A 57,671-nucleotide genomic window follows, 5' to 3' on the forward strand; every position below is an offset into this window, starting at 1 on the left:
TCCTCAACAAAACTACTCGACAATGCAACCACTAAAAATGCCGATCCCAGTACAATAGCCGTAAAGACCATCGACAGATTATCGGTACGTAACATTCCGTTGAAATATAAATAGGTTTTCCCCCAGTCGAGAAAATTTGCAACGAGCGTCAGGAGTAAAAAAAAGAGAGCAGCTGGTAACAAAACCGTTCTGGACTTCAGGAACCCCAAAAACAGCATAGCGATACCAAAAACCGATAACAGAATGATGGACAGCATCTTAGCAGATGAACGGTTAAATAATTATAGTTACAGAGCCGTACGAACCGACCTAAGGTCAATCGACAGCTGTTCACGAATTTATTTCATAGATACGGCCGTTGTGCCAACGTATTTCATCAGGCTGGCAACCGCCGGTTCCGTAACGCGGAGGAACGTATGTGGATAAATACCAATCCAGAATACCATGATCACCAACGGAATGAAAACCAAATTTTCGGAACTGGTCAGATCAGCAAACGACTCCGTACGAGTTGATACGGGTCCGAACATACTTTTCTGGAACATCCGCAGCATATAGACCGCCCCGAAAATAATAGTGAATCCAGCGGCTAAGCCCAAGTAATGGTTGTAGGTAAACACCCCATGCAGGAGCAGAAACTCACCCACAAAGCCGTTCGTCAACGGCAGGGCTACGCTACCCAGCAGCATAATCATGAAGTAAACTGTCAGCTTGGGCGTCGTGCGCGTGATACCACCCAGCTGGTCCAGTTGCCGCGTCTGCGTGCGGGAAAAAATGATGTCAGCGATAAAGAACATGCCAACTACGTTGATCCCGTGGGCCAGCATCTGTATCAATGCGCCCTGCATTCCGGTTTCGGTTTGCGAGAAAACCCCAGCCGCCATCAAACCAACGTGCGAGAAGGACGAATAAGCAATCAGGCGCTTCATGTCCCGCTGCCGGATGGCAATGATCGAACCATAGACAATGCCAATTACAGAAAGAATAATTGCCGTCATACCCCAGGTTTCAACGCCCATCGGTACGATTGGCAGAATGAAACGGATCAGGCCATACACGCCCATCTTCAGCATAATCCCCGCCAGTAGCATAGTAGCTGGTGTAGGCGACTCTACGTACGTGTCAGGTTGCCAGGTATGGAATGGGAACACCGGCATTTTGATGGCAAAAGCAATGAAGAACGCCCAGAACACCAGGCCCTGCGCTTTTGGCGTTAATTGCAACTTATAAAATGCTTCGATGGCGGATGAATGCGCAGCAGTTGCTGTCGCAGGAGTCTGGTAGTACAAATAGACCAGCGCCAGCAACATGAAAAGACTTCCAAAAATCGTGTAAACAAAGAATTTGAACGTAACAGGAATCCGGTTTGCTCCCCCCCACATTGCTGCCAGGAAGTAAATAGGAATCAAGGCCGCTTCGAAGAAGAGATAGAACAGAAAACCATCCCTGGCTGTGAACACTCCTACCAGGGCCGCCTGCATAAACAGCATCAGCGCGTAGAACGTACCGGGCCGTTCGTAAGTCCGGTCGAATGTAGACAATACAATGAACGGAACCAGAAAGGTTGTCAGTAGGACCAGCAGCAAACTGATTCCGTCGATACCCGCGCTGAAGCGAATACCCAGCGAGCCAATCCAGGGGTAATCAAAACCAAACTGGGAGGTTGCATCAGGAACGAAGGTAGTAAAGACGTAGACGGCCAGAGCGAGTTCGACGATAGCCGCTCCAAACGCCAGCCGCTTTGCCGTGTCTCCCGACGTAATGAGCGTTACGATAGCCGCAACAACTGGCAAAAGAATTAAAGCAAGAGTTAGCATATGATTCAATCAGAAGCGGGAAGGTCAGAGACGAGTAAAGAAACGAAGCGCGAAAATGACGACCATACTCACGACCATAGCCAGCACATAAAAGCCGATTGAGCCGTTCTGCAGCAATCGTAGCTGGGCAGAACCTTGGCGAACCAACCAGGCAACGCCATTGACAATACCATCAATGACAAATTCTCCAAAGCTGTAGAAAGCGTCGCCCATGCCCCGAATAGGCCGAACGATGACGGTTTCGTATACTTCGTCAACGTAAAACTTATTGTAGATGAGCTGTTCCGGTGCTGAACGCTCAGCCGAATCAGGGGCCGGCACAGCTTTGCGGCTGATATACATCACGTAAGCCAGAATCAATGCCAGCAACGCTACGCCCGCTGAAACGGCCATCAGAACATATTCAGTGCTGTGCTCAATGGTTGATTCAGCAAATGCTTCTGGATTAACCTGCCGTGAGTTTTCGAACAGTGGAGCCATGAAATCGCCCAGCCAGCCTGAGCCTGGCAGATTGAGCAACCCACCAACGGCTGACAGGATCGCCAGCACTATCAATGGGGCCGTCATTGTTACTGGTGACTCGTGCAGATGGTGCTTTTGATCTTCTGTCCCCCGGAATTCACCAAAGAACGTCAGGAATAGAAGCCGGAACATGTAGAACGAGGTCAGTCCAGAACCCAATAGTCCCAGTGCCCACAACAGCTTGCTGTGTTCGAATACATGGGCCAGAATTTCATCTTTCGAGAAGAAACCCGCAAATGGCGGCAGACCCGAGATCGCAATGGTACCAATCAGGAACGTAATAAACGTAACGGGCAGCGCCTTCCGTAAACCACCCATTTTCCGAATATCCTGCTCGTCGGACATGGCGTGAATAACGCTACCAGCAGCTAGGAACAGCAATGCTTTAAAGAACGCGTGGGTGATGACGTGGAACATCCCGGCGGTATAAGCTGTAGCGCCTAATCCCAGAAACATATAGCCTAGCTGCGAAACCGTCGAGTAAGCCAGTACTTTCTTAATATCATTCTGCAGCAGGCCAATCGAAGCCGCTAGCAGGGCCGTCACGATGGCAATCCAGCTGATGATTTCTAGGGTCATTGGCGCCAGCGTAAACAGTACGTTCGACCGGACAACCATATAGATACCGGCCGTCACCATCGTTGCTGCGTGAATCAGCGCTGATACGGGCGTTGGACCTGCCATGGCGTCAGGAAGCCACGTGTACAGCGGTACCTGTGCTGATTTACCCATAGCTCCGACGAACAGGAGCATGGTGATCAGGAAAATGGTCTGATCGCCCATTGGCAGACTCGTTGCCTGCTTAAACACGTCAAGGTATTCGACCGTACCGAAAGTATTGATCAGGAAGAAGATACCCAGCAAGAAGCCCAGGTCACCAACGCGGTTCATGACAAAGGCCTTCCGGGCAGCATAGTTGTAATCGATATTCTTGTTCCAGAAGCCAATTAGCAGGAATGAGCAAAGACCAACTCCTTCCCACCCGATGAACATAATAACGTAGTTCGACCCCATCACCAACAGGAGCATGAAGAAAATGAACAGGTTCAGAAAAGCCATGAACTTACCAAACCCTTCATCATGCTTCATGTAGCCAATGCTATAGAGATGAATCAGCGTACCAACGCCCGTCACCACCAATAGCATAAGCAGAGACAACTGATCAATCTGAAACGAGAAATTGATGTGCAGGTCACCAACACTAATCCAGTCGAAGAGGGTAGCTACTAATGGAGCGGAGGCCCCGGCCTGTGTTTCGGCACTAAGAAATGTCTGGAACAGTACGATGACCAGCAGAAAGGAAGCGAGTACAGCTACTGTTGCCAAACCGCCCGCCAACCCTTTGGGTACCCGGCGGAAACCGATGCCATTGATTAAGAAACCAAGTAACGGGAAAAGAGGAATTAACGCACAGAGTAGTTCTATCTGCATATACGTCTCGGCCAACAACTGACCGACTTTGGTTAAAAGGATGCGCTGTTTACTACTTGACTACCACTTCAATTTATTCAGCAGGCCAATGTCAATCGATCGGGTATTTCGGTAGATCATAACAATGATGGCCAGCCCAACAGCTACCTCAGCGGCAGCAACTGCCATGATAAAAAAGACAAAAACCTGTCCTGATGAATCCGATCGATACGAGGAAAACGCAATCAACAGCAGGTTGACAGCATTTAGCATCAGCTCGATGGACATAAAGATAATGATGGCGTTTCGTCGCGTCAGCACACCAATAATTCCGATAACAAACAGAGCCGTGCTGAGAATCAGGTAGTACGTAAGCGGTATCTGCTGAATGACTTCAGGAATAAGAACGTCCTGCGTAGGTTGCATTGGTAGCCGATTGTTGAAATAGTTCCGTAAATGTAGAAATTATTCCTAAGGGGGGAAAGGTAACAGGCGTCAACCCGCTTGAATTAAGCCCATTTTGCCTTAATTCAATGTAAGTTTATACCGCTTCTAAACTAGACCTTCCTACCGTTTAGTAACCGTATTCAACCCGTTACTGAACATACGCAATCGGATCTCGGTCAGCCGGCGTTTGGTATCAAGTGGAAACTCACCTTTCAAAATCCAATCGTAAAAGGAAGGTTCTTTCTTCAGCACGTCCAGAACAGGGAATCCTTTATGTTTCCCGAAATTGAAGACTTCCTCTCCTTTTTCGTTGATGATGATACGGCCAGCCAGATCTACATTTTTGTTAGCCGTTAGCTCGTGCAGCATATCAATGCTGTTTTCAAAGACCAGATCCTGCCCACTGTCAGCTTTAGTAACCATGCCCACGTAACGCTGGACCTGTGCGTTGAGCACCTCTAACGTAGCAATCGTATCGGCCTCGGCACCATGCGCACCGATTAACTCCTTGTTGCAATAGAATTTGTAGGCTGCTGTCAGGTTCCGCGGCTCCATCAGATGAAAGATTCGTTGCGCGTCCACCATTCGTCGGTTCTTTACGTCGAAATCAACGTTTGCCCGAAGGAATTCTTCGACCAGCAATGGAACGTCAAATCGATTGCAATTGAAGCCTGCTAAGTCACAGCCTTCTAAAAACTGCGCTAAGTTGCGCGCAACGGCCTTAAAAGGGGGAGCATCAACCACATCTTCATCGTAGATACCGTGGATCAGGCTTGATTCCAACGGAATTGGCATACCGGGGTTAATGCGTTGTGTTTTACTAGCAACGTCTCCCCCCGGCAATGCCTTTATAATGCAGATATCAATGATACGGTCTTTTGTTGTATTGATCCCCGTTGTCTCCAAATCAAAGAAGGCAAGAGGCTTTTTGAGTACAAGTTGATGCGTCATAACCAAACCGAAACTTTGCACGGTTAATGACAAAGGTAAACACCTTTTAGCGGAATCAGGCGTTTCTCAACGCAGCAATCCAGTCAACTCCTTGCAAATCAGCTTCGCCAGACGGCATTTTACCAGCCTGCATTAATTCTCTGATGGCAATAATATCAGTGTCCCGTTTTAGTCCGGCAACCGCTTTTACTTTTCCGTCCTGTACATAAAAAGCTAGAAATGAATCGTCTTTTTCAGGATCACCGTCATAAATAATTTCGTCAATCTTCGTTGTATGACCGATGTAGTTGATCCGCTTTCCCTGCTGATTTGTCCAGAAGAACGGCACCATATTGTATTTTTCTTTAGGTGTGTCACCAGCCATGTTTAGTCCGGCTACATGCCCCTGCTGTCCAGCTACTTTCCAGTGTTCAATCCGTTCCGAACCTCCTGTTGTAGGATAATGAACGATGTCGCCAGCGGCATAGAGGTCATCAGTCAGTTGTAGAAACTCGTTCGTCTTCACTCCACCGTCTTTTTCTTTCTCAATTCCCTGGAGGAAATCAGTACCAGGCTTAACGCCAAGACCAAGCAGAACAAAATCCGCCGGAATCCGATCACCGTTGTCCAATACTACAGCTTCGACCGACTCTTGCCCTTCCAGTTGTACTACGTTACGTCCCAGCTGGAATTGAATCCCTTCTTTCTCGTGCCATCCCTGGATGACTTTCCCCAGTTTGTCCCCCAGTATCTTCTCGAAGGGGACTTTCTCCTGACCAATAACGGTTACATCGCTCCCCAGCTTTTTCAGACTCATAGCCCCTTCCAGGCCTATAAATGAACTCCCGATAATAACAACCCGCTTACCTTTCTGGCCGAGTTCGCGTAGCTTCTGACTATCTTGTAAACTACGTAATGGATACACGCCAGACAGATCAGTACCATCAACTGGAAGGCCGTTCGGTTTTCCACCAGGGCAGATGAGCGCTTTCGTGTACGTGATAGACTCACCAGAAGCCAGACCAATTCGTTTGGTGGAGGGATCAAGAGACTTTACTTGTTGGCCCAGGCATAATTCAATGCCAAAATCTTCGTAAAAACTTTCGTCGCGCAGGGGCATCCAGCTTTCTTCGGCTTTGCCCTGCAGGTAATCTTTCGAACAGTTCGGACGATCGTAAGGCCGATCCAGACTTTCTGTCAACAGCACGATCTTTCCGCTGAACCCCCCTTCACGCATTCCCTCAGCGGCAAAAGCTCCGGCTCCTCCGCCCCCGACAATCACGTACGTTTCCTGATTGGCTTCATCAGGTGTGGTCATGGGGTTTTCCAGACTTTCTTTATCAGTCGTCAGACGAACATAAACCTGATCACCTTCAATCCTCACTTCATGCATTGGTAAGCCATTTAGGGCTGGTGCTTCCAGACGATGGCCGTTACGTACGTCAAAGCAGGCATTATGCCAAGGGCATACGAGTCGGGTTCCATTTAGCAACCCCTTGGCTAACGGAGCCTGATAATGTGTGCACTTAGGGTGAAGAGCGTAGAATTGACCGTCAACCCGAGCCAGCAATACGTCGGTATCACCAACTCGTACTTCTTTCATCTGACCGTCGGCCAGTTCGTCGACCCGGCATACGGCGGCTTCGGTGTAATCTGCTAGCATAATCGTTGAGTTTTCTTTGAATAACCCACAAGACCGGCTGATTGATTGATAGACATAAAAAAAGCCGCTCTCATAAGAGCGGCTCAGGTCTTAACGTGAGATCGGTTATTTTGACGTAGCCATCACCATTTTGATGTTCAGTTTGGCACCCGTCTGTAATACATCGACCAGGTCCTGTACGGTCAGGGCTTTGTCGAACCGTACGACAACCGTCGGTTCGGCGATACCGGCCATAATCGTCTTAAGTTCATTTTCCAGATTATCCGGCGAAACAGGCTGTTTATCGATGTAATACTGTTTTTTATCATCAACCGATAGAGTCACCTGCTTCTTACTCAGTTGCTGAGAAGCCGAGGCTTTAGGCAGCATGAGCTTAATAACGTTCGGGTTGGCAACCGTCGAAATAATCAGGAAGAACAACAGCAGGAAGAACATGATGTCGTTCAGCGACGACGTCGCGACTTCGGCAGCAAACTTGCGTTTTCTTCGGAGCTTCATAAGGAAATTATATAGAGGTCATACTGTCAGCGACAATAACGATGGCTGACAACGAATGACGGGACTTAGCGCATCCGGGCTGGTTCGGAGGTTGGCTTTTGTAGTACCTCAATAAACTCGAACGCATTGATTTCCAGCGCCAGTGTGAACTTCTCGATCATCATGTTCAACAGGTGATAACCTGTATAGGCAATTACCCCAACGATCAGGCCTGCCCCCGATGTGATCATTTTCTCATACAAACCACCCGCAATGATGCCAACGCTAATATTGTCGGAGAGTGAGATGTCATAGAAAATCCGAATGATCCCGGAAATAGTACCGATGAAACCAAGCATCGGTGCAATACCAGCAATGATACCCAGATAGCCCATGTTACGTTCCAGCCGCGACAGTTCAATCTGGCCAATCGACTCAACGGTTCCTTCGATTTCTTTGATAGGCGATCCGATCCGGCCGATCGCCTTTTCGAATACCCGCCCCATCGCTGTCCGCTGATTTTTGGCAAACGACTCGGCCGATTTGATATTACCCTGAGCTACCATGTCTCGGATGTTATCAATAAAATTAGGATCGTTCTTCGTCTGGGAGCGGATAACGAAGAAGCGTTCGAAAATCAAATAAAGTGCTGAAAAGAAAAGAATAGCGATAGGAATCATCACCCAACCGCCTTTAGCTACCAGATCGAATAGTTGCAGACTTTGGGGTTGTGCCGCTGCCGAGGTGGCCGACAGCGATGCGGCCGTGGTATCAGTGGCCGGAACCTGGAGCAAAAGCATAGGAAAATAGCTGAGTTTAACTGATGTTCGCTTTGAACAGAACTGTCTAAGCACAAACGACCCGGTTTTACCGGTTATTGTCGTCAAAGATAATCAAGCCGGTTATAATGAGTATAGAAACTTAGATAACGCACTAATCAGCAACAATCGATTTGCCTTGTTACGTAAAATATAATTTAATTAGCACAAAATACTCCTAAACATACAAAGATTCGTGCAAACCTCTCCTTTTCTGGGTGAACTGATTGGTACGTTGGTCCTACTACTACTGGGCAATGGTGTTGTAGCCAACGTTGTACTCAAACAAACAAAAGGAGAATCCTCCGGCTGGATTGTCATAACGGCTGGCTGGGCCTTTGCTGTAACAATCGGGATCTTCGTTGCTAAGGCTTTTGGTAGTATAGATGCTCACCTCAATCCAGCCGTTACTGTCGCCTTTGCCGTGGCAACTGGCGATTATTCTCACGTACTCCTTTATTCGGTAGCTCAACTCATAGGTGCTTTTTTGGGAGCCAGTCTAGTCTGGCTTCAGTACCTCCCCCATTGGAAAGCAACCCCCGATCCAGCCGACAAATTAGCTTGCTTCGGTACCGGACCAGCTATTCGCCAACCAGTAGCCAATCTGCTGAGCGAAACGTTGGCGACTTTGGTCCTGATTCTGGGACTGGCGGGCATATCGTCTAAACACCTTGGCGAGCTTGCTATCGGCGTTGGTCCTTATCTAGTTGGTATTCTGATCTGGAGCATTGGTTTGTCCCTTGGTGGGCCAACCGGCTATGCCATCAATCCGGTCCGTGATTTAGGTCCTCGATTGGCTCACTCCTTCTTACCCATATCCGGAAAAGGCTCATCAGACTGGTCATATGCCTGGGTACCTATCGTAGGACCACTCGTTGGGGCTGCCCTAGGTGGCATATTAATCCGCTGGTTTGCTTTATAAAGCTATTTTTCCGCTCTTGTTATACTATGTCAAGTTACATTGCTGCCATTGATCAGGGCACAACCAGCACCCGCTGCATCGTCTTCAACCGACAGGGGGAAATTATTTCGCAGGCGCAGAAAGAACACCGCCAGATTTATCCACAACCCGGTTGGGTTGAACATGACCCGGAGGAAATATGGCGCAATACGTTAGAGGTCATTGCTCTGGCGCGTATTAAATCTGGTCTGTCAACGCAGGACATTGCGGCTGTCGGCATAACAAACCAGCGTGAAACAACCGTCGTCTGGAACCGGCAGACGGGAAAGCCGTACCATAACGCCCTGGTATGGCAGGACATGCGAACGGCTGGTCTAGTAACTGAATTCTCGGCGCATGAAGCCGGTCAGGATCGGTTTCGCGAAAAGACCGGCTTACCCCTTGCTACCTATTTCAGTGGCCTAAAACTAAAGTGGCTGCTGGACAACGTACCGGGTCTACGAGATGATGCTGAACGAGGAGAAGCCTTATTCGGTACGATGGATGCGTTCCTGGTATGGCACCTAACAGGCGGTTCTGCTCAGGGGCAGCATATTACCGACGTAACAAACGCCAGTCGCACCCAGCTCTTTAATCTGCACACCCAAGCCTGGGACGATGATTTATTAGCTGATTTCACTATTCCTCGCCAGATGTTGCCGCAAATACGGCCGAGCAGCGACGTGTATGGCGAGATCGTTTCGGAAGTGCTACCTGGCATTCCCATTGCTGGTATACTAGGTGATCAGCAGGCAGCGCTGGTTGGTCAAACTTGTTTTGAGCCGGGCCAAGCCAAGAATACATACGGTACTGGCTGCTTTCTGCTGATGAACACAGGAACAGAGCTTAGAGCATCCAAATATGGTTTATTGACCACCGTAGCGTATCAATTCAAAGATGAGCCGGTTCATTTTGCCCTGGAAGGTAGCATTGCCATCACCGGTGCGCTCGTACAATGGCTACGAGATAATCTCGGGATAATCAAGAAAAGTACAGAAATCGAGACATTGGCGAGATCAGTGGAGGACAACGGAGGAGCCTATTTTGTGCCAGCTTTTTCAGGCCTATATGCTCCACACTGGAAATCCGACGCCAGAGGCATCATTGCTGGGCTAACTCGTTTTGTCAACAAAGCCCATTTGGCGCGGGCTGTCCTGGAAGCAACTGCCTATCAGACGGTCGATGTTGTTCGGGCTATGGAGCAGGACGCTGACATGCCGGTTCAATCACTTCGCGTTGATGGCGGAATGGTTGTTAATTCACTGTTGATGCAATTTCAGGCTGACGTATTAAATCAGCCAGTTATTTGTCCGAAGATGACCGAGACAACGGCACTGGGCGCAGCCTATGCAGCAGGATTAGCAGTAGGTTACTGGAAAAATCTAGACGATCTTCGGCAGAACTGGGCAGTAGCCCGAACCTATGAACCGGAAATGGATGAAGGCCAGCGGCAAAAACTAATGCATGAATGGCAAAAAGCCATTGAACGTTCGTTCGGCTGGGAAGATTAACCTTGAGGTCTTGATGTCTGTTGAAGCTCTTCTGCCAGCATAAGTCGTGTCTGGGGAAGGGCTTCCGGATGTTCATCGCGCAGGAAAGCAATTATTCTTTCACGCATATGACACCGTAAATCAAAAGTCGTTGGCGCGTCGCGGGCGGACATCAGAATACGAATCTCAATGCAAGTAGGTCGCGTATCGGTTACCTGCACGGCAAAGACTTCACCGTTCCAGAGGGGGTCAGCTTCAACAAACTCCCGTGCCTTGGTTCGAATGATGTCTACGGGTACGTTGTAATCAAGATACAACAGGATGGCACCTATAATGGAAGCATCGGATCGGGTCCAGTTTTCGAATGGTTTTTCGACAAAATACGTAATGGGTAGTATCAGCCGGCGCCGATCCCAAAGCCGTACAATAACAGTTGTCAGGTTGATTTCCTCAATACGTCCCCATTGGCTTTCAACAACAACGGCATCATCCAGGCGGATTTGCTGGTTGAAAGCAATTTGAATACCGGCCATCAGATTGCCCAATGTCTTCTGCGCGGCAAAACCAATTAAGACCGAGATGACCCCCGCTGACGTTAGTACGCTCAGACCAAGCTGGCGGCTTCCCTGAAAACTTAGCAGCAACAACGACGATCCAATAATGACGACAACAGCGACTATAATACGCCGAAAGAAGCGCACCTGCGTAACAAACTTCCGCTGCGATAAATTAACATCGTTCGTTGTATCATACTGACGAATTAGTATAAGCTCCCCTACCTTCAGTAACTTGACAACCAACCAAGTAGCTGTCACCAGGAACAACACTTCAGCGGTTTTGTCAGCTACAGGATGTCTGCGCAGAAAACGAGCAGATTGCACATTAGTAGCCAATAAGAATAATACAGAAGGAACAAAGACCCAAAACGCCCAACGCAGGTGTTGCTTGAGTAATTCCAGCGTCTGAAACCGACGTCGGCTAGAAATGAACCGTAACGTTTGTGTGACAATTACGTCGACTAATAAGCCAATCAATATAGCCGAGATCAGTAGTACCCAACCCGATAGGTCTCGGTTAGGAATGTATCCAGCCCAACGTACTATTGATCGAATCCAGGAATCTAGCTGCTGCTGCATAACCGCAAAGGTAAAATAGCCTTAGCTGTTCAACGCAAGCCTTGTGAAGATGTTTCTCGTTAGCTGTTCTTTTCAACAGCGCTACCACTATACACCGCTCGCAATTGAATTTTTGGTCGATTCTTGGTTCCCCGCCTGCTCACTATAAATGGATCGCTATTTTGAGATTAAATACGGTGTCTGCTAACTGCTGAATACCTACGTCAGTGTGCAATGGCAACAACGATTCAGGGTTAGGTCATGCAAACAGCCTCGGAAAGAGTTGTTCACATGACCTAACCTTGAATATCTATAGAAATTTACTGGATTTACTTGGTCAGCCCCATTGCCGCCAGCCAAGCTTTGCAGGCTTCCGGCCATTTGTTGAGTGATCCATAATTAGCCGTGCGAAGTCCATAGCCGTGACCGCCCTTGGGATACAGATGCATTTCTGCAGGGACACTGTTTTGTAGGCAAGCGAGATAATAGCTGATACTATTCTCTACTGGTACGGCTTTATCATCTTCTGAGTGTACTAGAAAAGTTGGTGGCGTTTGCGCTGTTACTTGTAGTTCGTTTGAGTAGTAAGTCAGCAGTTCTGACGATTTCTGCTTACCCAATAAATTATCTCGCGAGCCGCTGTGTGTTTTCTCCCCGAACGTAATAACAGGATAAAGCAAAATACTGAAATTAGGCTTAGCCATCTCGCTGGCCCCCGCTCCCCTGTGGTAATGCGTTGATAGCGTTGACGCTAGATGCCCACCAGCCGAAAAACCCATTACTCCTATCTTGTCCGGACTGACGCCATACTGGCTTGCTTTCTCCCGAATCAGTTTCATACCCTGCATCGCATCCATCAACGGAACTTCATGCTGGTTTGTCATGATTTTTTCATTCGGAAGCCGGTATTTCAGTACGAACGCAGCAACGCCCATTTCGGTAAACCAGCGTGCAACCTCCTCCCCTTCGTGGTCGATAGCCAGAATGCCGTATCCCCCACCGGGACAAATCATTACAGCTGCACCCGTCTGCTTTTCTTTTACAGGTATGTACGCTGCCAGCGTTGGAACCGACACGTTACTTACCCGCGCGACACCATTGACCTCCCGCCTTTCAGTGATCTGCGCCCCAGGAATGGCATTGGGGATGGCATCGTCGGGCCATAACTTGATGATTTCCTGAGCAAAAACAGACGGGGTCAGCACTAAAGAAAGTAGAATAGATTTTAGAATGTTACGCATGGCTAGGGAAAAAGAGAGCTACCAGAATTTCTAGTAAAAGTAGTCTTCCAAAGTAGCTCTACTCATATTTCGGCCTCTGTGTCACTTTCTGCTGCGTCTGGTCCTTTCTTGCTGCGCAGTACATCAATCAATTCCTTAACCCGGTAAACTGTCTTATTATATTTGTTACCAAGGATGATAATTACGTACTCATCCTTGGGGCTAAACCAAAACATCGTGTTGTAGCCTTTCCACCAGCCAGAGTGATAAATGAACTCAGGTTGATTTTTGTCATCCAGCATCATCCGGAAACCATACCCATAGTTTTTGGCCCCTTTCCGCTCAAAGCTGCGCGGAATAAACGCTTCAGCCAGGGTTTTCTTTTTCAGGATGCAATCACCATTCAATGCCCGGTACCAGCGGAATAAATCACCTGTTGTTGAGTAAATTCCCTTGTCGCCTACCACATCATCATAATAATCTTTAGGAATGCGTCGATTCCATTGATAACCAGCAGTACGATGATAGTTAATCGAGTCGTTTTTTGTTGTTGCCACAAACGTATGATGCATACCTAGTGGCTCGAAAATGTTCTTATGAATGAAAGCTTCATAGGACTGGCCAGTAACCTTCTCAATAATAGAAGCTAAAACCATGTAATTTGTATTGCTGTAGCTAAAACCTCTACCGGGTATATTGTAGGCTTGAGGAGTAGGTTTTACCGTAGCAAACCAATGCATAATGACCGCGTTGGTGGGATACGGTTTTTCTCTCTTGTAGAAGTTTACCTTCATGCTATCATCAAAAGCATAAGCGTAATTTGGCAGTCCACTCCGGTGGCTTAAGAGATTACGAACAGAAATACCGTGGTAAGGAAAATCTGGGTAAAACTTCTGGATGGTATCATCCAGGCTTAGTTTCCCAGCTTCGATTAACTTCAGTGTGCCAACCGCTGTGAACGTTTTTGATAACGATGCGAGCTGAAATTTCGAATTTTCTACGAGCGAATCCCGCTGGTTACGTTCGAAGTGCTCTAGTCCGAAACAGTGGCGATAAAGAACCAACCCTTTCTGCGCGACTAGTACATTACCATTTAGTCCCTGACGAACTTTCTGCCGAAAAATCTCTTCAATCTCTCTGGATTTTTCGTCGGCGTTGATCTGCTGCCTTATTATTGCTTGTTCATTGGAAGAAAGTACCTGTTCATCAGCGCAGTTGCCCATAGCCCTTGCGGAACGGTTTAGTTCTTTCTGTCCATCCTGCCCGCAGGACAACCCCACTGCGCATACTAAAATGATACTAACACAACGCGCAATCCACTTCATCCGCACCATCCTTACTCGCAATTTCTTTTATGGGTAGGTCAATGCGTGCAAAAATAGAGATTGCCATCAATCCTCAACCGTTTAATCGACTTATAGTCATAAAAATTTAGCAACGGTCTTATCGTAGGTGATTTTTACCTCGGACTAACAAACCGACGTGGAGGTCGGCTGTTCAATATACCAGATTTGCGCAGCCCAACGTATGCCCCAACGCTATTCGGCAGCAACTCTCCGGCATCAATAGCCAGAGAAGCTGTTAGCTGAGTACCTCCGAAGAGCGATGTTGGTATTCCAGCTGTTACGATACCAGAGAACTGGCGAGGAAGTTTGGCATAAGGCGTTGCGTACGTGCCAGCATTAAGGCTATAGGACAGACGAGTAGTCAAATCAATTTTATTCGCCAGTACAGCACTCAGCCCAAGATGAAATAAACTAACCCGGTTGTTGGCGATACCAGCTCCTCCTCGTGCAGGAAGCAAGTTGCTCACTTCGTTCTCAGGCGTAAAGAAAGGCGTTCCGATAGTACGGCGATAATAGGCCCAGCCGTCCAGAAATTGGCTGTGATTGAAGTAATCATCACGTCCTCGTCTCTCAGGATCTTCCAAAACGAATGTGCTTCCCCCTTGACTCCCTGAAAACAGGTACTCGAACGTTACTTGCCGAATAGAGAACGTGTTGCTTATCGGTTGTCTGTTTTTAAGCCTGATCCCATTGAGCCCATCTTCGACATTAAGTAGATAAAACAGTGAACCGTCATCGTAAAAGAATTGACGATACAACATTGCGTTCCACTTACCTACATTTATATCTACCGAAAAATCGATAGAGCCTAAATGATTACCTACTCGATTATCCTCGAAGGACGTTACATCGATTCCATTAGCTTGCGTATTACGACTTCCCCAAAAAACAGCAGGAAAGTACTTTATTCCAGAAGGCAGACGCCCTTCCACCGATGCGCTAGACCCAATGAGATAATCCGAGTATCCTGCCCAGATAACTTGATGGTTAAAACCGGCGTAAATTCGAAAAGGCCATGTTGGCTTTCCAAACCGACTATATAAGTACTTCTGATGCAAATAAGATCCTTTTACCAGACGATCTGAATTTTCGAACCAGCCATGGGCTATCACTCCCATAATTGATACAATTCCTTTCGTAAAAGGGATTGGAGTAAATTGGGGTAATCCTACCTGAATTTTAGGGATTGGCAAAGCATTGCCTGACCAAACGTATGCTCCTGATGTTAGAAGCGTGTCGACTAGGCCAACAATTTCTCGACGCCGACCAGCATATAACTCGAAAGCCCCTAGACGCCCTTTCACATAGGCTTCGGGAACAATTAATTGATTTGTTTGACCAAGGTTGGCAACTGCATCTATAGCATATCCCCAATCTAACTTGGGCCTACTAGTTGTACTGTCAGCAACTTGGTAATCGGAACGTATGCTAGCGGAGAAACTACCAATAGGATTTTGTAGTGGGACTATGCCATACTGATTAGCTCGTAGCCAAAACGGGGTTGGTCCTGAAGAGAACAAACCACCGACAGTTGCTTTGTATTCATGAACATGCTGTCCGTAAGTAGAGGAACTAATAATGACCAGGCAAGTCCACAATAACGCAATTCTCATAAGCAATGAAAGCAGCCAGCTTAAAACTCCTATTTACCTCTTCCCTGCGCCATTACCCATATCGTCTGAGCAATGATCCACATATCAAATATAAAAGAACGACGAGCAGGATATAACAGGTCAAATCGAAGTCGCTGAACCATTTCATCTACACTAGCTGCATAACCAAATTTAATCTGACCGATAGACGTAATACCTGGTTTGACGCGTAGAAGTAACTTATATTCTGGAGCTATTTCGACAATTTGGTCAATAAAGTACTGACGTTCTGGCCGTGGACCAACCACAGACATATCGCCTTTGAGCACGTTAAAGAACTGTGGTATTTCGTCTAGACGAGTTTGACGCATGAATCGCCCCCATGGCGTGATTCGATTATCAGCAAGCCCTCCAGAAAGAACAGGTCCTCCCGTTTCAGCATTCACAAACATGCTCCTGAATTTATAGATCATGAATGGCTTTCCGTTACGTCCGACACGCTCCTGTGCGTAGAAAATTGGCCCGGCGGATGTGAAACGGGTGATAAGAGCAACCAAAATAAAAACGGGCAATCCGAACACAAAGGCGCTTAGCGAGAATAGAATATCAAACGAACGTTTGAAAATGTTTACCCTAAAGTCTGAAAGCATCTGCGACGATACATTCAATACAGGTAAAAAGTCATGGTACTCAACAGATGTCCCTTTACTCATAAATCCTCTAAAATCGACCAGCAGTTTTACCTGATAATCATCTACTTCTGCTTGGTCAACAATCTTCTTAAGTTGATCACTTTCGATATAAGGCATGCAACAGTACACACAATCGATCTCTTGCCGTTTGACAAAATTCCTTATCTCACTGATATCGCCACTTAGCAAGCCTGTGTTTTCTGCGTTTGGCTGGTCGAAGTAACCATGGAAACGAAACCCCATTTCAGGATGAGCCTCGTAAAAACTATGAATTGAAACCGCTAGTTTACCGTATCCTACTATGACATACCGGCGGTTGTTATACCCACGTAAACGGTACTCACGTAACAGAACCAGTCCTCCTATCCGAGCTAAAATGCTTAAGCAGATGAAAAGGAAATAGGTGATAAATAAATGTTCTCTGGAATAATAATAGCCTTGTACAGCGACACAGTATACTGCAACAACCGCGACATGGACAGCAACCAGAATCGATAATGTGCGCAATAAGTGCGCTAACTTGAAGAGCTGGCGGGGAAATACGTAAGGTTTGAACGCAACTACTTCAACTAACCAGATGAGGTTAAATATAATCCACAACGTGGCATATGGCGGTCGGGCAACTGCATCCAGCGTATGAAATTTGACCCAGTATGCACCGATGAACGCTGCGTTTACACTAAGTAAATCAACAATTACGTGAAGAGGAAAGAACAGTATGGAATACCTGTGTCTCATACGTCTCAGATTTATAAACCCGACTGTACGGGAGGGTATGCGTTTCTAGAATACACAAAAATATAGCTTGTTATCTACTATACGTCATTAATGTTATTCTGCGGACAGATCGGACTAGCTGTATAAAATACAACACTGACACGAACCCAGAACAATCCGCCCTAATAGCAACTCAACTAAATTTAAACCTATTTTGTTGAATACCAGACCTTTTTCAAGCTGATATATGTACCAAATCCGTCCTTATACAAGGTCCCATTATCGATAGCCGCACTACCCGTCAATTGTATACCACCCAATATAGAGAACGGTACAACAACACTTACGTAGCCGGAGAATTGATTCTTTCTGGGTCTGTATGGGTTATCGTACGTCCCATAGTTTTGACTGTATGATAGTTTGGTTTGATAGGAAATAGGATCACTTAGTATCCGCCAGTTTAAAGGTAGATTACCTGCCATTCCGAGGTGATAAACCATGACTCTATTATTGGCAGTAAAAGTTCCAAACGGATATTCTCCGTTCGGTCCATAAGCTGGAGGAATAAATGGTGTCCCTATGGTATGCTGTCTGTACCCCCAACCATCTCTATATTGCTGGTTATTGAAGTAATTATCTTTACCTTGTTTATATGGATCTCCTATGAGAAATGTAGGTCCGCCCTGATCTGTCGTATTTAGAAATTCAAACAGTACGTCTCGTACAATAGCGTTTGGATTGTTACTCCGTATTCTAAGCCCATTTAATCCGTCCCGAATATTCAAAAGATAGAACAATGATCCGTCTTCGTACAGACTTTGCCGATACATGAACAAGGTATACTTAACCAGATCCACTTCCATGCCTATGTCTATGCTTCCCAAATGGTTGCCTACTCGGTTGGTAATTTCAAAAGCAGAGTAGGCACTAGAATCAGTCCGGCTCCAGCGGTCTCCCACAACTACATAATAGTAGTCACGTAGAGTAGACGGTAGCTTTCCATTGTCTGGCACAATACCTGTCCCTTTCAAGTTGTCAGTTCGTCCTCCCCATACTACTTGGTGGTTGAATCCGCCATACACTCGAAAAACGTCCTTCTCGCGTCCCAGCCGTACATATAGAGATTTTTGATGTAGCAATGTATTCTCTATAAATCCTGACGAGCTAAACCAGCCATGCGAGTAAGTCCCTTGTACTGCTACCCATCCTTTTGTTATACCAATTGGTGTAAACGTTGGAATGGCGATTTGTATTTTGGGAACTGGCATAGCATTACCAGACCATGAATAAGACCCGGTTGATAACGTAGAGTCGGCTAGCCCAAATTTTTCTCGTCTACGACCAGCGTATAGTTCAAATACTCCCAGTTTAGCCTTTATGTAAGCCTCTGGCAATAAAACGCTTTGTTCATAAGGCTGTTTGTTTACAGCGTTGTTGGCAACTATATTAATTCCGTAGCCTAAAGCGAATTGAGAACGCCGTTTACCATTCCTGGAACGAGTCGAGTCGTAGTCACTGTAAAGACCGAGCCGTACTGTTTGAACGGGTGACTGAAATGGAACTATACCATATTGGTTACTGCGTAACCAGAAGGGTGTATTTAAAGAGGAGGATGAGTAAACACCGGCTTCCACAGTGTATTGATCGGGGTGGCGTAATGCTTGAGCGCATACTTGTATTGTACAAACGCTAAAAACTACAACGTAATACACTGTTTTCCAACCTACTACACTCATTCGCTTACGTTAACAGAGACTTTAATCATTTATTAATGAAGATTCAAAGATAAGTAAATAAAAAAGACCCCGGTCATCAGGCCGAGGTCAATCAATCTGTGTAATAGCTGTAGCTTACTTTTTCACCAAACGGCCAGCGGCTTTTTGTTGATTTGCTTCAACTACAGGAAAGTATACTCCTGTTCCAGCATTTTCAGGCTTCCAATCAATTGTGTGTTTGCCAGCTTCTTGGTTTTCGCCTTGTACCAGATGCCCGACAATTCGCCCCTGGGAGTCAACGATGTTCAGGTTTACTTTCCCTGCGGATGGCAGGTAATATTCTATTGTTGTTGACTGGTCAAACGGATTAGGATAAGCAGCTAGTTGTAGAGGTGTTTCCTGTTTACGGTTGACAGCTTTGATATTGGCAGCAAACGTACTTCCTGATTCTGCGCTAAAGCCTGGCAACAAAGTTACTGACTGGCCTGCCTGATATTCGACACTAGCACTCTTTTTGACAACGTTGACGGCCTCAATAGTTTCGGTTGCTTGCTCCAGATATCGACCGGCTTTTTCGTATTTCACTTGGATACGTAAGAACTGCTGAGTTGTCTGAGCCGTCGCAACCACAGATGCTAAGCTCGCAATAGTACCTACAGTGAGAATTTTCAAGTATTTGTTTGTCATAAGGGATGGCTGTTTATGTCTTGCTAAACTACAATACGATTCTTAAAATCTGCATATTTTGTTTGAACAAACTGCTGAATTTGCTCAATAAATATTTTTTCATCAAAAGCGTCAGCGTGCCGTCGAATAAACGACGGATCGAACATATCTTCTACTTTCTCAAAATCTTTTACCGCTTTAACTAAACTTTCAACCGTTTGTTCGCCAAAAAAAACAGCTGTAGCGCTTGCAGGATCATCAGTCACAGGAATTTGGGTGGCTAATACACCACCAGTCCCGTAAGCAATAACGGGTCGTCCTGCCGCGTTTGCCTCCAGTGGAGTTATTCCGTAATCTTCGTGCTGCGGGAAGATAAAAGCACGGCAATTGGCGTACAAATCTGCTAATTCTTGAGCGGATAGCCCACTCAGGAACGTAACGTTTCCTTTAGCCTTAGCTTTTATCTCGTCTGCCTGTAACCCTTTTCCAACTACGACGAGCGGATAGCCAAGTTCGTTAAATGCATCAATAGCTAAATCAACTTTCTTATAATACTCTAAACGAGAGACAATAAGAAAGTACTCTTTGGGCTGCTTTGATACGTAAAAATTATTTACACTAACCGGGGGTTTAATAATTCGAATTGGCTCTTTTATCTGATAGGCATCATATAACCGCTGTGCCGTCTCTTCAGTCATACCAACATAAAAGTTAGGTCGCTGCGCAAACTTAAAGTCTACGTCACGTAGGTATCCAAGCACCTTGTCAAACACAAATCGTTTCATTGATCCAGCTTCTGCGTACTGCGCATACGATTCCGGATTCCAAGCTAAACGAAATGGAGTAAAGCTATAACTAATTACTAACGCATCTTGACGCACCTTCACGTACTTAGCACAGTGTGTCCCCGACATCAAAACAACATCAAAGTCGGTCAAATCATGAGATTGCATCGCTTGAACTCCTAACGGAAAGAAGAGTTGCTTCATTCTGTCATCCGTTTTTGCGATCTTCTGTAACCATGTCGTGCGAATATCAGCTTCTTTAAATTCTGGAAAGGTAAGATCTGGCTGATAACATTGTGTGTATATCGGAGCCTCAGGAAAAGCTTTATGAAAACAAAGGGCAACCTGCTCACCACCTGCTCGGCACATTAAACCGTCTTGAACTAAGGCAATTTTCACGTGTATCCTAATACTGTTAGATGCTATAAAAGAGTCTGAACTTATTGAACAGACTGAATTGCTTCAACAAACTGCTTTCCAGAATCCTCCCATTTATACCTATTTACTTGGGCAAAGCCTTTCTCGATCAGTTTTTTACGTAGGATGCTGTCGGTTAATACATCTTCTATTCCTTTCGCAATCGCTTCTGGCCTTGTCGGATCAACATACAAAGCGCTATCTCCACATACTTCGGGTATACTGGCTCGGTTAGACGCAACAACAGGACATCCGCAAGCCATGGCTTCAAGAGGAGGAAATCCAAACCCTTCGTACAATGATGGGAAAACGAACAGCGAAGCCATATTATAGATCACAGGTAGATGCTCGGCTTCCACGTATCCTGAAAACTTTATCCGTTCAGACAGCTTTTCGTTATTCTCAATTCGTTTGAACAATTCCTTATCGCCATTAATGAATCCTTCTTTTTTACCAGCTATTAGCAAATTGATATTAGTGTACCTACTGATCATCAATGAAAAAGCGTCAACCAAGGTCTGAAGATTTTTATTAGGCTTTACGTTCCCGACGAATAAAATGTAGTCTTCTGGTAAGTTATATTTTGCCTTTACCTCTTTTTTTAATTCTATATTTTGGCTCTGCTTAAACTCTTCTGTATCCAAGCCCAGCAATACAGTCTTAATTTTTGCCTTATCGACTCCTGTCAACTGACTAATTTCTTTAGCAGAATAGTCTGATATTGTTACAATTTTGTCGGACAACCTAACGGCAGCATTTGTAACAATTTTTGCATACATTTTTTGCTTAAATGGTAGCGTGTTAGCATGAGCTAGATGAAATACATCAGGAATTGTAACCACTCTTTTCTTCGCTTTGAGGGGCAACAGTGGAATGTTATAATGGGGAGACCAAAACACATCACAAGCTGGAACAAGACTTGGAACTGTTAACTGCTCTTTTATCGAGTATATTGGGAAATCAGCTTCTACGACTCCGTAATTATCATACGAACCAAAATATTTCTCTATTAAATCTGGTCTACCGATAAGAGTTGTATAGTCGAATACCTTCTCCTTAAGAATATATTTAATGTATTCACGAATATATACACCAATACCAGAGTTATGTATCATTCTTACGTCAGCACAAAAATGCATACTACTATTAATTAGAATCGAACGCCTTTAATATATAATACTAAGAAAAGAAATGCCAAAAAGTTTATTGGAAACATGTATAGGAAAGGCAGAAATAAACTCGATACGAAAAACAATAAATACATCAATCTCTGAAGACTTTTTTCGTCAAAAAGAAAGAATTTTAAAAACAAAAAAACAAAAACACCAGTAACAGGTAGTGAGATAGGAAAGTAATTCACGTTGAAGCTCAAAAGCCATGTTTCGTGAAATTGAATTGGCTGAAGCAGCGGTAAAAGTTTGAAGCCGAGATCAATGGTGGCATGCTGTTCGATCGACTCTCGTTTCGCTTCGTAGACGCTTGTGAGCAAATCAGCGTTTAATACTGCGACAAAGACAACGAACACGCATAAGCTAGCAAAAATAGCTATACGTAGTATTCTATTTCTGTTAGTATTGATAAAATAGTAGGCAGCAAATGTTATTAATAAGATATAGCTTGTTAATGACACAGTCAATAATACGTTGATAATATGGGCGCCAGACAACGTATACTGCTTGTTTGTAACAGAAATACCCAACAACAAAACACTGATGATTCCAAATGTATTTGGATCATCCCATAATCCACCAAATCGAAGTAATACACCTCTGTAAGCATGAAACGGTAGAATATCCAGAACGAAGTAATTAAAAATAACAAGAAAATTTGTTAGTATTATAATATACTGGCACTGATTTAACGAAGACTTTATGGTATCACCTAGTCCAGCCAGACTCTCTTTTGTCAAGAATATAATTGGAAGTACGCTAATAGCAAATATAGAATATTCAAACTCGTCAGTAGAAATAGTCTTATAGAAAACGCTTGACCATATGTTTACAAGAACTATTATAAATATTATGGAGTAGAAAAAGACAGCTAATAATGGTATTTTTGCAGAGAATTTACTTCTGGAATAAATAGCAGCCAGTAACATTGCAACCAAGACAAACTTTCCGGCCTGCCAAATTAATGGCGTTTGTTGATACCCTTCTTTTGGATAAGCGCCGTGACTATATTTAAAAATGTACCTGTGAAAGTTGTATATAATGCAGCAGTATATTAAAATATGCCATAGTATCTTCTTTGAAAGAACTAACCTCGGTATTGTAATAGCTTTTACGACCATATTTAGGACTATTTTTTGAAAGTACTATTTAGCAGTCTTCTTCTTGAACTAAACATTATTTTCAACAACATTATAATTCGATTGTATTGATTACGCTTAATTCGATTGAAAATTGTTAAAATTAAGCTTACACGAACTGATAGTGATACTAGTATAGTATAATATTTATCTGTAAAAAGTATCTTACTTCTGGCAAAATAATAGTCAGAAAATCGACTACTTCCTGTAAGTTGACCTGCACCAATAGTAGCTCCTTCTTTGTGATAAACAACCGCATTTTTAGCAATGCCAATTCTGAATCCCGCTTGCTTTGCTCGTTCAGCCCAATCCTGTTCCTCAAAATAAAGAAAGTACTCTTCGTTCAATAAGCCAACTTTTCTTAGAAAATGTACACTCACTAGTGTACAAGCACCAATTATTAAGTCAGGCTTTATGTCTATATTTGTAAACTGACCACTTTCTATCTCACCATTTCCAATTTGCTGACTGTATCCCAACCATTTGTTATAGTAAGCTCCCCCAAAACACTGGATTCTTTTAGGATCGTGGTAGTACATTACTCTACCTCCCACTAAGCCAATATTTTGCTGCGCTCTACTTCGCATTTCAGCAACCAGAAATCTAAGACTTTCTGGATCAACAACAGTGTCGTTGTTAAGAATCCAAACAAACGATGTATCACCAGCATCTAACGCATACGTAATACCGACGTTATTACCTCCGGCGTAGCCAAAGTTCTTTTTCGTTTGTATTAGCGTTATGTACGGGGGCTTATCTCTACTTGATGGGCTTACAAAAACGGTAGTGGATTTTGACCGTAAATCCTGATTGGTCTGAGATAGCTTAGATGTATCGACTATAAAGTTGTTCTTTATCAGCCAAGTCTCTATATTGATTAGAGAATCATCGTTTGAGCAATTATCAACTACAACTATTTGAAAATCAATATAATTAAGCAGTAGTAAACTTTCAATACACTCTACTGTATCCTTCCAACCATTATAATTGAGTACTATGATATAAACTTTAGAGGAAAGCACAGCTAGCTAAGAGATCGTCTAATTGTCGATACATGAAGTACAAAAATACATCATTCGCTGCTGGTTATGCTTTCCTCTGGTAAATTGTTATTTAACCGCTCTTCGCAGACTTGTCTTAGACGCGTTCTTTTGAATGCTTGTTTTGTTGGCTACACCTTGTTTTTCTAGAGTGTTTATTCTGCTCTGTAATTGAATGACATGCAGTGTCAGCTCCTCGATCTTCTCCAGCAACTTGGCCTGCATCTGACCCACGTCCACACCCTCGCTCACCACATCCGACGCCGATGGAACACCCGGCAGGTGCTTGTGCGAACGAACATACCGGTCAACCTCGCTCAAGCTCCACAGCCGGTAGCCCGACTCGAAGACCTTGTCCGACCAGTCGTCGGTGCTCTTCACCGCCACCTTCACCTTCTCGGTCAGGATTCCCTCCGAAACGTACAGCCGGTAGCCAGCCGGGAAGCGGCTCACCCCCGGGCCGATCACCACGCTGCCCTCGTTGAGGTTGCGCAGTTGGCCCCCCGCTAGACTCCATTGGCCCTCCGACTCAGCCGACTGACGGGCTGAGCTGTTGCTACTGACCAGGATGACGTTACCACTGCCGTCCACCGAGAGGAACTTGTTCTGGTTGGTGGCGCTGGCGCTGGTGGTGATGGGCAGGTTTTCCAGGCGTAATCCGGACTGGCCTGCTGTGCCGCTGGCGACGTGGAGCCGGGCGGTGGGGGCCGAGGTACCCACCCCCACGTTAGCCTGGTTGCCCAGCACCACAGCGTTCGATACACTCACCACGGCATTATTACCGATCGCCGTAGCATTCGTTAGCCCACCGTTTCCTGCATCAGCCCGGAACCCGATAAACGTGTTATTAAATCCACCATTATTACCCCGACCAGACTCGAAACCTAAGGCGATATTATTGTTCCCGTTTACTCCTGGACCGTTTCCCGAATTAGCCCCAACATATACGTTGAATCCACCGCTTGTGTTAAACTGCCCCGCATTATCACCCAAGAAGTAATTTCCAGATCCACTTATGTTATTAACGCCAGAATTTGTACCAAAGAAATAGTTACTATTTCCAGTACTATTGTTCAATCCAGCTTGTACACCAATAAAGGAATTAAATTGCCCTGTTGTGTTTTGTTCCCCCGCTTTGAAGCCGACGAATGTGTTATTTGATCCAGTATTTTTAAATCCTGCGTTACCGCCAATGAACGTGTTCTGAGTACCCGTTGTATTAGACCAACCAGCAAAGGAGCCAACCAGTGTGTTATAAGCTCCTGAGTTTGTACTGTTACCAGCGCTATATCCTAGAAAGGTATTGTTGGATGAGTTATTGTTGGCCCCTGCAAATGAGCCCAGAAATGCGTTCTGCGTACCTGTTTGGTTGAATGTACCAGCAGAATGGCCTATAAATGTATTGTGGGGTCCTGTTGTATTACGATTCCCTGCATAACCTCCCAAAAACGTATTGTATGATGCAGTTGTGTTTAGCACCCCTGCCTCAATGCCGAAAAAAGCATTGAAGCTTCCAGTTGTGTTGTCTACGCCCGCTGCCGCCCCAAAAAATGTGTTTCGTGAGCCGGTTGTGTTGTCCTGCCCAGCACTAATCCCAAAAAAGGCGTTAGCACTTCCCGTCGTGTTTCTCGTTCCAGCTCCTCTCCCAACAAATGTATTTTCGTAACCCGTTGAGTTATTAAAGCCAGAAAATGCCCCAATGAACGTATTACTGTAACCTGTATTATTTCCCACTCCTGCCCCTATGCCTATAAAGCTATTATTGGAGCCGTTAGAGAGAGAGGAACCTGCGCTTTTGCCAATAGCAACGTTTCCAGAACCACTCATCGATCCATTGCCAGCCTGAACGCCAACTAATACGTTATCTGTACCAGGTGATGCCTGAGCGTTACCCACTACGACATTGTTCTGTGCCTGACAAAACGAAATTGTCAAATAGCTACATAAAGCAAGATGTAAGTATATTTTTTTCATAAAAAAGGTTAAATAAGTAAACATTCGATATATCAAGATAAATACTTTTTATGCGATGCTTTTGTTTTACTGATAAAAAAAACCTTACGGAATATTCCGTAAGGTTTTTTTTATCAGCTCGAAAGTTTTTTTATGTTTGTTACTTAGCTATTCTACGCAACTGCTTTTGTATTCTAATCTGTTTTTGTTCCAACAGCTGATTTTTCTGCTGCATTTTCTTGTTGTTCTTCTCTAATTGAATGACATGCAGTGTCAGCTCCTCGATCTTCTCCAGCAACTTGGCCTGCATCTGACCCACGTCCACACCCTCGCTCACCACATCCGACGCCGATGGAACACCCGGCAGGTGCTTGTGCGAACGAACATACCGGTCAACCTCGCTCAAGCTCCACAGCCGGTAGCCCGACTCGAAGACCTTGTCCGACCAGTCGTCGGTGCTCTTCACCGCCACCTTCACCTTCTCGGTCAGGATCCCCTCCGAAACGTACAGCCGGTAGCCAGCCGGGAAGCGGCTCACCCCCGGGCCGATCACCACGCTGCCCTCATTGAGGTTGCGCAGTTGCCCCCCCGCTAGGCTCCATTGGCCCTCCGACTCAGCCGACTGACGGGCCGAGCTGTTGCTACTGACCAGGATGACGTTACCACTGCCGTCCACCGAGAGGAACTTGTTCTGGTTGGTGGCGCTGGCGCTGGTGGTGATGGGCAGGTTTTCCAGGCGTAATCCGGACTGGCCTGCTGTGCCGCTGGCGACGTGGAGCCGGGCGGTGGGGGCCGAGGTACCCACCCCCACGTTAGCCTGGTTGCCCAGCACCACAGCGTTCGATACACTCACCACGGCGTTTGCCCCAACAGCGGTAGCGTTACTTAAATCGCCAGAACCAGAGTTTGCTCTAAATCCAATAAATGTATTTGTTTGACCATTCACAAGAGAATTACCTGCCTCGAATCCAATCACGGTGTTGTTCACACCGTTGACGTTACCAGCTCCAGCATTAGATCCTAAAAATACGTTGAAGCCCCCACCGAGGTTTGCAGCCCCTGCGTTGTTACCAACAAAGAAATTAGCAGAACCTGACGTATTTCTAACACCTGCATTAACCCCCAGAAAAAAATTAGCTTCTCCCGTGGTATTACTTAAGCCAGCCTGAACGCCAATAAATGTATTGAACTGTCCAGTAGAGTTATTGCGTCCTGCTGAGAACCCAACAAACGTATTGGCAGAAGAACTAGCGTTATTCAAACCTGAGTTAGCCCCTAAAAAGGTATTTTGACTACCAGAGGAGTTTGTTGAGCCCGCCAAGGAACCGAGAAAGACATTACCTGCTGCTGTTGTGTTAGCACCACCAGCGTCAGCTCCAACGAATGTATTGTCCGTACCAGCACTATTACTGTAACCAGCTCCCGAACCTAGAAACACATTATGATGTCCAGAAGTATTAAAATATCCAGCGCGATAACCACTAAAGACGTTATTGTATCCAGTTGAGTTGGTATATCCAGACCCGTTCCCCACGAAAAGATTATTATTTCCACTGATGTTGTTACTACCAGCCTCATAACCGAAAAAGCTGTTGTAACTCCCCGATGAGTTCAATCGGCCAGCCATTGCTCCTACAAAGGAATTCTGTGCCCCAGCCATGTTTTGAACTCCAGCGCCCCGTCCTAAGATAAGGTTTCCATTGCCGGACATATTTGTGTTTCCTGCACCAACCCCTATTAGCGTATTGTCTGAGCCGCCAGCAGGTGTAGATGTCGGTGTAGTGATACTTATGTTCGTTGTAGAAGTCTGCGCTGTGGCCAGCTGGCTACTAATAGCTAAACAGCAAATACATCCACCAATTAGTAACTGTTTTTTCATATAAATAAGACTCTGAGATATGTCCTGCTCTTTAAAACGGGCAAAAGTTACTATATTTCCTGCGGAATAGAAAGAAGAAAGAAGAAAAATATACGTATCAGATACACTTCGGCACTATGACGCTGCTTTCCCCAACTTATTAGTAAAGTAATCGTAACAACCGTTGTACACAGATTTCAAATAGCTTATTTTATTCTTCTCTAAAAATAAAATTTTAAAGACGTCTCGTACTAATTCATAATAAACAGCACCAACAAATGACACCGGCAGGGAAGAATAATATTGGTTTATCACGTATTGACTGTTCCTAAATTTATAATATATCCTAGTGGGACTATGCGATCTCCATGAGACATTAATTAACCCTAGAAATTTCTTGTTCTTAAGAATTCCTAAGCGATGTTCTAATCTAACAGAACTATTTATCAAAATTCTGTATCCATATTTACGCATTCTAAAGCTATATTCATGATCAACCCAATCAATAAACAGTTCATCTAAGAAAGGTCCAGCGTCTTTGTAAGCCGTTAAGTTAAGCAGGCTTCCTGAAGTAATAACAGTTAAAGCTTCATGTACATCGCTTTTCATTGAAGAGCTATCCGACTGAGCAGCCACAATCCCTATTTTTTCATCGATACTGATTGTGAAGTAAAGAGATGCTATGAGACCAGTTGGAGCTTTAGAATCGTCATCTAGCATCAACAAGTAACTGTATCCTTCTTGAATTGCTTTATTAGCGGCAACATTGAGGGCAGAAGCAATTCCCATATTCCCTCCGTTACTTATATATTTAACTTTAATATATTTATTAAGAATTTGCCTTATGAGATTCTCATCATAAATTTCGGAATTGTCTATTAGATATAATACTTCTAAGTCTTTGATATAGGTATCGATGTTGTCCAATAAGCTAAACTCTGAATTATAAACTGTTACCATACCAGCTACTTTCGAAACTGCCATAACTGTATACTTATATAGCTTGATTTAAGAAATCTGTTTCTTAAGTTTGAACCAAACTTGTAACTTATCTTTTAAATGAATAAGGCCATACTTGTGTCTGACTATCCACACTTCTTGCCGTAGTTTTCCATAAAAAATAACCCATAATCTTACTATCCCTCTAAATAAGGTCTTGTTAACTTGCAGCATCTCATCCGACCCTAGGCGAATGCGTTTATTACTAACTCCTTCATCAGAAAAATTACAGATAACGGTATCAATACGCGTATGTTTTACGCCTTTAATTGCTAGACTCATATTAAACTTATAATCTGCGACTATTTTAAGAGATTCATCATACGATTGATCTTTAAATAGGTTATTATCATAAAACATACCTTGGTGATGAACGAAGTATTGTAATAGATGGGGTTTTCCTAACTTAGGATTGAATAATACACTTTTACTTCTATATAATACATTCCCTACAAAGACTTGAGAATCGGTATGAGCGTTAATATATCCCGCCACACTTTGTAGTGTGAAGGGGTTATATAGCTTATCATCACATCCCATGAAATATAACCACTTTCCGCTGGATAAGCCGATACCCTTATTCAAGCCACCATATAAACTTATACCTGGCGTAATGTCTAGTACTAGATTGTTCAGATTAAAATTCTCTATGACATTTACAGTTAAATCGGTACTACCACCATCCACAATTACAATTTCAAAATCATCAAAGACCTGTTCTTTCATACTTTGAATACATTCTGCTATTGTTCCCTCTCCATTTAGAACTGTTATAATTATAGAAATAAGAGGCCTCCTCATACGTATTTAAAACTTAGTACTCTAAATTTAGTAGCCAGTTAGTAATTTTAACTATTATATTCCCTTTTATTACTTTCAAAAATCCATTCTTATAAACAATATTACCAGTACCTGATATTCCTTCACAGATTGGCGCCACGTTTGGCAACGACCATTTTTTTCCGTCAGCCATAGCTCTCAAAACAGAACTAGCTAGAACATGTTCAAAAAATACTCCTTCTTTTTCATTTATTTTTTTTGATGAAGGTTTCAAGTAGTCTAAGTAGAAGGATTTATTGGCTACGAAGAATCTAGAGTCAGCGAACTTTAATCCATATTTAAACCAACCTATCACGTATAGCTGCTCTCGTACAAAAAAATTTATTATTGGCATGGCGTTTCTTACATACTGTCTTCCGCTAGATTTAGCAACAACAAGTGTTTCACCAATAATCTTTGAATTATTAAAGGCATACTCTATTATTTCAGACTCGCCATGACTTTTACCAAGCGAGCTAACTTGCGTATCAAATTTTATGTATTCACAATCGCTCCTACCCGTAAACAAGGCAGCAATTCTCTCCGACGGATAGTTACTGTTCTCAACAAATACCACTGGATAATTTAATTGCATCCATTGTTCGATAGCATAGAAATAATCGTTCTCCCGATCTGTTGGATCAGTCCTCAGCAAGTCAGGTACATTCGAAGGGGCAATCGTTCCTGTCAGTAAAATACAAATTCGATCTTTATTCATAAACCTCCCATGCGTGCTTGAAAATTAAAACATCTTTCTTCTCTTCATTATATATATACAAGGAACTATGTACAGGATAAACATTGGTATAGTTGTACTCCAAAAAGCTCCTAACATCCCAAACTGCTTAACGAAGTAAAACTTAGAAGTAAGAGTTAAAACAACTGCAATCGTGTAGATAGCGGCTTTTATTCTTATAAAATTAGTAGATAACATGATGTAAGACAGTATACTCCCTAGACTTGAATAGAGCAAAATGTAACCTGAAGCAGCTAGCAGTGTTTTATCATTCAAAATATTACCTTCACCTACCCATATGGATAAAATGAAATTACCTAGCACATATATCAGAAGCGAACTTACAGTAGCAAAAGCCAGAGTCAAATAGATCACTTTCTTTGTAGATCTTTTAATCCAGTCAGTGTCACCACTAACTAGAGCTTCGTTTATAGCAGGAGTAAGATAAGGAGCTATTGCTTCTAGTGGAATTAAGAAAAGCGCAGTAAGCTTGAACGCAATATTAAACGAAGCGACTTCTTCAGGGCCAAAGAAAAATATCAGGAAATAGTTATTAGACATGAAAACTAACAGTCCCAACATTTGCACTAGAAAGAACAATGAACTTTCTGTCACAATAGCCTTGATAACTGAAACTCTTACTTTAGTGATAGATGGAATTAGGTTTTTCTTTTTGTATACGAATTCATAGAAAAAATTCAGTAATACAAAGACTGAATTTGTACCATACAGAAACAAAATAATTTCGGGAGTCGATGGATTTGCTTTATAGTATAGTAATATCAATAATACTCCAGTAAAGTTACCTAAGGCGATCCATAAGTTGGTATAGTAGCCCTCCTGTAACCCTATTTGAAGTTTTTGAACAACGGAAAAAGGTATAACGATAAGTAAACATAAAGTATATATCAATACTGAATCCAAAGACTCATTTATAGCAGTAGCAGACGAAAGGTTCAACGAGCTTCCCCAATCAATGGTTCGTAATAGCGGTAACGAGACGCACAGAATAATGATGGAAACAAATAGAAGAAAGTAAAACGTACTTGAAACGGCCTCTTGCAATGAGTTATCTTTTTTCTTTACGAGCTCAGGTATTTTACTTTGCAGACCAAATCCAAGACCAAAATCAGCAAAACTTATTAATGCAGATACTGACGTAATGGCAACCATCATGCCATACCTCTCTTTACCTATTGAGTTAAGAATTAGTGGTAAAGTTATAACAGAAGCAAAAATGTTAACGCCTTTGGTAAATAGACTACTGACTATAGTAGATAAAAATTTCCTTTCTCTGTTATTAACACGTTTACCTATATTTATACTTAATAATTTCACAATAAGAGAATATAAGGCACGAAAACTTTACTATTTAAATTTCAGAAAAGAAAAACACAAATATTATAGTTCTTCAAAAGAATACACATTATAAAAGATAATCTTTGTATTAAACGGCCTAAACTATTTATATAAGTACAAAATTATTTTATGGTTTATATTCATTCTCATGGCGTTAAACATACATGAATTAGATTATATAAATAAAAGTACTTTCCCTTCTGTGTTTAATCAGCATGTATCCTATGTACCACACGTCCTGGTTAAATACATTAAAGATTTTTTTAAGTGAACTATTTTGGACTACCTTATTCAAACTGTTCTCATTCTCCTTCTACCATCAGTCGAGCTACGTCTTCCATTTTGTGTTGAGCGCTCCAGCCTAGCTTTTGACGCGCTTTTTCTGGGTTAGCGTGTCCTTCCGCAATATCAGTGGGCCGGAAAAAGGATTCGTCAGTACGAACGTATTGTTCCCAATCAAGATTCAGTGATTCGAAGACAATTCGAATGAAATCCCTCAACTTTGTCGTATGCCCGGTAGCTATTACGTAATCATCAGCCTCTTTCTGCTGTAGCATCAACCACATTGCTTCAACGTAATCAGGTGCCCAGCCCCAATCACGAGCAATATCGATATTCCCTAGTGTGAGCATTTCATTGCTACCCTTGGCTATCCGTTTCGCAGTCGCTACAATTTTTTGGGTAACAAAGCGCTCGGGCCGCAATGGCGATTCGTGGTTAAACAAAATGCCTGTGCTAGCGTGAAGCTGATAAGCCTCTCTGTAATTGGCGACCTGCCAAAAGGCAGCGGCCTTCGCTACACCATAAGGGCTGCGTGGTCGAAATGGCGTCATTTCGTCAGCGGCTGCACTCCCTGTATCACCAAAGCATTCGCTAGATCCTGCGTTGTAAAAGCGAATAGGAAGATTACTGAATCGAATTGCTTCTAACAAATTTAGTGTTCCTACACTAACGCTTTCAAGTGTTTCTACTGGCTGTTCGAACGATAGACCTACTGAACTTTGTCCGGCCAAATTATATACTTCATCAGGTTTTATTTTGAGCAGGTTTTGTAATACGCTTCGAAAATCGTTAATGCTGATCGAAACGATTTGTACCTCTTTTTCGATTCCTAGTCGGGCTAAACTTCGTTTTGACGCCATTTGAGCATCTCTAGAGCCACCGAATACTGTGTAGCCTTGTGATAATAATAGTTTAGCTAGGTACGCACCGTCTTGACCTGAAACTCCACATATCAATGCTTTCTTCATAACGACAGTTTTCAGCGAGTAACTCGCTTAATTAGAAATGTAGTTAACCCTACGATCACCCCAAAGAAGGCAAAGCCAATTATAAGAATAGTTCGCTTTGGACCGCTTTTGTGCGAAGGTACGCGTGCCGGCTCTAGAACTTGGAATACAGGTTGCTCCTCTTGCACCTTAATTCGAGCTTGTTCGAGCTGTCTCGATAAGTTTGTATAAATTTCTTGAGCCAGTTGGTAATCAGCCTGTAACCGCTGTTCCTCTATTTTGGCTGTATTAAGGAACAAGCTGCGATTTTTGTCTCTGTAGTTGTAGAGCGCAAATTCCGCTGCTTCGTACTTACGCCGGGCTTCGTTTGTCTGTTTTGCTAAAAAATCTACCTGTTGCCGAGCCTTCCCCGTTCTATAGTCCGATACGTACTTTGATAAATAGTCAAGTGTTTTGCTAGCAATAGTAGCCGCTACTTTTGGATCATTCATTTTCGCCGAGAGCGTAATGATTCCATTCTTTTTGTCAATATCTACACTGATCCGTTTATCTAACTCGTCACTCAAATTTTCTTGTTCTTCTGTCAATTCAACAGCGGTACTGGTAGTCGTTTTAACCTTCCTATTAGATTTTTCCTTTTCTACATCGCTCGAACTACCAAAAAGCCCGCCACCAGACTCACTAAGCATATATGACTGTAGAGAGCTTCCCGTTGATTTATCAACTGTAGAGACGGGTTGACGAAGAAGGTAAATAGCAAAAGGAGTACTTTGAAGCACATCTGGGTAAAGGTCAGGCCGAATTATTTCATTATTCCCGGCATTATCCAGATTAACACCAGCCAGACCTGCCAGCGAACGTAACTCCCCTAAATTTCCGCCTGCTGTCGCGCTTTTCAACTCCGGCATAACGCGTACTGATGCAGTATATTCGTTACGTAATGACAAGGCATATATAACTCCTATAGTAATGCATATTGCAGTTGAAATCAGCACCGTTTTAACACTATCTTTCAAAAATTGAATGATATCACTCAAGCTGATCTCTATTTCGCCATCGGCTGCCTGACGTTTTAAATGCTGCTCTGTGGTTGACATAAGTAGCTTATATATTTTAACGAAGCAGGATATTTACAAGCGCAATTGACACTGTTGATAACAGCGAGAAGATACCAATCCTTTCAGCTGCGGAAAGTCGGTTTGTATCCAGCGGCTTAAAGGGAACCACAATTGTTGATCCAGGCTCTACTCTGGGTCGCGAATCGTTAAACAACGAGTGGCGATCGAGGAAAGGACGAGTCCGGTCTTTACGACCATTAGGGTATATGATATAAGCTTTGCTTTTGCGGGCATTATCTGTAAACCCACCAGCTTCACTTATGTAGTCGTCGAACTCATAGCCAGCTTTATAGCTCACTGATGAAGGATTCAAAACACCTCCTTCGATGGTAATTACTTCAGAACGACGTGGGATAAATAGTGTATCTCCATCACTCAGTAAAAGATTCTCTTCGGAGTTTGTATTGGTCAGTATTCGCCGGAAATCGTTTCCAATAACTTCGCCGTTTCTGAGGAGTTGTGCTCCGGGTAGATAAGCACTAGGTAATAGCCCCCCTGCTCGTTCTATTACGTTGGTAATTCGTTCATCTCGGCTGGAAATAGCATAATTCCCCGGATGTCTTATTTCACCATATATGTTTACCTGCCGCTGTTCTTCGTAGTTCGTTGATCGGCGTACGTAGACAATGTCGAAAGGCTGTAACTCAAACGTAGCGCTATCCGGCAGACCGGAATTAGGATCATTAAATTGAGTAATTCTCAAATCACGATCAATCGAAAACTTATAAAGTTTTAGACGAGCCGTCTCGAAACCAACTGAATCTTCCCGAACGCGTCGAGCTACTTCAATTCGGGTTGGGGTAGCCCCTTGCTGGAAGCCACCTGCCCGTACGATCAGATCGGCGACGCTCATATTCTTGGCGAACTCTATTGTATCCGGTTTGTTGACGGCCCCCTCAATCGTTACGTAATATTCTTCACGAAGATCTTTAATAGATAATATGGTGAGACTATCCTGCCGCATGAGCGGAATATCACCAATTATCCCTTTCATCAGTTTTCCAAGATCAAAGGATATGTTTTCTTTATCCATATCGGCACGCTCTCGAATGATGATAGCTCGGTTCATGAATGCATCTTGGCGTAGCCCATCAGCCCGTTGAATCAATTGGCGTACCGTTTCCAAACCGGGTTCGAACGCATAATCTCCTGGACGCATGACCGCACCCGCAATCTGAATGCGATTCTCGTATCGTTCCAATATTTTCCCCACTTTGTATTTATCGCCGGTTTGGGGATTAAACGTAGCCAGTTGTTCTTCCGAAATAGTTATAATTCGTCGTTCACGACTGGTATTCCGCCGTAGTGTAATACTAGCTCTGTACGCATCATCAGAGAAACCGCCGGCAAAGTTTAGGACTGTTTGAAGCTTTTCACCTGGCAAAACCTCGAAGATAGCTGGCCGACGAACTTCACCGTCTATTTCTATATGACTTACGTAATCGGCAACCCGGATAACATCCTGGTCCTGTAGGCGAATGTTATTCCGCTGGTCAGCACGAAGAATATAGTCGTACAAATCAAGTGTTCGAATCACCCGATTTCCGCGGATAATATTGATTTTTCGGAACGAACCCGTTTCCGGATTGGGCCCCCCCGCCAGATAGAGCGCGTTGAAAGCCGACCCGAGCGATGAAATGGTGTAGGTCCCTGGTCGCACAACTTCCCCGACCAGAGTTACCTGAATACTACGAATATTAGTTAGAGCAATGTTTGCATCGATACCGCTACCGGGAACGCCCAATCCTTGATAACCTGCCCGACGAAGGCGCGCTATAATCCGCTGTTCCGCTTGCTCTATAGTCAGGCCTGCTACGTAGATTGGTGGTACATTAGGCGCTTTGACTGTCCCCTCAGGAGATACTTTTAGTTGAAAATTCTCCGATGCCGCTCCAGAAATGTCAATACTAATCTCGTCATCGGGACCGACAACATAACTACGCGGTGTTGCAATTCGGAGGTTTGGCTCAAATGACAGATTGGCATTCTCAAATAGAGAAGCGCCAAATACCTTTAAACGCTTGGTTGTATCTTTCTCTAATAGCAATAAAGAATCTTGATACTGCTGAGAAAAACGTCTACGTGACAGATCGTTAGGTAGTCTACGGCCGCTGCTAGTATCAGCGTATGATTGACTGCGCTGACGCTGGGTTTGGGAGCGAATTTCATTAATCCGACGACGCATTTTGGCTACATCACTGATCGTGTAGCCCTGCGACATTGCCGCCTGCTCTATCTGTTCTTCGCTTAATCCGCTACTTTGCGCCCGACGATAAAACTCCAGCACTTGTTCATCACTCAATTGGTCGACCCGTGAAGGTGTACCATTCTGCTGAGAAATCGCTTGATGGCTACCTCCCAAAATGCACAGAATAAAGGCAATAGAAAAAAAGCAGCAACGATAAATAGAAGGTGACAATTTGTCGTTAGTACGCATGAATGATGGCTATTGGGCCAAAAATTGATCCGCAAAGGTAACTGATTGTACGCAAAAAATTGTTTCCATACAATAAGGGATGCCTCATACAAGGATTGCAACTTGCAGTCCCATCCTAATGCACTAAATTTGTATCAATTAACGCTGTATCAAAGTAGTTGAGTATAGATATGTGTGCTTCGATAGTCAACGAAGATCCATTTTATTGTACCCTTAACTACAAACTAAGAGGAAATGATCAATCTCATAGCTAAGTTATTCGGCACGAAATCACAACGGGACCTAAAAGAGCTTGTCCCCTACGTCGAGAAAGTAAATGCCGAATTTACCCGGTTGAAAGACCTATCTAACGACGAATTACGACAGGTGTCAGCCGCGCTTAAGGAGCAAATCGCTAGCGAACTGGCCGACATTGACAACCAGTTAACTGATCTGAACGAACAGGGCTCGCATTCGGACGTTGACGTCAACGAGAAAGAGCGGATCTTTAATCAGATTGATAAGCTCGAAGCTGAACGTAACACAGAACTGGAACGCGTCTTGCTCGACATTCTTCCCCGTGCGTTCGCGGTGGTAAAAGAAACGGCCCGGCGGTTCAGCACGAACGAACAGCTTAGCGTTACGGCCACCGATTTCGATCGAGAGATCGCCAGTCGAAAAAAGAACGTCGTTATTGACGGGCAGCAGGCACATTGGGCCAATCAGTGGGATGCCGCTGGCACGCTCGTTAAGTGGGACATGGTCCACTACGATGTACAGATTATCGGTGGAGTTGTGTTACACCAAGGCAAAATTGCCGAAATGGCCACTGGCGAGGGGAAAACGCTGGTAGCTACGTTCCCCGCTTTCCTAAACGGTCTCGCTGGCCGGGGGGTGCACATCGTTACGGTCAATGATTACCTGGCCAAGCGTGACTCCGAGTGGATGGCTCCGCTGTTTGAATTCCACGGTATGCGGGTTGACTGCATTGATAAACACCAGCCTAACTCATTCCAGCGGAAGCAGGCGTACCTGGCTGATATTACGTACGGAACAAACAACGAATTTGGTTTCGATTACTTACGCGATAACATGGCCCGCGAACCAAGCGAACTGGTTCAGCGGAAACACCATTACGCGATGGTCGATGAGGTTGACTCCGTTCTGATTGATGATGCCCGGACGCCGTTAATTATTAGTGGTCCGGTTCCGCGTGGCGATGAGCAGGATTACATTGAGCTAAAGCCTCGCGTTTCTCGCGTTGTTGAAGCTCAGCGAAAACTGGTCTTCGATTTCCTGAACGATGCAAAGAAGAAGATTGCAGCAGGTGATGAAAAAGAGGGAGGTTTGTCGCTGTTTCGGGCGCACCGAGGCTTACCTAAACATAAGCCACTCATTAAGTTCCTGAGTGAAACAGGGAACAAAGCTCTGCTGCAACGAACGGAGGCTATTTATCTAGCCGAAAATCAGAAGCTGATGCCAGAAGCCGATGCTCCGCTTTATTTCACGATCGACGAGCGGCACAACAGCATTGACCTGACCGAGAAAGGTATCGACTACATCACGGGCTCAGGAGAAGATCCAAACTTCTTTATCTTGCCAGATTTATCAATCGATCTAAACTCGATTGATAAGTCGGATGACCTGACGGAGCAGGACAAGATTCTTCACAAAGAAGCTGTTGTTCGGGATTACGCTGTCAAAACACAGCGAATCAATACTGTAAACCAGTTGCTGAAAGCATACACGCTGTTTGAAAGGGATACGGAGTACGTTATCATGGACGGCAAAGTAAAAATCGTCGATGAGCAAACGGGGCGGATCATGGAAGGTCGTCGTTGGTCAGACGGATTGCACCAGGCGGTAGAGGCCAAAGAGAACGTAAAAGTTGAGGATGCTACCCAGACCTATGCTACGGTTACACTCCAGAACTATTTCCGGATGTATCACAAACGAGCAGGTATGACCGGTACGGCAGAAACCGAAGCGTCCGAATTCTGGCAGATCTACAAAATGGACGTTGTAGTCATTCCAACGAACCGGAAGATCAGCCGTCTGGATGAAGAAGACAAAGTCTATCGATCCGTTCGGGAGAAGTACAATGCCGTAGCGGACGAAATTACTAGTCTGGTCGAGAAAGGACGCCCGGTACTGGTTGGTACTACGTCGGTTGAAAACTCCGAGTTATTAAGCCGGATGCTGACAATGCGAAAAATTCAGCACCAGGTTCTGAACGCGAAATACCACCAGCGGGAAGCCGAAATTGTGGCTTCAGCTGGTATGCCAGGCACGGTAACAATTGCCACCAACATGGCTGGCCGGGGTACGGATATTAAACTAAGTCCAGAAGCGAAGTCGGCAGGTGGCTTAGCGATCATTGGTACGGAACGACACGAATCACGCCGGGTCGACCGTCAGTTGCGGGGTCGTGCCGGTCGTCAGGGTGACCCTGGTACGTCGCAGTTCTTTGTATCATTGGAAGACAGCCTGATGCGTCTGTTCGGTTCCGAGCGGATTGCCAAGGTGATGGACCGCATGGGACTGGAAGAGGGCGAAGTTATTCAGCACTCTATGATTACGAAATCGATTGAGCGGGCACAGAAGAAAGTCGAAGAAAACAACTTCGGAATTCGGAAGCGGCTGCTGGAATACGATGACGTAATGAACTACCAACGGGAAGCTATCTATAAGCGTCGCCGGAACGCCTTGTTTGGGGATCGTTTACCGCTCGACATCGCAAATACGATGTACGACGTTGTCGAGGAAGTTGTTAATAACACGGAGGGCAATTTTGAAGAAACTAAACTTCAGTTACTAACAACGTTGGGCCTTTTACCGACGCTTACTTCCGACGATTTTAACCGTCTGAAGAAAGTAGACATTACCCGGGCGTTGTACGAAGAAGCCGAAAACCAATACAGCGCCAAAAACCAGGCGATTGCCGATAAAGCGATGCCTGTCCTGACGCAAGTGCTTCACGAGCAGGGTCATCAGATTAAGAACATTGTTGTACCGTTCACAGATGGAGTTCATGACCTCACGGTTGTCTCTGATCTGCGTAAAGCCGTAGAGAGCGAAGGACGCGATCTGGTTACGGAGATGGAGAAAGCCGTTACGTTGTCAGTGATCGACCAGGAATGGAAAGAGCATCTACGTGAAATGGATGATCTGAAACAGTCCGTACAGAACGCGGTATTCGAGCAGAAAGACCCCTTGCTGGTGTACAAGTTCGAATCGGTCGAGTTGTTCAAACGCTTCCTGAACAAAGTTAATTTCGACACCATTAGCTTCCTGACCAAAGCTGACATTCCAGCGCAGGAGCCAGAAGAAGTCCAGCAGGAAATTCGTCAGGCACCCGCCCAACATCGTCCGGAGCCTCAGCCCGAACTCCATACAAATATGGAAGATTTCGATGATGACCATCTGGCAACGGGTCCTGAAGAGTATGCTCGTCGGATGGCAGAGAACGATGCTATGGGTGCGGGAGCTCCCCCCATGCCGCGTCAGATACCTACCCGCGTCGTAAAAATTGCGAATCGTAACGAACGGGTCAATGTTCAGTATGCAGATGGTTCAGTCAAGCGAGATGTGAAATATAAAACGGTGGAAAACGACATCGAAAGCGGTCGGGCTATGCTCATTGAGTAGCCTCTAAATTAATTACCAGCAAAGCCCTCTGAAATTGATTTTTCAGAGGGCTTTTTTGTTATTTTACAACAGACGTTATCCGCTTTAATGAAGGAATTAGTTCTTCTTTACTTTTTGATTACGACCTGGCTATTACCAAATTACGTAGCGCCGGACCCAATCCGATTACAACCAGAGCGGATGCCGTTTACTCCTAAGGAGTTTTACATTGCTCAGGTGACCGATCAGCGTTCGGGACAGGATAGAGGCCCCTTTGCACAGTTGGCCTTAGCAGTGGGTCAGCCGGTTCAACGAGTCGATTTTGTAGGTGGTTTAGAAGCGGGCGTTCGCCATTTCGTCCAGCAAAGCTTACCGCAGAACAGATCGCTACGCCCCGTTGTAATGCGATTACGTCAGTGTAAAGTTGTTGAAACGATTGCGGGTAATCGTGTAACAGGACAGTTTACGTTTGCTGTTAGTTTCGACTTACTTGCGCAAGATGGTACAGTAACCCAGCTTACTGAATATCGTGGTGGTACCAACTATGTCCGACCTGTTGGTCAGACAACGGTTATCGAATCATCCATTCGGCAAGCGCTGGTTGCTTCCCTACGAAGTTTGAATAGCTACATGAACCGGGAAGCAAGTAATAATGAGAAGTTGGCGACAGCCATTAATGTTTCGTTTACGGAAGACACACGATTAACCGACAACGACACTGTTTTTTACAACCCGATGCGTAAACTGGTTTGGAATGACTTTTTGGCAGTGCCCCGCCGAGGAAGTCATTACGCAGCTGAAGTGTTTACTAGTTTTAGTTATGAAGGCAAAAGTTCAGTCAAAGACGGCGTTGTCCAACTCAATCTACAATTGAAAGGATACATGCTCAAAAACTCTTCTTGGGCTCGGCCCGAAGCACGTAATGAGTACGCGTTGAACCATGAACAACGGCACTTTGACATAACCAAGTTGGTTATGGAGCGATTCAAACAAAAAATACAGCCGGATAGCTTGACGATAGAAGACTACAACAGTATCGTTCAGTACCAGTTTCTGGAGTCTTACCGAGAAATGAATCGCTTACAGGAGCAGTATGATCGGGAAACTAATCACGGCATCAACCAAGGACTTCAGGCAATCTGGAACAATAGAATTGACGAAGAGCTCCAAACACTGGGCGTAAAGAAGTAATCTATTCCGTTGAAGAAGATTCGTGTTCTCCACGTAAGCAGCGCCCACCCGCCACAAGACCCCCGCATTGTGCAGCGCGTTGTTCCAAGTCTAACCACGGAATATGATCTTACTGTGCTTCTACCCCACGTCCAATCAGGTACCTTCGACGGGATTCGTTACTTGGGTTTACCGTATTTTCAGCGGGTTCTTGCTCGGTTACTCCTCGTTCATCCAATTGTGTTTTTATATGTGCTACGGATCCGCCCTACCCTGCTGCATATCTATGACCCGGAGTTAATTCCGGTAGCCAGGCTTCTTCAGCGCTTGCTGCGCATACCGGTCATTTACGAGGTGCACGAAAACTTCTATAAGAAGTTAGATCAAAAAGTTGCCACACAAGGTCGCTTAGCTACCTACTTCTTTCGCTTGTTTGATGCAATAGCCCAGCGCTGCTTTCACCTCATTTTTACCGAACATGCTTATTTAGCAACGTATCAGCACTTGGGTAAACCATCAGCTGTCGTTTATAACTACCCGTTATTACAATCGCTGGACACGTTTCAGTTTTCCTACAATCCTAATCAGAAAGCGCCAGAATTCGTCTACATCGGTTTGATCAGTACAGAGCGGGCAATTGATACGCTAGCTGCTGCGCTGGCTGTTGTCAAACGGCGCTATCCACTGCTTAAAGTTCATTTGTTTGGTCGCCGAACACTGACTGATAAGGATCTGGAGAAGTTACCGGGATTCAGCGCCGTTCGAGAGAACCTTATTTTTTATGGTTACACCGAACAAAGGCAGGCTTTTCCGCTGATCAGACGCGCCACGGCGGGTATTGCTCTACTTAAGTCTTTTGGCGATTATCCAGAATCTTATCCAACCAAGGTATTCGAATACATGGCGCTCAGTTTGCCCGTTATTACGTCTGACTTTCCGCTTTACCGCTCCGTGGTAAGCACTCATTCTTGTGGCTTCTGTTTATCGCCGGAGAGCCCTGAACAACTCGCAGATGCGCTTATCTATTTGGTTGAACATCCCGCTAAAGCAGAAATTATGGGTAAAAACGGACGTAAAGCTGTTGAAACCGTATATAATTGGGAAACTGAACGTCTTAAACTGCTTAATTTGTACTCTCAAATTCTTAAAACGTGATCTAAGCTACCTTTATGCTTGAATCACTAAACTATTACAATATATTGTAGTATTGTTCTAATTAGCAATGCTATGATTTCCCGGAAGGATTTAACTTTCGGCATTAATTCAGGGTTCCTGGATAAGGTTTACTACATATTGGCCTGATGTACATTCATGCAGTCAGTCACTACCTTCCTTCGGAGGTAATTGACAACGAACATTTTACTCAGCTCAACGGCCTTTCGAATGATTGGATTGTCGAGCGTACCGGAATATCAGAACGACGTAAAGCAGCGCCCGGTGAGAATACAAACACGATGACGCTTGAGGCAATCAAGCCGCTACAGGATAAAATCGATTTGTCTTCGGTTGACTTGATTGTTGGTGCTACGTATACACCTTACGATACAATCGTCTCCCTTGCGCACGAAGCTCAGCACTATCTCAATATTGCTGATATTCCTGTCGTTTCTATTTCAACTGCTTGCTCATCGTTACTAAATGCGATTGAAGTAGTTGAGGGTTATTTTGCGCTGAACAAAGCAACTCGTGCTTTAGTGATTGTTTCTGAGCACAACACAGCGTACAATAACGACCGAGATACGATGTCAGGGCATCTCTGGGGCGATGGCGCGGCTGCGCTTTACATTACCAAAGAGCGGCAGTCTGAACAGGATTTTAAAATTCAAGGATTGTTAACGGGCGGAGCAGCCCATTCGCAGAAAGCAACGACAGGTGTTATGCTCAGACCAGCCGAAGGTGGCGTTAGTATGCCCCACGGCCGGGACGTCTTCATCCATGCCTGCCAATACATGCCCAAAGCTACGCTCGATATTTTGGAGCGTTGCCACGTTGACCTGAGCGATGTTAATTACGTACTGCCCCACCAGGCAAACCTGCGTATTTCGCGTAACGTCATGAATACGCTCAATCTACCCGAAGATAAGCTGATTTCGAATATTCAGTATTTGGGAAATACAGGTTGTGCCGGCTGTGCCATTGGTCTTTCCGAAAACTGGGACAAATTCAAGAAGGGCGAACGTATCATCGTTACCGTTTTTGGCGGAGGATATTCGTACGGCGCGATGTTAATAGAAGTTTAGTAGAAAAGCAGGAAGGAGGAAAGGAGGAAGAATTCGCTTGTCTAGAGCAATATTCCCTTCTCCTTTCCTCCTTCCTGTTCTTCTACTTATTTATTTCTTCCCTTTACTGTGCATCTCCGCGCCAGACGTTATTTTTCTCGTTTACGTCGGGTAGCTTCTCGTCCGGATCGAGCACGACCGTTTTGATTGCCGACGTTGATCCGTACTTGAACGTCCAGGTCCCGCCCCGCTGCCAGATTTCAACCGGAAGGTTCACACGGCCTTTCTTTCCATTGCTTTCGGTAATTTCAACAGTAGCCGGCATAGCCATCTTCTCGAGGTTTTCGATTGAGATCAGAGACCCCTTCTCAGACGAACCATCAACGTATTTTACGTCTTTGATACCCTGGTCCAGTTTCCAGGTTTCGTAGAAGTAACCTCGCCAGAACCAGCCCAGGTCCTCTCCCGCAGCGTTTTCGATGCTCCGGAAGAAATCGTAGGGCGTTGGATGTTTAAATGCCCATTTATCTACGTATTGCTTGAACGCGTAATCGAACCGCTCAGGGCCTAGAATTACTTCACGTAGTAGTTTCAGTCCCATACCAGGCTTATAGTAAGCCAGAATCCCTAACGCACGTGGCGCTTGCACATCAGGAATGGTCATAATTGGCTCAGTTGGCCCAAACAGCGCTGGGGCGATGTCATGCATGGTACCCCGCTCCCGATCGTACTCACCGTTATTGAAGTTCTTTGTTGACAGGGTATTGATGAACGTATTAAAACCCTCATCCATCCAGGGGAATTTCCGTTCGTTATTACCAACAATCATGGGGAACCAATTGTGACCAAACTCGTGATCAGTCACCCCCCAAAGCGCATCTTTCTTATCGCGGTGGTTGCAGAAGACAATACCCGGATACTCCATTCCTCCTACGATACCGGCTACGTTCGTTGCTACAGGGTAGCTGTATTCGTACAGATATTTCGAATAAAACTCGATACAGCCTTTAACGTACTCCGTTGACCGGTTCCAGGAATCATCGGTAGCACTTTCAACGGGATAAACTGACTGCGCCAGCGAAGCTTTACCACTTGGAAGATTCATTTTAGCCGCATCCCAGATAAAGCCCCGTGATGAAGCCCAGGCCACATCGCGTGTGTTAACACATTTGAATTTCCAGGTCAGCGTACCCGATTTCTTCGGCCGAGAATCGGCGTTTTTCACCTCATCCTTACTCCGAATAATAATCGTTTTGTCGCTTTGGCGTGCCTGTGCCAAGCGCTTCTGCTGCTCTGATGTCAGCACATCGTTGGGATTCAGCAGTTCGCCCGAGCCAACAACAATGTGATCCCAGGGCACCGTAACATTGTATTCAAAGTCACCGTAATCTAGGTAAAACTCGCCCGCCCCTAAGTAAGGTAGTACATTCCAGCCTTGAATGTCATCATAAACACACATCCGTGGGTACCACTGCGCGATTTCGTAAATGACACCATCTCTCCGGTTTAGTTTGCCCATCCGGTCGGAACCGTATTCCGGAATTGTGAATGAATAAGCAATCTTGATTTTTACATCACCACCGGGTTTGAGTGGTTCGCTCAACTTCACCTGCATCCGGGTGTCCGTGATCACGTACGGCGTAGTTGTCGATTTTCCTTTTCCCGGCTCGGTTGTGACACTCGCGATCTTTACACCACCCGCGAAATCAAGGTTACCAAAGCGACCACCTGTAACAGGAGTAGTTTTGGCCGCCCGGGACGTATCGCTGAACGCATTCTGGTCCAACTGCAGCCACAGAAAGGGCAATGCTTCGGGCGAGTTGTTTTTGTATGTGATCGTTACGTCGCCCGAAATAAGATTCTTTGGCTCGTCGAGCGTTACGTTAATTTGATAATCAGCCCGGTTCTGCCAGTATTTTGGTCCCGGATACCCGCTCGACGCCCGATAATCGGTACCCGGCTGCATGTTGAAGAGCGGGTGAAATAAAGCCAGCGGATCATACTTAGAAGTCGTTGATGAAGATGAGCCTGACTGAGCAAAGGAGCTTAGGCTAACGGCCCATAATCCCGCCCAGAAAACGATTTTTTTCATAAATGTGAGAATCCATTATTACTAGACAAATAACGGAATAAAGGCCTAGAAATGATTAACTCTTAGAGGGATAGTCGCAAATCGAGTCCGTGGTGGGCCAACAGGAAGACAAACAGAGCTAGCCAAAGAATATCAACGAAGTGCCAATACAGCGTAATCAACCGTAGTTTGAGTTGATTAGGGGGATTCACACTGTACACAAACGAATCAATGTAGGGACGACGACGTAGTGCCTCTGCCAGAACGACGCAGAGAAATATCAGCCCTAGGAGTATGTGCAGCAGGTGAATGCCAGAGATAATGTAAACAAACCCACCGGCCGGGTTGCCGTATAGCTTTACACCTGCCTGAGCCATCTGATGCCATCCCCAGGCCTGTAACACAATGAAGAGAACGCCCAGTAACAGGGTCGAGGCCATTCCCATCCGGTAGCTGTTGAAACGTTCATGCCGGAATGCTTTGCTGGCATTGTTGAGCGTATAGCTGCTCAAAACAATTACGACCGTACTCAATAGAAAGACATTCGGCAGTTTAGCGTCGGTCCAGCCGGGCCCTGTTCTGCGGATGACATAAGCCACCAGCAAAATTGTGAACAGCATAATGCTGCTCGCAATACCCAACCAAACCATAAAGCGGAACGGCTCACGCCGTTTCGTCATAAAATTGCTCATGCTTTCTCCAGCATCTCATCGGAGTCTCGTTTGAAAAACGTTGTAATCCGCGAATTGGTTTGTGTTAGCCATAGGGGCGTTAAATATTCCGTAGACCGTTGATCCCGACCCACTCATACTGGCGTACACAGCTCCCAAATCATAGAGCTGTTCCTTTATTTCCTTCAAAACCGGATACCGGGGAAACAGACTGTCTTCAAAATCATTATGCACGGTTTCGCGCCAGTCAGCTATTGGCTGTGCGAGTTGGTTTCGTAATGATTCATTTGGTTGATGAGGTCGCACACCAGCGTAGGCCTCGGCGGTCGATATAGCCAGATTTGGATATATCAACGCGATATAATACCCAGCAAGGTCGATATTGATCTCTTCAAATACATCGCCTTTTTCTACACAGTACATCGGCTGATTCTGCACAAAAAAAGCACAATCGCTCCCTAACTGCCGAGCGTACGCTTCTAACTGATCGGTCGCTAAGGCCAATTCAAACCGGTCGTTCAGCATTTTTAACGCAAATGCTGCATCCGCTGATCCTCCGCCTAATCCCGCGCCAATTGGCACGTTCTTGTGAAGATGCATCTGTACTGGCGGTAATCCATGATCGGCTTTCAGCAAGTCATAGGCCTTGACGCAGAGGTTGCGGGATGAGTCGCCAGGAATGGGAATGCCACTACTGGAAAAACCGAATTCGTTCGCAGGGATAATTTCCAGTGCATCAGTCCAACCCACCGGATAAAAGCAGGATTGCAAATTATGAAAGCCATCAACCCGTTTTTCGGTGATGCGCAGGCCGATATTGATTTTGGCGTTTGGGAAAACAAGCATACGGACGTAAAGACGAATCCGACTGCAAAGCAAACAGCAAATTTGAAGACTACTTAATTTCGATTACTTTAAATTCAGTACGTCGGTTACGCTGGTGTTCGGCTTCCGTACAAATTACCCCATCGACGCAGTTGTTGATCGGTTGAGACTCACCCATTCCGATAGCGCGCATCCGTTTCCGGCTAATGCCCTGTGACGTAATAAAATTAGCAACTTCGTTTGCCCGCTGGATGGACAGCATCTTGTTATGAGCGGCATCTCCCCGACTATCTGTATGCGAACGTACCTCAATAACGAGTGAGGGATACCGGCGCATGGCGGCTACAATTCGATTCAGTTCGCGCTTAGCATTGGCTCGAAGGCTATATTGGTCCAGATCGTAATAAATGTTATCAACGGTCACGACATCGCCAACGCTAAACATTTTCAGATCGGCATCAATCTCTTTAGGCGCTGATTTGGTTGGCAACCGCTTGACCCGGCTGGTGTTGGTACCGTACGACGGTTTCGAAGCTGTTAGGGTATAATCACACCCTTCGGCCACCTCGAACGCGTAACGACCATCGGCTTTCGTAATATACTCTTGCTGCGTTTGATCACATTCGTTACGTAGACGGACAGTTACGCCCTCGAGCGGTTGACGGTTCAACTCGCTGACAACGACGCCCCCGATCTTAGATAACGCGGACGGACTGGCGGCATACGTTCTTGATACAGCAGTTTCAACAGTATCGATCAACACGGTAGGACGTGCCATCGCCATTTCAAGCCGACTTGGCTGATCATCGGTCAGAAAACGCGTACTGAAACCGACTTTTCCCGCAATGAAACCATCTTTAGTGGCGTCTACAGTGAAGTCATTGTTACTTTCCAGACAGAATTGCACCAAACCCGTACTATCGGTGACGAGCGATTGCTCTGAACTGCCTTCGCTTTGCGCTTTGATAAGAACCATGACGCTGTCCAGTGGCATGTTGGTTTCGTTATCATACAAACGCATGGTCAGATCCCGGCAGCTATAGAGCGAGCTCTCCCGCACAAACCGGTAAATATCATCGTCTGTTTTGTTACGTCGATTACTACTCAAAAAACCGCTCTGGCGATTGATATCTGTAATAAACCCAAAATCATCCATGGGCGAGTTAATAGGCGCATCCAGATGGTCGACAACTTGATCGGCTTTTCCGTTGGTCAAGGCTACGTAGAAAATATCGAGCCCACCCATGCCGTGATGCCCGTTCGACGAGAAGTATAGATTACCGCTCCCATCAACGAATGGAAACAGTTCATCACCGGGCGTATTAATGGGCTCGCCCAGGTTGACTGGCTTTCCCCATTTGCCGTTTTCGTAGCGGGTAACGTAAATATCCGTGCCACCTTTTCCCCCGGGCATGTCCGACACGAAGTAGAGTAACTTCTCGTCTCGACTCAAACTTGGATGCCCGACGGAATAGTCATTGTTATTAAACGGCAGTTCCTCAATAGACGTCCAAGCACCATCCTGCTGGATGGCGGTATACAGCTTCAGTTTACTGGTATTCTCCTGATTTTTTCCCAACTTAATAAGACCGTTGGCGTAGTTCGTCCGGGTAAAGTAAATGCGAGATCCATCACTGGAGAACGTAACGGGCCCCTCGTGGTATTTTGAGTTGAGTGATTCACTGAAACGTTTTGCCGGATTTGTCGGCCGCACTCCGTAACCCAGGCCATTCGACACATTAATGCCGACGTCGTACCCCATGACCGTCCGGAAATCATTCGGCGTTGGCCGCGTGTATTCGTCGGCACCTAGTTGCCACCCTTTGTTGGCAGACTCCAGCACAATCCGCTTTGCTGACCCATCCGGCATAATCTGCCCTTTGGCTTTGATCTGACTGCGGTCCGGAATGTAGTAGAGGTCGAGATAATTGGATTTACTATTTGGCGTAACAGAAGCACTGCCCCGAGTGCCTCCTACGTACACTAATCCTTTCTGGTAAAATGCCGGACTGAATTCTTCGCCAGTTGTATTGAAGTCCAAATAGTCCAGCTTATACGTAACGCTTTCGCTTTTGTTTTCCCCTGCGGCTGCTACGCCAGCGGGGCCGGGCAAAGGTCGAAAGCTACTTGGTTTGCTTTTTAGATATTGCTCGTAGTACTGCTGCGATTCCTGAAAACGACCGTTTCCAGCCAGCACTTGTGCATATCGAAGCAATAATTGGGGATTACGGTCTTTGTTCCCGTCTAATGCAAGCTGATAATACTGCTGTGCTTTTTTTGTATCACCTACTTGCTGATAGGCATAGGCTAGTTGTTCCTGAGCAGTACCTCGTTGACCTATACTTAACTGGCTTTCAGGCTTTAACAATAACTGAGTATATATCTCGATAGCACGCCCGTACGCTTTCCAGCTCAACAAACGGTCGGCCTGTTGCAACAGCGAATCAGTCTGCGCCCAGCTTATGCCATAGCTCAGGCAGCACAAGAAACCGAGTAAACCTTTTTTCCAAATCGCCTTCATTAACTATACGGTCGCCCGAATTTGCGCGCCTGATTATTCATTTCGTTGAGTAACTCCTATTCACTTACCAATTTGTTTCAGAGCCTCGCACTGATTGGCGCATTAGCTTGAAGTCAACACTTACAAACGTCTTTCAAATCTGAAATCGTATCTGTATTTACGTTCTATATGACAAAATGATAATTATAAAATGTCATAGAGAGTATATCTACGAAGATCTCATGCACGTTCGGCCAGAGTAAACAGCATACAATCAGTTTTTTACCGAACCTTCAGGATAAGTAACTAACCTTTGCTTTGCAACCAGACGAAATTCGTGCCAAGCCCTTTCGAGCCCGATTAAAGAAAATTTTTCTGGTGGTATTCAGTTAAAGACGCAAGTCTGTCCATGCATTGTTAAACGAACATCTGCGCTGAACGAACAAAAAAAGCCCTTCTCTTTTGTCACTAATCGTGCCAATTGATAAAATAGCGTATCAGTAACAGCGACGGTGAACTTGGCTTATCCACTTGTTACTTAATTAGACTATACTCGCAAAACAAGTCACCCACATCCCAGGAATGAATCACAGAGCTAACTTGACTGAGACTATAAGCTCTTTGATCAAAAGGAGCGTCAATCAGCATTATGGGTCAATTGGTATAGTTTATCAACAGTAGCTGGTAGTTCGCTTTGATCATGCGTGATAAACAATACGGTTTTTTCAGGTAGCCTATTTAACAACTGACGGGCAAGCTCAGCTTTGGTCGCGTCCAATACCTGGAACGGCTCATCAAGCAGTAAAAGGGGTGAATTTTTTAAAAGAGCTCTTACCAGGAGAACCAGTCGCTGCTCACCCGCCGATAATGTACCGAATCTACGTTCGTTTAAATCCACCAAGTCAAAATAGGTGAATAGCGCCTGTAAATCTGCTTCCTGAGACTCGGATATCCGAACCGGTACATTGAGTGTATCCGTCAATCCGGTTAAGGCAACCTGCCGGGCGGTCAGGTGCTGAGGAAAATAAAGGTGCAGTTCGGGCGACAGAAACCCGATACGTCGTTTTACGTCCCAGATGCTTTCACCGGGTCGTCCACGCCGGTGACCAAAAATGTAGATTTCGTTTGCATAGGCCTGCGGATGGTCACCGTACAGTAGGCTTAGCATAACCGACTTGCCTGCGCCATTCCGGCCGATCAATGCCCAACGCTCGCCGGCCCGGACAGTCCAGTTTACTTGATGCAGAATGATTTGTTCGCCGTACCGTACCGTTACGTTAGCTAGTCGGAAAGCCTCCTCAAAATCAATGGCAGGTGCTGCCGTCTGAAGGCGCGGAGCGGGGGCCAGCGTAGCAGGATCAACCGGCGTTACGTGAAAATCAGCCTTGGGACCGGCCCAGCTAATCTGTCCGGATGCCAGTTTGACAACATGGGTTACGTAGTCAGGGATATGCTCTTCCTCTACTACAAGTACGAGCGTTAGCCCATGTTGAACTAACGACTTAAACCAGTCTGCCAGATCCCGACGCGCATCAGGATCAAGACCAACAAACGGGTTATCAATCAATAATCCGACGGGATGTTGTTTCAAGCTCTTCGCAATCCGGGCTTTTCGCGTCTGCCCATTAGATAACTTCAAAAATGAGCGATCCAATAAAGGGGCCAAGTCCAGCCGGACAAGCAACTGATCGATTTCCTCACTACTATCATTGCCCAAAAACTCCCGTAATGTCAGCGAGTCATCGCTTAAGGTTGCCTGATACCGTTGCTGGTAGAAATGACCACTGTACGAAAACTGATGGGATTCTTCTTTAAACGAGACAAAAGGAAGTTGTTGATGCCGGGTAACCATTGCTGGTAGTACAGGGACTTTTCCCGCAAGAGCTTCCAACAACGTAGTTTTTCCGCTGCCCACATTTCCCGTCACCGCCCAACACTCACCCGTATGCAACGTGAAGTTGATATCTCGCAAAATAATATGCCCGCTTTTACGTACGGTAGCATTGGTCAGCGTAATCAATTCATTTCGTTCAGCCATAAAAAAACCGGTTAAGTCCCGCAAAGGTACTTAACCGGTTTTTCTTGCCTCTACTTGCAAGAATTATCTTGTTGTGCTCATTGGAGCCGTTGTGGTCGTTGTTGAGTTCGACATGGTACGACCGCTGCGGGTACGACGGCTGTTATTGCCCGTCGATCCTCCATTTGCCCGATCCGTTACGTTAGACGAATTCGTTGTCGTGCTTTGCGTTGTTGTTCCGGTGCCCGTGTTCATCGAATTTGTGCCCGTTGAATACGTACCGTTGCCAGTCGTTGTTTGAGTTGTGCCCGTTTGTGGTACATTCTGATACGTACCTGTTCCGGTTGAGTTCGTAGTCGTACCGGTGCCATTCATTCCAGCGCCGTTCATTGTACCCGAGTTAGTAACTGGTGGTTGGTAGGTGCCTGTGTTCGTTGGCGATGCTGTTCCAACTGGAGTTGTCACGCCCGTGTTTGTAGATGTGGGCTGGGTTTGGTAGGTACCTGTACCCGTCGTCTGGTTTGATCCAGTTGAGTACGTGCCCGTTGTTCCTGTTCCAGTAGTACCCGTTCCCGTACCTGTCGTTGAATTCGTTACCTGTGCATTTACGTTGAGGGCGATGCCAGCTACTAGCATCCAGCCCATCATTACTACCTTTTTCATAGTTGAGTTAAAATCAATTACGTTGATTACCAATATATAACAGTATTCCTATAGAGTTGTTTGGTTGTGCTTTTGTTTTTTTTCAAAATTGCCTTATATGAATTGCATCATCATAAAAAAAGCGGGTGTTCAAACCGATTGTTTTGAACACCCGCCAAAATATGAGACTTGTTAGCTTACAGGTTTCCTTTTTTCATTTCCTTAACAGCGAAGTCAGCCGCCCGGGCTGTTAATGCCATGTACGTCAATGATGGGTTTACGCAGGAAGCCGAGGTCATACAGGCACCATCCGTGTTAAACACGTTTTTGACCGTATGGACCTGGTTGTGCGAGTTGAGGACCGACGTTTTAGGATCGCGTCCCATCCGGGCTGTACCCATCTCATGGATTCCGATACCAGGGTGCTTCGATTCGTCGTTGTAAGCCGTTACATTTTTCAGGCCAGCAGCTTCGAGCATCTCAGCAGCGTCGTTCATCATGTCCTTCCGCATTTTTTTCTCGTTCTCGCCGTAAGCGGCATCAAACACGATCAGCGGCAGGCCCCACTTATCTTTCTGATCCGGCGACAGCGTCATACGGTTATTGGGATCGGCGATCATCTCACCAAAACCACCCAGACTCATTGTCCATGGACCTGGCGTTGTCAGACTCTCTTTGAAATCAGCACCGAAGCCGTCCATACCGTTACCCCGGTTCCAGCCTCCTCGACCAGCACCGCCCTGGTAACCAAAGCCACGCACGTAGTCACGCTTATCGTTATTCCAGTTACGGTAACGCGGTACGTACACCCCGTTAGCACGACGACCATAATAGTATTGGTCTTCCATTCCGTCGAATGTACCCACGGCCCCCACTGCCAGGTGGTGGTCCATAATATTACGGCCCAGCTGATCCGAGTCATTACCCATTCCGTTCGGGAAGCGGCTCGACTTCGAGTTCATCAGAATCGACGTACTACCAAATGCCGACGCATTCAGGAAGATAAGCCGCGCGTAATATTCACGTACTTCTTTCGTATTCTGATCGATGATCCGAACGCCCGTTGCTTTTCCTTTCTGCGCATCGTACAGAACCTCCGATACGATCGAATCAGGACGCAGCGTTAGTTTGCCCGTTTTCATAGCTGCTGGCATCGTTGCCGACTGCGTACTGAAGTATGCACCGTATGGGCAACCACGCATACACTGATTCCGGAACTGACAAGCAGCCCGACCCAGCTCATAGTGTAATTGCTTGGGCTCGGTCAGGTGGGCCGTGCGCCCCATAATCATGTGGCGACCAGCAAACGCTTTTTCTACCCGTTTCTTAACTTCTTTTTCTACGCAGTTGAACTGCATGGCAGGCAGGAAGTTACCATCGGGCAGTACGTCCAGGCCGTCTTTACCGCCAGAAATACCAGCGAAAGTCTCAACATAAGTATACCAGGGAGCCAGATCTTCGTACCGGATTGGCCAGTCAACGCCGATTCCCTCTTTGCCATTGGCCAGAAAGTCTTCTTTGTTCCAGCGGTAGCTCTGACGGCCCCACATCAGCGAACGTCCACCGACGTGATAGCCCCGGATCCAGTCAACTTTCCGTTTTTCGATGTACGGATGCTCCGCGTCGTTCTCAAAGAAATGGCGCCACTCTTCGTTGGCGGTGTAACCCGTCCGCATGTTCGCCCAATATTCTTCGGCTGCCTGGGTTGTAATACGTCCCCGGTGTGGAAAATCCCACGGATTATTAGTGGCGGTCGGGTAGCCTTCGATGTGTTTTACATCACGCCCCCGCTCCAGCATAAGTACTTTCAAGCCCTTCTGCGTCAGTTCTTTCGCAGCCCAGCCACCTGAAATACCCGATCCCACGACAATAGCGTCGTAGGTCATATCTTTTTTAGCGTCAATATTGAGATTCATTTTTCGAGAAGTTATAGAGTTTTAAAGCCACCCGGTTATACCGTCGATAAGCCTTTTGACTTTTCAAGGGTACAACGCTGTAACTTCATAACTTAAATTGCCCACGCTTTCTGACCGGGCTTCAGCGGCACACAGCCGTCGTAACGACCAGGAACGGCCACGTATTCGAGCGCCTGAGTTGCACCAACTTCTGACGTAAAATAACCGGTCAGCGTCAGGTCTTTCAACACGACGAAGAATGGTTTGTAGACTTTCTTAGCGCTGGGCATTTGTAGATCGGCCTGAGCGTTCTCTACTTTCGTTACTTCCTTTGCCTTACTCATTTTAGCCACCTGATCTTTCGCATCAGCTTCCAGCTTTTTCACGATCTCAATCCGCTGGGTTGGGTCAAGTTGAATAAAGGCTTTTCCGTATGCGTCCTGACTCAGTTTGTTCGTCTGGGCCAGTCCTTCAACGAAGCGTTTCTGATCGTCGGCCGGATAGCAGTCTTTTATAAGAACGTCGATGATTTCATTCACCTTAGCGGCTTTAGCGCCGGGTGTTTTCGTCGTCGGAATAATCGTCTCGGCGAGTTCGGCGACGGTTGCATCCTGATCGGCGGTAAAGAAAACCGGCTTGCCGGTAAGGGCACGCCGAGTAGCCGACCCTTCGAGCGTTTCGGCTATCGCGGGTAACGACACGGTCGCGCCAACCAGCACGGCTACCCGCATAAGGGCATCTCTTCTATTCATGTGCTTAGAGCGAATTAGACTTTCAATTACAACGATTTACTAGGATACAAATGTATAAAAATCAAGGACTGGATTGTACGATTGTAGGATCGAGTTTTTGAAAATTCTACAGCCTGATAAGCTACTCAATAAATAAATAGGGCCAGTAGCCAACAATATGGCTACTGGCACCCAACAAACCCGAATCTTCTATCGTTATTTTCGGTTTGACTTCACTTTGCCTACTTGAACACTCAGGCTTAATCGAGCTAGCTTTAACTCGTTGTTGATTAGAGTAGATAAGTCGCTGCGTGAATTATTTTTAGCGACCTTTTTTACGCGTGTAGCAGTCTGTTAAGCGAGCGGTTGAAAGTCAGGACGACAGCCTGCCACAAAGCAAAGGTGTACCTGTTTGCGACGTTACGTAAGGTGACGTTATTGTCTTCCGGGCTATGTACGTTATCAGGGTTGATTTGCCCAGCGACCATCAACTAGTTTGACACACTATATTCTTTCGGCAAAAACAAGAAGCCGATTACTCGATAGTGATCGGCTTCTTGAGTAGCAACCTTACTGCATTAAATCGTCTGTAGCTCTTGCACGGCCAACCAGCTCATCAGGCCAGCGCCCGTTTCCAGTGCAGCCTCGTCGATGTCAAAGGTTGGCGTGTGAACTCCTGATACAATACCACGTGCTTCATTACGGGTACCAAGTCGGTAGAAGCAGGAATCGACAACTTGTGAGTAGAAAGCGAAATCCTCACCTGCCATCCACAGGTCCAGATCAATTACGTTCTCCTCCCCCATGTAATCAACCGCCTGCGCGCGCGTCCGGCGAGTTAGTTCGGGATGATTTTTAAGGTACGGATAGCCATGAACAAGGGTAAACTCGCAGGTTCCTCCCATTGCTTCAGCCATACTTTCGGCCATTTTTTTCATACGCTTCTGGCCCTCAGCGCGCCACTCCTCGTTCATGCAGCGAAACGTACCCTGGATGGTTACCTCGTTTGGAATGACGTTTGTTACGCCATCGGCAATAAAACGGCCAAACGAAAGAACCGATGGGCTGGCAGGTGGCCGGTTGCGGCTGATGATCTGTTGCAGAGCAACAATAATATGCGAGGCAATCAGAACGGGATCAATTAAGTTATCAGGCATAGCCGCATGGCCGCCTTTGCCTCGTACTGTCATGTAGATCTCGTCGGTGCTGGCCATGTACATCCCTTCCCGAAAGCCAACCTTACCAACTGGTATATTCGGCGCTACGTGCTGACCAATCATGCTGATTGGTGCGGGATTTTCCAGCACGCCTTCTTTGATCATCAACGACGCTCCTCCCGGTGCTTTTTCCTCGCCCGGCTGGAAAACCAGCTTAACAGTTCCGTCGAACTGATCGCGCAATACGTTTAGAATACGCGCTACGCCCAATAGCGATGCCGTATGTGCATCGTGACCACAAGCGTGCATAACCCCCTCAACGGTTGACTTATAGGGTACATCATTTGCTTCGTGAATGGGCAGCGCATCCATGTCGGCCCGGAGGGCGACTACTCGCTGGCTTGGGTTACGGCCTTCAATGATTGCAACCAGTCCCGTATCAGCAACGCCTTCCTGCGGCTGGATACCAATTGCTTTTAACTGATCAGCGACAAAACGAGCCGTATTGTGCTCATTGAACGACAACTCAGGATGCGCATGGAGATGGCGACGAGTCTGGACAATATCGGCAGCGTACTGCTTCGCCAGTGACTTGATGGATTCTTTCATGATTCGTTACAGTATTAGGCTATTGTTCTGGCTCAATGTTTCCTTTTATTGACTCGTAGTTCGACTTAATACGGCCCATCTCTTTGGCCAGAAAAGACTGAAGCCGCTGGTTGAATTCGACCTGTTCTTCTTTTGAGAGCGAGTTGTACAAATCTTTCAACTCCTGATTGATAGCCGCCCGTTCAGCGTCATCGGCCGCATTCATTGACCGGTAGTGGTATTTTTTAAAATCGTACTCCATGGCTAGAAAAAATAAACATCGGACAGCGAGCAGCCATCCGATGTACTTGATTTATCAACAAGCGCCCGAATGAGCGTTTACTTTTCTAATTCGCGCATCTCTTTCAGCCGCGCCCGTTCAATTGAGCCCGAAACAATGATACTTACTTCATAAAGCAGCATCAGCGGTAGCGCCACCAGAACCTGGCTGTATAGGTCAGGCGATGGCGTAATGATACCCGCCACGATCAGAATCACAATCCAGGCGTGTTTCCGATACTCTTTCATAAACTTCGGTGTCAGCACGCCCACTTTCGACAACACGAAAGCAATAATTGGCATCTGAAAAATCAGGGCGCAACCCAGCGACAGCGTAACGATCGTCGAGATATAGGACGTAATGTCAATATTGTTTTGAATCTGGCTGGAAAGCCGGTAGTTCACCAGGAAATTTACGGCCAGGGGTGTTACGATGAAATAACCAAACAGTAATCCCAGCAGAAACAGGAACGACACGTAAAAGACACCACCACGGGCTGCATTCTTTTCCGACTGCCGCAAGCCTGGCTTGATAAAACGCCATAGCTCCCAGAACGCGTAGGGAAACGCGAAGCACAGACCAATGAAGAACGACGACGTCATCGACATCGTAAACTGATCGGAAAAGCCGAGTGCCTGTAACTTGAAGTCAAGACTTTTGACGC

The 57,671-nt window shown here is 45.6% G+C and carries 45 protein-coding genes (2 of these 45 only partly in view); 6 read left to right on the forward strand and 39 right to left on the reverse strand.

Features of this window, described 5'->3' with window-relative positions:
* The 8 genes from ACYVAD_RS05255 to ACYVAD_RS05290 all read right to left on the reverse strand — a co-directional run.
* Positions 1-257, reverse strand: the start of a protein-coding gene (locus ACYVAD_RS05255; RefSeq protein WP_461138401.1) for an NADH-quinone oxidoreductase subunit N. The gene continues 1,150 nt to the left of window position 1, outside the view; 257 of the gene's 1,407 nt are visible here — the first part of the coding sequence; it begins with the start codon at positions 255-257; its stop codon lies off the left edge, out of view.
* 81 nt (positions 258-338) lie between these two features.
* Positions 339-1,817, reverse strand: a complete 1,479-nt coding sequence (locus ACYVAD_RS05260; protein WP_461138402.1) for a complex I subunit 4 family protein — start codon at positions 1,815-1,817, stop codon at positions 339-341.
* A gap of 24 nt (positions 1,818-1,841) precedes the next feature.
* Complete coding sequence (nuoL, locus tag ACYVAD_RS05265) at positions 1,842-3,770, reverse strand: NADH-quinone oxidoreductase subunit L (protein ID WP_461138403.1); 1,929 nt, start codon at positions 3,768-3,770, stop codon at positions 1,842-1,844.
* Between the two features lie 60 nt (positions 3,771-3,830).
* A complete protein-coding gene (nuoK, locus tag ACYVAD_RS05270; protein ID WP_461138404.1) occupies positions 3,831-4,175 on the reverse strand; it encodes an NADH-quinone oxidoreductase subunit NuoK in 345 nt (114 codons plus the stop codon).
* A gap of 141 nt (positions 4,176-4,316) precedes the next feature.
* Positions 4,317-5,147: an exonuclease domain-containing protein gene (locus tag ACYVAD_RS05275; protein ID WP_461138405.1), complete on the reverse strand. Its 831-nt coding sequence runs from the start codon at positions 5,145-5,147 to the stop codon at positions 4,317-4,319.
* Between the two features lie 55 nt (positions 5,148-5,202).
* Positions 5,203-6,789, reverse strand: coding sequence for an FAD-dependent oxidoreductase (locus ACYVAD_RS05280; RefSeq protein WP_461138406.1), 1,587 nt, complete (start codon positions 6,787-6,789; stop codon positions 5,203-5,205).
* Positions 6,790-6,894: 105 nt separating this feature from the next.
* Positions 6,895-7,287 (reverse strand): ExbD/TolR family protein, encoded by a 393-nt coding sequence (locus ACYVAD_RS05285; RefSeq protein ID WP_461138407.1) that lies wholly within the window; start codon positions 7,285-7,287, stop codon positions 6,895-6,897.
* A gap of 65 nt (positions 7,288-7,352) precedes the next feature.
* Positions 7,353-8,066, reverse strand: a complete 714-nt coding sequence (locus ACYVAD_RS05290) for a MotA/TolQ/ExbB proton channel family protein (protein WP_461138408.1) — start codon at positions 8,064-8,066, stop codon at positions 7,353-7,355.
* 214 nt (positions 8,067-8,280) lie between these two features.
* Here ACYVAD_RS05290 and ACYVAD_RS05295 point away from each other — a divergent pair, with 214 nt between their 5' ends.
* Together ACYVAD_RS05295 and glpK are read left to right on the forward strand one after the other, a co-directional pair.
* Positions 8,281-9,006, forward strand: coding sequence for an MIP/aquaporin family protein (locus ACYVAD_RS05295; RefSeq protein ID WP_461138409.1), 726 nt, complete (start codon positions 8,281-8,283; stop codon positions 9,004-9,006).
* 26 nt (positions 9,007-9,032) lie between these two features.
* A complete protein-coding gene (gene glpK / locus ACYVAD_RS05300) occupies positions 9,033-10,535 on the forward strand; it encodes a glycerol kinase GlpK (RefSeq protein ID WP_461138410.1) in 1,503 nt (500 codons plus the stop codon).
* Here the strand turns inward: glpK and ACYVAD_RS05305 are convergent.
* The 20 genes from ACYVAD_RS05305 to ACYVAD_RS05400 all read right to left on the reverse strand — a co-directional run bounded on the left by ACYVAD_RS05305 (position 10,532) and on the right by ACYVAD_RS05400 (position 36,635).
* Positions 10,532-11,650 (reverse strand): mechanosensitive ion channel family protein, encoded by a 1,119-nt coding sequence (locus tag ACYVAD_RS05305; RefSeq protein WP_461138411.1) that lies wholly within the window; start codon positions 11,648-11,650, stop codon positions 10,532-10,534. The two genes, glpK and ACYVAD_RS05305, sit on opposite strands and share 4 nt — an antisense overlap.
* Positions 11,651-11,958: 308 nt before the next feature.
* A complete protein-coding gene (locus ACYVAD_RS05310) occupies positions 11,959-12,870 on the reverse strand; it encodes an alpha/beta hydrolase (protein ID WP_461138412.1) in 912 nt (303 codons plus the stop codon).
* A 62-nt stretch (positions 12,871-12,932) separates the two neighbouring features.
* Positions 12,933-14,174, reverse strand: a complete 1,242-nt coding sequence (locus ACYVAD_RS05315) for a serine hydrolase domain-containing protein (protein WP_461138413.1) — start codon at positions 14,172-14,174, stop codon at positions 12,933-12,935.
* Between the two features lie 134 nt (positions 14,175-14,308).
* Positions 14,309-15,808, reverse strand: coding sequence for a capsule assembly Wzi family protein (locus ACYVAD_RS05320; RefSeq protein WP_461138414.1), 1,500 nt, complete (start codon positions 15,806-15,808; stop codon positions 14,309-14,311).
* A gap of 29 nt (positions 15,809-15,837) precedes the next feature.
* On the reverse strand, positions 15,838-17,217 hold the full coding sequence (locus ACYVAD_RS05325) for an exopolysaccharide biosynthesis polyprenyl glycosylphosphotransferase (protein ID WP_461138415.1): 1,380 nt from the start codon (positions 17,215-17,217) through the stop codon (positions 15,838-15,840).
* 188 nt (positions 17,218-17,405) lie between these two features.
* Positions 17,406-18,932 carry a capsule assembly Wzi family protein gene (locus tag ACYVAD_RS05330; RefSeq protein WP_461138416.1) on the reverse strand — a complete coding sequence of 509 codons (1,527 nt, stop codon included), beginning with the start codon at positions 18,930-18,932 and terminating at the stop codon, positions 17,406-17,408.
* A gap of 114 nt (positions 18,933-19,046) precedes the next feature.
* A complete protein-coding gene (locus ACYVAD_RS05335) occupies positions 19,047-19,598 on the reverse strand; it encodes a 3-coathanger stack domain-containing protein (protein ID WP_461138417.1) in 552 nt (183 codons plus the stop codon).
* A gap of 23 nt (positions 19,599-19,621) precedes the next feature.
* Positions 19,622-20,761, reverse strand: coding sequence for a glycosyltransferase (locus ACYVAD_RS05340; protein ID WP_461138418.1), 1,140 nt, complete (start codon positions 20,759-20,761; stop codon positions 19,622-19,624).
* Between the two features lie 41 nt (positions 20,762-20,802).
* Positions 20,803-21,894, reverse strand: a complete 1,092-nt coding sequence (locus ACYVAD_RS05345) for a glycosyltransferase family 4 protein (RefSeq protein ID WP_461138419.1) — start codon at positions 21,892-21,894, stop codon at positions 20,803-20,805.
* Positions 21,895-21,929: 35 nt separating this feature from the next.
* Entirely contained in the window at positions 21,930-23,069 is a 1,140-nt protein-coding gene (locus tag ACYVAD_RS05350; protein ID WP_461138420.1) for a hypothetical protein, read from the reverse strand.
* A gap of 8 nt (positions 23,070-23,077) precedes the next feature.
* Complete coding sequence (locus tag ACYVAD_RS05355; RefSeq protein WP_461138421.1) at positions 23,078-24,109, reverse strand: glycosyltransferase family 2 protein; 1,032 nt, start codon at positions 24,107-24,109, stop codon at positions 23,078-23,080.
* A gap of 87 nt (positions 24,110-24,196) precedes the next feature.
* On the reverse strand, positions 24,197-26,101 hold the full coding sequence (locus tag ACYVAD_RS05360; protein ID WP_461138422.1) for a beta strand repeat-containing protein: 1,905 nt from the start codon (positions 26,099-26,101) through the stop codon (positions 24,197-24,199).
* 139 nt (positions 26,102-26,240) lie between these two features.
* Positions 26,241-27,707, reverse strand: coding sequence for a TMF family protein (locus ACYVAD_RS05365; protein WP_461138423.1), 1,467 nt, complete (start codon positions 27,705-27,707; stop codon positions 26,241-26,243).
* A 366-nt stretch (positions 27,708-28,073) separates the two neighbouring features.
* A complete protein-coding gene (locus ACYVAD_RS05370) occupies positions 28,074-28,922 on the reverse strand; it encodes a glycosyltransferase (RefSeq protein WP_461138424.1) in 849 nt (282 codons plus the stop codon).
* Positions 28,923-28,946: 24 nt separating this feature from the next.
* Positions 28,947-29,738: a glycosyltransferase gene (locus tag ACYVAD_RS05375; RefSeq protein WP_461138425.1), complete on the reverse strand. Its 792-nt coding sequence runs from the start codon at positions 29,736-29,738 to the stop codon at positions 28,947-28,949.
* A 13-nt stretch (positions 29,739-29,751) separates the two neighbouring features.
* Positions 29,752-30,474, reverse strand: a complete 723-nt coding sequence (locus ACYVAD_RS05380; protein WP_461138426.1) for a hypothetical protein — start codon at positions 30,472-30,474, stop codon at positions 29,752-29,754.
* A gap of 24 nt (positions 30,475-30,498) precedes the next feature.
* A complete protein-coding gene (locus tag ACYVAD_RS05385) occupies positions 30,499-31,830 on the reverse strand; it encodes a lipopolysaccharide biosynthesis protein (RefSeq protein WP_461138427.1) in 1,332 nt (443 codons plus the stop codon).
* A 323-nt stretch (positions 31,831-32,153) separates the two neighbouring features.
* Complete coding sequence (locus ACYVAD_RS05390) at positions 32,154-33,101, reverse strand: GDP-mannose 4,6-dehydratase (protein ID WP_461138428.1); 948 nt, start codon at positions 33,099-33,101, stop codon at positions 32,154-32,156.
* 11 nt (positions 33,102-33,112) lie between these two features.
* Positions 33,113-34,177, reverse strand: coding sequence for a GNVR domain-containing protein (locus tag ACYVAD_RS05395; protein WP_461138429.1), 1,065 nt, complete (start codon positions 34,175-34,177; stop codon positions 33,113-33,115).
* Between the two features lie 16 nt (positions 34,178-34,193).
* Positions 34,194-36,635, reverse strand: a complete 2,442-nt coding sequence (locus ACYVAD_RS05400; protein ID WP_461138430.1) for an SLBB domain-containing protein — start codon at positions 36,633-36,635, stop codon at positions 34,194-34,196.
* Between the two features lie 234 nt (positions 36,636-36,869).
* Between ACYVAD_RS05400 and secA the strand changes: the two genes are divergently transcribed.
* The 4 genes from secA (at position 36,870) to ACYVAD_RS05420 (ending at position 43,651) form a co-directional block, all read left to right on the forward strand.
* A complete protein-coding gene (gene secA / locus ACYVAD_RS05405) occupies positions 36,870-40,262 on the forward strand; it encodes a preprotein translocase subunit SecA (protein ID WP_461138431.1) in 3,393 nt (1,130 codons plus the stop codon).
* Between the two features lie 114 nt (positions 40,263-40,376).
* Positions 40,377-41,432 carry a hypothetical protein gene (locus tag ACYVAD_RS05410; protein WP_461138432.1) on the forward strand — a complete coding sequence of 352 codons (1,056 nt, stop codon included), beginning with the start codon at positions 40,377-40,379 and terminating at the stop codon, positions 41,430-41,432.
* A 9-nt stretch (positions 41,433-41,441) separates the two neighbouring features.
* On the forward strand, positions 41,442-42,566 hold the full coding sequence (locus ACYVAD_RS05415) for a glycosyltransferase family 4 protein (protein ID WP_461138433.1): 1,125 nt from the start codon (positions 41,442-41,444) through the stop codon (positions 42,564-42,566).
* 146 nt (positions 42,567-42,712) lie between these two features.
* Positions 42,713-43,651, forward strand: a complete 939-nt coding sequence (locus ACYVAD_RS05420; protein ID WP_461138434.1) for a 3-oxoacyl-ACP synthase III family protein — start codon at positions 42,713-42,715, stop codon at positions 43,649-43,651.
* A gap of 103 nt (positions 43,652-43,754) precedes the next feature.
* On the opposite strand, the gene ACYVAD_RS05425 is transcribed toward ACYVAD_RS05420, so the two are convergent.
* The 11 genes from ACYVAD_RS05425 to tatC form a co-directional block, all read right to left on the reverse strand.
* Positions 43,755-45,722 (reverse strand): M1 family metallopeptidase, encoded by a 1,968-nt coding sequence (locus ACYVAD_RS05425; RefSeq protein ID WP_461138435.1) that lies wholly within the window; start codon positions 45,720-45,722, stop codon positions 43,755-43,757.
* 62 nt (positions 45,723-45,784) lie between these two features.
* Complete coding sequence (locus tag ACYVAD_RS05430; RefSeq protein WP_461138436.1) at positions 45,785-46,393, reverse strand: cytochrome c oxidase subunit 3; 609 nt, start codon at positions 46,391-46,393, stop codon at positions 45,785-45,787.
* Positions 46,394-46,408: 15 nt separating this feature from the next.
* The gene (gene ispE / locus ACYVAD_RS05435) at positions 46,409-47,218 is read right to left on the reverse strand and encodes a 4-(cytidine 5'-diphospho)-2-C-methyl-D-erythritol kinase (RefSeq protein WP_461138437.1); all 810 of its coding nucleotides are present in this window, start codon (positions 47,216-47,218) and stop codon (positions 46,409-46,411) included.
* Positions 47,219-47,267: 49 nt separating this feature from the next.
* On the reverse strand, positions 47,268-49,718 hold the full coding sequence (locus ACYVAD_RS05440) for an OmpA family protein (protein WP_461138438.1): 2,451 nt from the start codon (positions 49,716-49,718) through the stop codon (positions 47,268-47,270).
* 616 nt (positions 49,719-50,334) lie between these two features.
* Positions 50,335-51,735: an ATP-binding cassette domain-containing protein gene (locus ACYVAD_RS05445; RefSeq protein ID WP_461138439.1), complete on the reverse strand. Its 1,401-nt coding sequence runs from the start codon at positions 51,733-51,735 to the stop codon at positions 50,335-50,337.
* A gap of 63 nt (positions 51,736-51,798) precedes the next feature.
* A complete protein-coding gene (locus ACYVAD_RS05450; protein WP_461138440.1) occupies positions 51,799-52,377 on the reverse strand; it encodes a hypothetical protein in 579 nt (192 codons plus the stop codon).
* A 176-nt stretch (positions 52,378-52,553) separates the two neighbouring features.
* Entirely contained in the window at positions 52,554-54,272 is a 1,719-nt protein-coding gene (locus ACYVAD_RS05455; RefSeq protein WP_461138441.1) for a GMC oxidoreductase, read from the reverse strand.
* Between the two features lie 92 nt (positions 54,273-54,364).
* Positions 54,365-55,003 (reverse strand): gluconate 2-dehydrogenase subunit 3 family protein, encoded by a 639-nt coding sequence (locus tag ACYVAD_RS05460; RefSeq protein WP_461138442.1) that lies wholly within the window; start codon positions 55,001-55,003, stop codon positions 54,365-54,367.
* 557 nt (positions 55,004-55,560) lie between these two features.
* Entirely contained in the window at positions 55,561-56,748 is a 1,188-nt protein-coding gene (locus ACYVAD_RS05465; protein ID WP_461138443.1) for a M20 metallopeptidase family protein, read from the reverse strand.
* A 19-nt stretch (positions 56,749-56,767) separates the two neighbouring features.
* Positions 56,768-56,989: a hypothetical protein gene (locus ACYVAD_RS05470; protein WP_461138444.1), complete on the reverse strand. Its 222-nt coding sequence runs from the start codon at positions 56,987-56,989 to the stop codon at positions 56,768-56,770.
* 77 nt (positions 56,990-57,066) lie between these two features.
* Positions 57,067-57,671, reverse strand: partial view of a twin-arginine translocase subunit TatC gene (gene tatC / locus ACYVAD_RS05475; RefSeq protein ID WP_461138445.1) — the 3' portion only. 250 nt of this gene lie beyond the right edge of the window; 605 of the gene's 855 nt are visible here — the last part of the coding sequence; its start codon lies beyond the right edge, outside the window; its stop codon occupies positions 57,067-57,069.

The organism is Spirosoma pomorum, assembly GCF_054776615.1.

Bases quoted from the DNA above. Each gene is read 5' to 3' on its own strand.
- ACYVAD_RS05260 (WP_461138402.1), bottom strand. From the start codon at position 1,817: ATGCTAACTCTTGCTTTAATTCTTTTGCCAGTTGTTGCGGCTATCGTA.
- nuoL (WP_461138403.1), bottom strand. From the start codon at position 3,770: ATGCAGATAGAACTACTCTGTGCGTTAATTCCTCTTTTCCCGTTACTT.
- nuoK (WP_461138404.1), bottom strand. From the start codon at position 4,175: ATGCAACCTACGCAGGACGTTCTTATTCCTGAAGTCATTCAGCAGATA.
- ACYVAD_RS05275 (WP_461138405.1), bottom strand. From the start codon at position 5,147: ATGACGCATCAACTTGTACTCAAAAAGCCTCTTGCCTTCTTTGATTTG.
- ACYVAD_RS05280 (WP_461138406.1), bottom strand. From the start codon at position 6,789: ATGCTAGCAGATTACACCGAAGCCGCCGTATGCCGGGTCGACGAACTG.
- ACYVAD_RS05285 (WP_461138407.1), bottom strand. From the start codon at position 7,287: ATGAAGCTCCGAAGAAAACGCAAGTTTGCTGCCGAAGTCGCGACGTCG.
- ACYVAD_RS05290 (WP_461138408.1), bottom strand. From the start codon at position 8,066: ATGCTTTTGCTCCAGGTTCCGGCCACTGATACCACGGCCGCATCGCTG.
- glpK (WP_461138410.1), top strand. From the start codon at position 9,033: ATGTCAAGTTACATTGCTGCCATTGATCAGGGCACAACCAGCACCCGC.
- ACYVAD_RS05305 (WP_461138411.1), bottom strand. From the start codon at position 11,650: ATGCAGCAGCAGCTAGATTCCTGGATTCGATCAATAGTACGTTGGGCT.
- ACYVAD_RS05310 (WP_461138412.1), bottom strand. From the start codon at position 12,870: ATGCGTAACATTCTAAAATCTATTCTACTTTCTTTAGTGCTGACCCCG.
- ACYVAD_RS05315 (WP_461138413.1), bottom strand. From the start codon at position 14,174: ATGAAGTGGATTGCGCGTTGTGTTAGTATCATTTTAGTATGCGCAGTG.
- ACYVAD_RS05320 (WP_461138414.1), bottom strand. From the start codon at position 15,808: ATGAGAATTGCGTTATTGTGGACTTGCCTGGTCATTATTAGTTCCTCT.
- ACYVAD_RS05325 (WP_461138415.1), bottom strand. From the start codon at position 17,217: ATGAGACACAGGTATTCCATACTGTTCTTTCCTCTTCACGTAATTGTT.
- ACYVAD_RS05330 (WP_461138416.1), bottom strand. From the start codon at position 18,932: ATGAGTGTAGTAGGTTGGAAAACAGTGTATTACGTTGTAGTTTTTAGC.
- ACYVAD_RS05335 (WP_461138417.1), bottom strand. From the start codon at position 19,598: ATGACAAACAAATACTTGAAAATTCTCACTGTAGGTACTATTGCGAGC.
- ACYVAD_RS05345 (WP_461138419.1), bottom strand. From the start codon at position 21,894: ATGATACATAACTCTGGTATTGGTGTATATATTCGTGAATACATTAAA.
- ACYVAD_RS05350 (WP_461138420.1), bottom strand. From the start codon at position 23,069: ATGGTCGTAAAAGCTATTACAATACCGAGGTTAGTTCTTTCAAAGAAG.
- ACYVAD_RS05360 (WP_461138422.1), bottom strand. From the start codon at position 26,101: ATGAAAAAAATATACTTACATCTTGCTTTATGTAGCTATTTGACAATT.
- ACYVAD_RS05365 (WP_461138423.1), bottom strand. From the start codon at position 27,707: ATGGCTGGCCGATTGAACTCATCGGGGAGTTACAACAGCTTTTTCGGT.
- ACYVAD_RS05370 (WP_461138424.1), bottom strand. From the start codon at position 28,922: ATGGCAGTTTCGAAAGTAGCTGGTATGGTAACAGTTTATAATTCAGAG.
- ACYVAD_RS05375 (WP_461138425.1), bottom strand. From the start codon at position 29,738: ATGAGGAGGCCTCTTATTTCTATAATTATAACAGTTCTAAATGGAGAG.
- ACYVAD_RS05380 (WP_461138426.1), bottom strand. From the start codon at position 30,474: ATGAATAAAGATCGAATTTGTATTTTACTGACAGGAACGATTGCCCCT.
- ACYVAD_RS05390 (WP_461138428.1), bottom strand. From the start codon at position 33,101: ATGAAGAAAGCATTGATATGTGGAGTTTCAGGTCAAGACGGTGCGTAC.
- ACYVAD_RS05395 (WP_461138429.1), bottom strand. From the start codon at position 34,177: ATGTCAACCACAGAGCAGCATTTAAAACGTCAGGCAGCCGATGGCGAA.
- ACYVAD_RS05400 (WP_461138430.1), bottom strand. From the start codon at position 36,635: ATGCGTACTAACGACAAATTGTCACCTTCTATTTATCGTTGCTGCTTT.
- secA (WP_461138431.1), top strand. From the start codon at position 36,870: ATGATCAATCTCATAGCTAAGTTATTCGGCACGAAATCACAACGGGAC.
- ACYVAD_RS05420 (WP_461138434.1), top strand. From the start codon at position 42,713: ATGTACATTCATGCAGTCAGTCACTACCTTCCTTCGGAGGTAATTGAC.
- ACYVAD_RS05425 (WP_461138435.1), bottom strand. From the start codon at position 45,722: ATGAAAAAAATCGTTTTCTGGGCGGGATTATGGGCCGTTAGCCTAAGC.
- ACYVAD_RS05430 (WP_461138436.1), bottom strand. From the start codon at position 46,393: ATGAGCAATTTTATGACGAAACGGCGTGAGCCGTTCCGCTTTATGGTT.
- ispE (WP_461138437.1), bottom strand. From the start codon at position 47,218: ATGCTTGTTTTCCCAAACGCCAAAATCAATATCGGCCTGCGCATCACC.
- ACYVAD_RS05440 (WP_461138438.1), bottom strand. From the start codon at position 49,718: ATGAAGGCGATTTGGAAAAAAGGTTTACTCGGTTTCTTGTGCTGCCTG.
- ACYVAD_RS05445 (WP_461138439.1), bottom strand. From the start codon at position 51,735: ATGGCTGAACGAAATGAATTGATTACGCTGACCAATGCTACCGTACGT.
- ACYVAD_RS05450 (WP_461138440.1), bottom strand. From the start codon at position 52,377: ATGAAAAAGGTAGTAATGATGGGCTGGATGCTAGTAGCTGGCATCGCC.
- ACYVAD_RS05455 (WP_461138441.1), bottom strand. From the start codon at position 54,272: ATGAATCTCAATATTGACGCTAAAAAAGATATGACCTACGACGCTATT.
- ACYVAD_RS05460 (WP_461138442.1), bottom strand. From the start codon at position 55,003: ATGAATAGAAGAGATGCCCTTATGCGGGTAGCCGTGCTGGTTGGCGCG.
- ACYVAD_RS05465 (WP_461138443.1), bottom strand. From the start codon at position 56,748: ATGAAAGAATCCATCAAGTCACTGGCGAAGCAGTACGCTGCCGATATT.
- ACYVAD_RS05470 (WP_461138444.1), bottom strand. From the start codon at position 56,989: ATGGAGTACGATTTTAAAAAATACCACTACCGGTCAATGAATGCGGCC.